The organism is Acinetobacter towneri DSM 14962 = CIP 107472, assembly GCF_000368785.1.
Taxonomy (GTDB): Bacteria; Pseudomonadota; Gammaproteobacteria; order Pseudomonadales; family Moraxellaceae; genus Acinetobacter; species Acinetobacter towneri.
Genome location: NZ_KB849683.1, coordinates 73,681 through 131,351 on the forward strand (window position 1 = coordinate 73,681; position 57,671 = coordinate 131,351).

The 57,671-nt window shown below is 39.6% G+C and carries 45 protein-coding genes and 4 pseudogenes (1 of these 49 running past the window's edge); 14 read left to right on the forward strand and 35 right to left on the reverse strand.

Annotated elements, in window-relative coordinates; translation table 11 throughout:
• Nucleotides 1–272 precede the first annotated feature (272 nt).
• Nucleotides 273–1,532: a capsule biosynthesis protein gene (locus F947_RS00935; RefSeq protein ID WP_004970248.1), complete on the reverse strand. Its 1,260-nt coding sequence runs from the start codon at nt 1,530–1,532 to the stop codon at nt 273–275.
• Nucleotides 1,533–1,543: 11 nt separating this feature from the next.
• Complete coding sequence (locus F947_RS00940) at nt 1,544–3,535, reverse strand: capsular polysaccharide biosynthesis protein (RefSeq protein ID WP_004970251.1); 1,992 nt, start codon at nt 3,533–3,535, stop codon at nt 1,544–1,546.
• 69 nt (nt 3,536–3,604) lie between these two features.
• On the opposite strand from F947_RS00940, the gene F947_RS14035 reads away from it, so the two are divergent.
• Nucleotides 3,605–4,642, forward strand: a complete 1,038-nt coding sequence (locus F947_RS14035; RefSeq protein ID WP_004970254.1) for an acyltransferase — start codon at nt 3,605–3,607, stop codon at nt 4,640–4,642.
• Between the two features lie 65 nt (nt 4,643–4,707).
• Nucleotides 4,708–5,955 carry a stealth family protein gene (locus F947_RS00950; protein ID WP_004970257.1) on the forward strand — a complete coding sequence of 416 codons (1,248 nt, stop codon included), beginning with the start codon at nt 4,708–4,710 and terminating at the stop codon, nt 5,953–5,955.
• A 56-nt stretch (nt 5,956–6,011) separates the two neighbouring features.
• Here F947_RS00950 and F947_RS00955 read toward each other — a convergent pair whose 3' ends face one another.
• The 5 genes from F947_RS00955 to F947_RS00975 all read right to left on the reverse strand — a co-directional run bounded on the left by F947_RS00955 (nt 6,012) and on the right by F947_RS00975 (nt 11,608).
• A complete protein-coding gene (locus F947_RS00955; protein ID WP_004970259.1) occupies nt 6,012–7,694 on the reverse strand; it encodes a polysaccharide biosynthesis/export family protein in 1,683 nt (560 codons plus the stop codon).
• A gap of 3 nt (nt 7,695–7,697) precedes the next feature.
• Nucleotides 7,698–8,657: a KpsE/RkpR family capsule polysaccharide export protein gene (locus tag F947_RS00960; protein WP_228619164.1), complete on the reverse strand. Its 960-nt coding sequence runs from the start codon at nt 8,655–8,657 to the stop codon at nt 7,698–7,700.
• 127 nt (nt 8,658–8,784) lie between these two features.
• Nucleotides 8,785–9,447 carry an ABC transporter ATP-binding protein gene (locus F947_RS00965; protein WP_004970263.1) on the reverse strand — a complete coding sequence of 221 codons (663 nt, stop codon included), beginning with the start codon at nt 9,445–9,447 and terminating at the stop codon, nt 8,785–8,787.
• Entirely contained in the window at nt 9,444–10,271 is an 828-nt protein-coding gene (locus tag F947_RS00970; protein ID WP_004970265.1) for an ABC transporter permease, read from the reverse strand. Before F947_RS00970 ends, F947_RS00965 begins: the two co-directional genes overlap by 4 nt.
• 206 nt (nt 10,272–10,477) lie before the next feature.
• On the reverse strand, nt 10,478–11,608 hold the full coding sequence (locus tag F947_RS00975; RefSeq protein WP_004970268.1) for a phytanoyl-CoA dioxygenase family protein: 1,131 nt from the start codon (nt 11,606–11,608) through the stop codon (nt 10,478–10,480).
• A gap of 169 nt (nt 11,609–11,777) precedes the next feature.
• Here F947_RS00975 and F947_RS00980 point away from each other — a divergent pair.
• The 3 genes and pseudogenes from F947_RS00980 to F947_RS00990 all read left to right on the forward strand — a co-directional run.
• Nucleotides 11,778–12,386: pseudogene (locus tag F947_RS00980) on the forward strand (type II toxin-antitoxin system HipA family toxin); the annotation flags it as partial.
• 362 nt (nt 12,387–12,748) lie between these two features.
• The gene (locus tag F947_RS00985) at nt 12,749–13,066 is read left to right on the forward strand and encodes a helix-turn-helix domain-containing protein (RefSeq protein ID WP_004970272.1); all 318 of its coding nucleotides are present in this window, start codon (nt 12,749–12,751) and stop codon (nt 13,064–13,066) included.
• Nucleotides 13,063–14,352 carry a type II toxin-antitoxin system HipA family toxin gene (locus tag F947_RS00990; RefSeq protein ID WP_004970273.1) on the forward strand — a complete coding sequence of 430 codons (1,290 nt, stop codon included), beginning with the start codon at nt 13,063–13,065 and terminating at the stop codon, nt 14,350–14,352. The genes F947_RS00985 and F947_RS00990 overlap by 4 nt, the downstream gene beginning before the upstream one ends.
• A 17-nt stretch (nt 14,353–14,369) precedes the next feature.
• Here the strand turns inward: F947_RS00990 and F947_RS00995 are convergent.
• Both F947_RS00995 and F947_RS01000 read right to left on the reverse strand, forming a co-directional pair.
• Nucleotides 14,370–15,317: pseudogene (locus tag F947_RS00995) on the reverse strand (DEAD/DEAH box helicase); the annotation flags it as partial.
• Between the two features lie 61 nt (nt 15,318–15,378).
• Entirely contained in the window at nt 15,379–16,686 is a 1,308-nt protein-coding gene (locus F947_RS01000) for an RNA-guided endonuclease InsQ/TnpB family protein (RefSeq protein ID WP_004970278.1), read from the reverse strand.
• Nucleotides 16,687–16,745: 59 nt separating this feature from the next.
• Here F947_RS01000 and tnpA point away from each other — a divergent pair, with 59 nt between their 5' ends.
• Complete coding sequence (gene tnpA, locus F947_RS01005; RefSeq protein ID WP_004970281.1) at nt 16,746–17,144, forward strand: IS200/IS605 family transposase; 399 nt, start codon at nt 16,746–16,748, stop codon at nt 17,142–17,144.
• Nucleotides 17,145–17,490: 346 nt separating this feature from the next.
• On the opposite strand, the gene F947_RS01010 is transcribed toward tnpA, so the two are convergent.
• Nucleotides 17,491–18,729, reverse strand: a complete 1,239-nt coding sequence (locus tag F947_RS01010) for a hypothetical protein (protein ID WP_004970284.1) — start codon at nt 18,727–18,729, stop codon at nt 17,491–17,493.
• A gap of 250 nt (nt 18,730–18,979) precedes the next feature.
• Here F947_RS01010 and F947_RS01015 point away from each other — a divergent pair, with 250 nt between their 5' ends.
• Nucleotides 18,980–20,350 (forward strand): phosphohexomutase domain-containing protein, encoded by a 1,371-nt coding sequence (locus F947_RS01015; RefSeq protein WP_004970287.1) that lies wholly within the window; start codon nt 18,980–18,982, stop codon nt 20,348–20,350.
• 90 nt (nt 20,351–20,440) lie between these two features.
• Here the strand turns inward: F947_RS01015 and galE are convergent, their stop codons facing one another.
• The 16 genes from galE to tviB all read right to left on the reverse strand — a co-directional run bounded on the left by galE (nt 20,441) and on the right by tviB (nt 38,676).
• Nucleotides 20,441–21,466 (reverse strand): UDP-glucose 4-epimerase GalE, encoded by a 1,026-nt coding sequence (galE, locus tag F947_RS01020; protein WP_004970288.1) that lies wholly within the window; start codon nt 21,464–21,466, stop codon nt 20,441–20,443.
• The gene (pgi, locus tag F947_RS01025) at nt 21,459–23,165 is read right to left on the reverse strand and encodes a glucose-6-phosphate isomerase (protein ID WP_171062550.1); all 1,707 of its coding nucleotides are present in this window, start codon (nt 23,163–23,165) and stop codon (nt 21,459–21,461) included. The genes galE and pgi overlap by 8 nt, the downstream gene beginning before the upstream one ends.
• Before the next feature lie 14 nt (nt 23,166–23,179).
• Nucleotides 23,180–24,448, reverse strand: a complete 1,269-nt coding sequence (locus tag F947_RS01030; protein ID WP_004970292.1) for a nucleotide sugar dehydrogenase — start codon at nt 24,446–24,448, stop codon at nt 23,180–23,182.
• Between the two features lie 138 nt (nt 24,449–24,586).
• Nucleotides 24,587–25,468, reverse strand: coding sequence for a UTP--glucose-1-phosphate uridylyltransferase GalU (galU, locus tag F947_RS01035; protein WP_004970293.1), 882 nt, complete (start codon nt 25,466–25,468; stop codon nt 24,587–24,589).
• An 88-nt stretch (nt 25,469–25,556) separates the two neighbouring features.
• Complete coding sequence (locus F947_RS01040) at nt 25,557–27,431, reverse strand: nucleoside-diphosphate sugar epimerase/dehydratase (protein ID WP_026438415.1); 1,875 nt, start codon at nt 27,429–27,431, stop codon at nt 25,557–25,559.
• A gap of 257 nt (nt 27,432–27,688) precedes the next feature.
• The gene (locus tag F947_RS01045; protein ID WP_004970298.1) at nt 27,689–28,864 is read right to left on the reverse strand and encodes a DegT/DnrJ/EryC1/StrS family aminotransferase; all 1,176 of its coding nucleotides are present in this window, start codon (nt 28,862–28,864) and stop codon (nt 27,689–27,691) included.
• 135 nt (nt 28,865–28,999) lie between these two features.
• Nucleotides 29,000–29,431 carry a MaoC family dehydratase gene (locus tag F947_RS01050; protein WP_004970301.1) on the reverse strand — a complete coding sequence of 144 codons (432 nt, stop codon included), beginning with the start codon at nt 29,429–29,431 and terminating at the stop codon, nt 29,000–29,002.
• Entirely contained in the window at nt 29,424–30,083 is a 660-nt protein-coding gene (locus F947_RS01055) for a NeuD/PglB/VioB family sugar acetyltransferase (RefSeq protein WP_004970303.1), read from the reverse strand. The genes F947_RS01050 and F947_RS01055 overlap by 8 nt, the downstream gene beginning before the upstream one ends.
• Nucleotides 30,080–30,688, reverse strand: a complete 609-nt coding sequence (locus F947_RS01060) for a sugar transferase (RefSeq protein ID WP_004970305.1) — start codon at nt 30,686–30,688, stop codon at nt 30,080–30,082. The genes F947_RS01055 and F947_RS01060 overlap by 4 nt, the downstream gene beginning before the upstream one ends.
• Nucleotides 30,689–31,831, reverse strand: coding sequence for a glycosyltransferase family 4 protein (locus F947_RS01065; RefSeq protein ID WP_004970307.1), 1,143 nt, complete (start codon nt 31,829–31,831; stop codon nt 30,689–30,691). It lies immediately after the preceding gene.
• The gene (locus tag F947_RS01070; protein ID WP_004970310.1) at nt 31,818–32,885 is read right to left on the reverse strand and encodes a glycosyltransferase; all 1,068 of its coding nucleotides are present in this window, start codon (nt 32,883–32,885) and stop codon (nt 31,818–31,820) included. Before F947_RS01070 ends, F947_RS01065 begins: the two co-directional genes overlap by 14 nt.
• The gene (locus F947_RS01075) at nt 32,882–33,862 is read right to left on the reverse strand and encodes a hypothetical protein (protein ID WP_004970312.1); all 981 of its coding nucleotides are present in this window, start codon (nt 33,860–33,862) and stop codon (nt 32,882–32,884) included. The genes F947_RS01070 and F947_RS01075 overlap by 4 nt, the downstream gene beginning before the upstream one ends.
• Nucleotides 33,855–34,949, reverse strand: a complete 1,095-nt coding sequence (locus F947_RS01080; protein WP_004970313.1) for a glycosyltransferase — start codon at nt 34,947–34,949, stop codon at nt 33,855–33,857. The genes F947_RS01075 and F947_RS01080 overlap by 8 nt, the downstream gene beginning before the upstream one ends.
• Nucleotides 34,949–36,118 carry a nucleotide sugar dehydrogenase gene (locus tag F947_RS01085; RefSeq protein WP_004970315.1) on the reverse strand — a complete coding sequence of 390 codons (1,170 nt, stop codon included), beginning with the start codon at nt 36,116–36,118 and terminating at the stop codon, nt 34,949–34,951. The genes F947_RS01080 and F947_RS01085 overlap by 1 nt, the downstream gene beginning before the upstream one ends.
• Nucleotides 36,119–36,128: 10 nt before the next feature.
• On the reverse strand, nt 36,129–37,397 hold the full coding sequence (locus tag F947_RS01090; protein WP_026438414.1) for an oligosaccharide flippase family protein: 1,269 nt from the start codon (nt 37,395–37,397) through the stop codon (nt 36,129–36,131).
• Between the two features lies 1 nt (nt 37,398).
• Entirely contained in the window at nt 37,399–38,676 is a 1,278-nt protein-coding gene (gene tviB / locus F947_RS01095; protein WP_004970318.1) for a Vi polysaccharide biosynthesis UDP-N-acetylglucosamine C-6 dehydrogenase TviB, read from the reverse strand.
• Between the two features lie 317 nt (nt 38,677–38,993).
• Between tviB and F947_RS01100 the strand changes: the two genes are divergently transcribed.
• The 3 genes from F947_RS01100 to F947_RS01110 are packed head-to-tail and all read left to right on the forward strand — an operon-like array spanning nt 38,994 to nt 42,770.
• On the forward strand, nt 38,994–40,097 hold the full coding sequence (locus F947_RS01100) for a polysaccharide biosynthesis/export family protein (RefSeq protein WP_026438413.1): 1,104 nt from the start codon (nt 38,994–38,996) through the stop codon (nt 40,095–40,097).
• Nucleotides 40,097–40,525 (forward strand): low molecular weight protein-tyrosine-phosphatase, encoded by a 429-nt coding sequence (locus F947_RS01105; protein ID WP_004970321.1) that lies wholly within the window; start codon nt 40,097–40,099, stop codon nt 40,523–40,525. Before F947_RS01100 ends, F947_RS01105 begins: the two co-directional genes overlap by 1 nt.
• Before the next feature lie 52 nt (nt 40,526–40,577).
• The gene (locus F947_RS01110) at nt 40,578–42,770 is read left to right on the forward strand and encodes a polysaccharide biosynthesis tyrosine autokinase (RefSeq protein WP_004970324.1); all 2,193 of its coding nucleotides are present in this window, start codon (nt 40,578–40,580) and stop codon (nt 42,768–42,770) included.
• A 318-nt stretch (nt 42,771–43,088) separates the two neighbouring features.
• Here the strand turns inward: F947_RS01110 and F947_RS01115 are convergent, their stop codons facing one another.
• The 3 genes and pseudogenes from F947_RS01115 to F947_RS14440 form a co-directional block, all read right to left on the reverse strand.
• On the reverse strand, nt 43,089–44,192 hold the full coding sequence (locus F947_RS01115) for a hypothetical protein (RefSeq protein ID WP_004970325.1): 1,104 nt from the start codon (nt 44,190–44,192) through the stop codon (nt 43,089–43,091).
• Between the two features lie 54 nt (nt 44,193–44,246).
• Entirely contained in the window at nt 44,247–45,953 is a 1,707-nt protein-coding gene (locus tag F947_RS01120) for a hypothetical protein (RefSeq protein WP_004970326.1), read from the reverse strand.
• A 338-nt stretch (nt 45,954–46,291) separates the two neighbouring features.
• A pseudogene (locus F947_RS14440) lies at nt 46,292–46,728 on the reverse strand (transposase); the annotation flags it as partial.
• Between F947_RS14440 and F947_RS14445 the strand changes: the two are divergent.
• Nucleotides 46,722–46,998 (forward strand): annotated as a pseudogene (locus F947_RS14445) (IS30 family transposase); the annotation flags it as partial. The pseudogenes F947_RS14440 and F947_RS14445 overlap by 7 nt on opposite strands.
• A gap of 26 nt (nt 46,999–47,024) precedes the next feature.
• Here F947_RS14445 and F947_RS01130 read toward each other — a convergent pair.
• Nucleotides 47,025–47,642, reverse strand: coding sequence for an START domain-containing protein (locus tag F947_RS01130; protein ID WP_410468201.1), 618 nt, complete (start codon nt 47,640–47,642; stop codon nt 47,025–47,027).
• Nucleotides 47,643–47,801: 159 nt separating this feature from the next.
• Nucleotides 47,802–48,623 (reverse strand): 4-hydroxy-tetrahydrodipicolinate reductase, encoded by an 822-nt coding sequence (gene dapB / locus F947_RS01135; protein WP_004970334.1) that lies wholly within the window; start codon nt 48,621–48,623, stop codon nt 47,802–47,804.
• 283 nt (nt 48,624–48,906) lie between these two features.
• Between dapB and F947_RS01140 the strand changes: the two genes are divergently transcribed.
• Nucleotides 48,907–49,191 carry a hypothetical protein gene (locus tag F947_RS01140; RefSeq protein ID WP_004970336.1) on the forward strand — a complete coding sequence of 95 codons (285 nt, stop codon included), beginning with the start codon at nt 48,907–48,909 and terminating at the stop codon, nt 49,189–49,191.
• A gap of 95 nt (nt 49,192–49,286) precedes the next feature.
• On the opposite strand, the gene dnaJ is transcribed toward F947_RS01140, so the two are convergent.
• The 4 genes from dnaJ to F947_RS01160 all read right to left on the reverse strand — a co-directional run bounded on the left by dnaJ (nt 49,287) and on the right by F947_RS01160 (nt 55,322).
• Nucleotides 49,287–50,402: a molecular chaperone DnaJ gene (gene dnaJ / locus F947_RS01145; RefSeq protein ID WP_004970338.1), complete on the reverse strand. Its 1,116-nt coding sequence runs from the start codon at nt 50,400–50,402 to the stop codon at nt 49,287–49,289.
• 129 nt (nt 50,403–50,531) lie between these two features.
• The gene (locus F947_RS01150; RefSeq protein WP_026438412.1) at nt 50,532–50,909 is read right to left on the reverse strand and encodes a hypothetical protein; all 378 of its coding nucleotides are present in this window, start codon (nt 50,907–50,909) and stop codon (nt 50,532–50,534) included.
• Nucleotides 50,910–51,044: 135 nt separating this feature from the next.
• Nucleotides 51,045–54,179 (reverse strand): efflux RND transporter permease subunit, encoded by a 3,135-nt coding sequence (locus F947_RS01155; RefSeq protein ID WP_004970343.1) that lies wholly within the window; start codon nt 54,177–54,179, stop codon nt 51,045–51,047.
• Nucleotides 54,180–54,182: 3 nt separating this feature from the next.
• Nucleotides 54,183–55,322, reverse strand: a complete 1,140-nt coding sequence (locus tag F947_RS01160; RefSeq protein WP_004970346.1) for an efflux RND transporter periplasmic adaptor subunit — start codon at nt 55,320–55,322, stop codon at nt 54,183–54,185.
• Nucleotides 55,323–55,469: 147 nt separating this feature from the next.
• On the opposite strand from F947_RS01160, the gene F947_RS01165 reads away from it, so the two are divergent.
• Entirely contained in the window at nt 55,470–56,084 is a 615-nt protein-coding gene (locus tag F947_RS01165) for a TetR/AcrR family transcriptional regulator (RefSeq protein ID WP_004970347.1), read from the forward strand.
• 211 nt (nt 56,085–56,295) lie between these two features.
• On the forward strand, nt 56,296–57,671 hold the 5' portion of the coding sequence (gene ppc, locus F947_RS01170) for a phosphoenolpyruvate carboxylase (RefSeq protein WP_004970349.1). Its footprint extends 1,309 nt past the window's final position; only the first 1,376 of its 2,685 coding nucleotides appear in the window; its start codon is at nt 56,296–56,298; its stop codon lies beyond the right edge, outside the window.

Genomic DNA, 57,671 nt, shown 5'->3' on the forward strand with positions numbered 1-57,671 from the left:
ACCGCTCTTTCTCTGATTTCAGGGGTATATTTTAATTTTGTCATCGGGATAGTCTCTCAGAATATTGACTCTCCGACAAACCCGGTACGGTTCAGTTTTGAATCATATAGCAGCTTTTAATCTGAGTTTCTTTTACATTAATCATAGTTTTGTATAGTGGTGTTAAAATGAGCAGCATACATTTTGAAACACCACCGAAAATCACTATCAAAACGGATAACTTTCTCTTTATCAAGAGGAATGTATGATCCAGTGTGAACTAATACAATTAATCAGATAGAAACAGGATTATTGGCTTGTTGCATTTCAACATCTACCTCGATATGTGATAAATCATAATCACCCATCCAAGGAGAATCACCATAAAAAGCCCCATTCAGTTGGGAATAATTAATCAGCTCTTCACGGAAATAGTTGAAATACACCTGATCGACCTTGCCTGGATTTCTCCAGAATTTAGCCAAAGGACGTTGGTTGGTCAATTTAGGTAAATTATAAAGTGCATAACCCAATACCTTGACAGGAATATGGTGATATAAAGCCTGAATCCCTGTCGTACTGTTTACTGCAACAAAACCCAGACTATTTTTTAATAATGTAGGCAAATGAATATCACAAAAATAGTGAACACGCCCTTCAACATCGTGAGACTTTGCTAGCTTACGAATATAAGAGGCATAATTACGATAGCCACGATCCATCGGATGATGTTTGAGCACCAAATGATGATATGGATCTGCATGTTGTGCAAAATCCTGAATAACCATTTCAATGTACTTTTTCATGCATTTTAAATCAGAATGGGTACGAATCTGAAAGTCATTATGTACTTGTAGTGCAAAAACAAAATAACGTTTTTTATAAGCCTGCATAAATACATTAAAGCGTTTTTCTTCTACGAAAGAATTTTTAATCCGTCGCACACCCGACCAGACCCAATAATAAATTTCTGACCAGATACTCATCTGCCGATGATGTTTATAATGCGGGTATTTCCAGGAGAAAAGCAGCATAAATACATAATAGACCATGACACTGATCAGCATCGAACGATAACTATTATTGACTTCAGATACTTTTTTCACTTGGGTATTTTTAGGTTTTTTTGTTTTTAATTTTAAATGCGATAAGAAGTTGGAAAAGAAATTTACCCCATCTTGCTCAAACGTAATATAGTTCGGCCGAATATAGCCTTCCTCAAAAGCAAAAAAGTTAATTCGATGCTTTAAGGCAACTTTTTTTGCAGCTTGATGATACTTGCGGCAGTCTCCAAAACAGACCACTGCATCAATCTCTTGAGACAAAAGCAAGTTTTCAATCCAAGCCGAAAAATCGGCATAAGGACCGGTAAAATCAAAATTATGTTCAAAAGAACGTGAGAAAAACTGATCTCCACCATTCAAGTTTACTTTAAAACACTGAATATCATGATCTTTTAGCCAAGCAGAAAAACGGTTAAAAAAGCCTCCCATCGGCCCCTGTAACAACAGAACCCGTTCAGAGAGCAATAAACGATTCACATGGACTGACATAAAAAACTGGCCTATTTTTTAAACTTTTTATATAACTGTAATAATACACGCTTATACTGATGATCATGATCTAGCGGTTGATCCAATTGACTTTTAATATAAGCGATCACATCCTCGGGGCGAACCAGGGGAATACCCGACGCCTGAGTATGTGGTAAATTATATGTTGGATACTCTACAAGAGTTACATATAACAAAGTTTCCAATGTCACATTTTTATTGATGCGTCTTTGTGAGGTATACAAGTCTTGTGTCAAGCCCCAACCTGCATAAAAAGGCAAACCATAACAATAAACTTTTAAACCTCGAATTAAGGCCTCAAAGCCACTGAGCGAGGTTATGGTATGAACCTCATCACAAATATCAAAACATTCCAAAATAGAGGTATTCAATTCAATCTGATCAGCATAAATCCACATATCCTTTTCGGGAATTTTCCCTACACGTAGCCCCGTTTGCACATCTGGATGTGGCTTATAAATAATATAACTGTCCGGATGATTTTCTCGCACTTGTTTCAGTAACTCCAGATTGGTCTTAATACCCATTCCGCCGAGCTGAATCGACATATCATCTTCAACCTGCCCCACCACCAATAAAACCCGCTGATGCTGAGGACGTTTTAATTGTCTTGCTTCGCCTACATTGTATTTTGAAATATTAAGATCTATCAGCATTTTTTGCAAACGCTGTGCGCGCTGTATTTGCGAAGAATCCAATTCTATCTGATTAAGTAGCTGCTCAATACGCGATGACTGCGTGGCATCATAATAAATCCCGATATCATCAAAAACCAGAGAGCATGGACGAATCAGCTTCGCACCCAAGCCCACAGAACGAATAAAGCCATCTTCAACAGTCGTCACCTGCTTATAGTTCAAATCTTTTAACTGTTTGGCTTTCTTACCCCATGCCAGAACATCAGCAGTTTTTTCAGGTTTGAAATAGCGTTGAAATTTCAGATGAAGCTTGGGAAAAGCAAAATAAGCAGCGATAAACTTTTTCTTCCAGGGACTAAATCCATAAGCTGTATAGGATTCGGCCAGACGCTGTTGAAACCGGATATTGGGAATAAGCAGCTCTAGAATATCTTCCAACTCACAACGTTGTCCGGTGACCGGATTTACATAGCGGGCATAGTGAAAATAGGCGCAGGCAAATAAGTGTTGCAAGCTTTTTTGCCGGTTTCTGCGGCCATTCAGAATATCCAAAGGCGCATGAGCATCATTGGTCAACCCCCAGCCTGCATACCACGGCACGCCGAAACAATGTACTTTTTTTTCACATAACAGTGCTTCAAAACCAAGCTGAGAACTCACCACATACACTTCGTCCATCTGCTGCAGCAGCTCGACAGGATTATAGTGCTCCGTGAGCAATCGAATATTAAGATGATTGAAATCCTCTTGAGCAAAATGGGCTTGAGCTTTCCCGGCCAGTACATCAGGATGGGTCTTTACCCATATAGTCGCATCTGGATGATCAATACAGGCTTGTCTTAACATGCTTTTAAAGGTATCAGGAGTAGCCCCTGCATATTTGATTGATTGATCACCAAAGGTTTGATCTATCACTAAGATATGTGTGCTTTTTTGATCAAACTTGCCTACATCTATTGTTTGAAATTTTTGATTATATTTAGTAATTCCATATTTTAAGATTTGGTCGATGGCATGCTGGGCACGAAGATTATTTTTCAGACTCTCATCTTTTAAAATGAGGTTTTCTAGATCTGAAGGCTGTAGTGCATCAAAATAAATACCGGTTTCATCAACAACAAGCGACAGAGGTTGATACCCTTCTTTACCAAGACCTAGAGAACGGACAAAGCCGTCCTCCAGGCATAGCGCTTTCAGACCTTTTTGTTCGGCTAAGGCTTGGGCTTTTAAAAAGCTTTTTTTTCTCCCCCATCCTAATACAATGAGATCATTAACAAAAAATTCTTCAACAAAAGCAAGAACTTGATTAATTTTTTTAATCCCTGATGATGAAAAAAGAACCATGATTGATTTAATTTTTTGTATAATTACATTATAATTATAATAACATCAATTTTATTTTTTTGAAATTTTATGAAATTATTAAAAGAAATGGAAGAATTAGTAACTAAACTAAATGATCAAAATTTTATTTATCTTAAAAAAATTGCTATTCATACTGAAAAATCAATGTACTTTGAATTTCCAATTAATGACGAAATCATCGTTACAACAATTAATCATGAAAACAAAACCTTATGTATTTATTCAAGATCACACAAGGAAATAAAAAATATAGAAAAAATTCTAAATTTTTTAAGTTTTAAAAATAAAATAAATACAAAATCTATATATTGCTCACTCGACAAAACTGACTATGATTTTCAGAATAAAATTCTTAAGATAGCTATTTCTTTTGAAAAATACAATATAAATAATAAAAAAATTAATATTAAAAATTTAAAAGAATACAAAGATATAAATAATAATGAAATATTAAATACTATAAACAGTACGATAGAAAACGTTTTTGTTAATTTCAAAGGTAAGAATAACAAATTAATAATTTTAGAAAAATCAATATTAAAAAATATAAATATTGATTTCAAGTTAAATAACAGCCAAATAGTCATTGGCAATAATCCTAGATTAAAATGTGATATTAAGATTGGAGAAGATTGTAATATCTATATAGGGCATAATATAACATCAACAGGAAAACTATATATAACCGCAGCTGAATCTAGTAAAGTTATAATTGAAGATGATTGTATGTTTGCCACAAACAATCAAATTCGGACAGATGATGCTCATCCAATTTATGATAGTACGAATGGTAAGAGACTCAACTTTTCAAAAGATGTAATTATTAAAAATCACGTTTGGGTTGCTTATGGTGCTTGCTTATTTGGCGGAGCAAATGTGGGACAAGGTTCAGTAATTGGAGCATTTTCTTTTGTAAAAGGTAAATTTCCTAATAACTGTATAATTGCAGGAACTCCAGCGAAAATAATAAGAAAAAATATTTTTTGGGATAGAAAAAGCTTAGTAAGCAACTCTATATTTGCCGAAGATTACTCTACGGATAACATGTTTTATAACTATATTAATATAACTAATGATACATTCTAAGTAATAGAAATATTATGTACAATATTAGTATTGAGTTAAATTGTTATTCATAAAGGTATAGTTTGATGAACGCTTATGTAAGAAAATTAAATAAGCTTGTAAAGAAACCTTCTGTTTTCTTTAGAGATTATTTTTTAAAAATGGCTCCAATTAATTATGGAGAAAATATTGAGTTACTTGAAGTAGAAAAAAAAGGCAGTGCTTCTCAGCCTATTTTAGTAGAAGCAAAAAAAAGTACTTCTCGTCTTACATCAGAAGCAAAAAAAGTTATTTCTGTAAAAACAAAATCAAGCAACACTGTTAAAAAACCAGCTATCAACAAAACATCTGACAATACTTTTTCTATTGAAGACATTTATTCTGTAACTTTTCCAATTGATATAGTCTATACATGGGTGGATGGAGATGATATTGATTTTATTAAAGAAAAAAATAAATACCTTCCACAAGGATCTGAAATAAAACCTGAAACATTTGACAGCGCAAGATTTGCATCAAGGAATGAGCTTTTATACTCACTTCGAAGCGTAGAACAATATGCTAATTGGGTAAATCATATTTATATTGTTACAAATGGACAAGTACCTTATTGGTTAAATATTAATCACCCTAAGGTAACTTTAGTTCCCCACAAGGATATTATTGATCAACAATATCTGCCTACTTTTAATTCACATGTTATTGAATCATGCTTACATAAAATACCAAATTTATCTGAACACTACATTTATTTGAATGATGATGTATTTTTTACACGTCCTATGGATCCAAATTATTTTTACACTTCCGGAGGAATATCTAAATTATTTATAACTAATGCATTATTAGCTGATGGTCCTCAGAACGCTCAGGATACTCCAACACAATTAGCAGGAAAAAATTCTAGAAAATTAATATTCAATAACTTTGATTTTATTGCTAATCGTATGTTTGCTCATACCTTCCATCCTCAGAAAAAATCAATTCAAAGCTTTATTGAAGAAAAATTTCATGAAGAATTTGATCTTATGAGAAAAAATAAATTCCGTAATGATACTGATTTATTATCTGCAACCTTTATGAACCATCATATTTCGTTATTATTAGGAAAAGCTATTGCTACAAGAACTCCATGTTTTTATTTTAATGTTAGATCTGCTTCTGCCCCATCACATTATAAAAGTTTATTGGCCAGGAAGAATACAGATCTTGCTCCTTACTCAATGTGCTTGAATGATGTTATATCTAGCTCTAAAAGCCTTAATAATTATGAGCAGATATTAGATAACTTCTTATCTTCATATTATCCTGAAAAGTCTTCATTTGAAATTTAATTTTTAAACGCTTAGTAAATGTGACATTGATTTAAATCAATGTCACATTTATTTCTTTAGAGATCTAAAGCCACTTTCGCAGCCACAGCAATTTGATACAACACTTGAGTAATACCACGTGTTAACTCAATACCCTTAGTCTGAGCTTTAGGCAATACTAAAATCTCATCACCTTGCTTAATTTTTTCACCCTTACGTACCAGTTCAGCCTTACCACTTTGTCGAATCACAATCACTTTAGATTTATTTGATTTCTGACTAAAACCGCCGACCTGCTCAATATATTCTTTGGCACTTAGACCTTGCTTGTATTCCACCCCATTTGGAAAAGCAACTTCACCATGCACCATGACCACAGAGGTTTTTTCAGGAATATATAAAATATCGCCCTGTTCCAAAATTACGTTTTGGAAAGTGTCTGGATTCAGCACCACCTGTCCCTTAGGTTCAACTTGACGTGCTTTAGCAATGAATTGCTTAACGAGTTCAGCATCACGCAAACGTAAAGCGGCTTCTTCCTGAGTACTTGAGCGTGCATTAAATGTGGTTTCTTCTAATTTATCCAAAGCAATATTCAACATCTCTTTTTGACGCTTAGCCACTGAAGGACGAAATAATTGCAAGGATTCCACTTCAGCCAAAGCATTCGGTTGAAGTTGGGTCAGGACATCACTGAGTTTGGCCCCATAAGGTAATACAATGGCATGGGCACCATTATGGGCACCATCGACACGTACTTGAATCGTACCTGCATAACGGTCAGCCGTTACAGTGACAATATCACCATCCTCAATCATGATATTCGGTGCTTGATTCAACGAATAATATTCACTACGGTATTCTGCACCTTGCCGGCGTTGAATACTGACATTGGTCGCCCCCGGTTTAAGCTTGGCAAATGCCAAAGCCTGTGCCAAGCTAACCGCAGGCGAGTTAAACTCAAAGTCATTCTGGTTATAGACTTCACCAGAGACATTAAAGGTATGGGTACGCTGCCCGACCACAATCACATCCCCATCTCGAAAAGAGAAAGGGCGAATTTGACCTTGTAACAGGAATTCATATAAGTCGACCTGCTGAATTGTTTGGCCATTGCGCATGACTTTAATATCAATATAACTGCCACGCTCTGGATCCACCCCACCCGCACGGTCCAAGTAAGCAATGACACTATCATTGGCGACACCACCATAATTACCCGGCTGATTGACAAATCCGGTGACCATCACCTTCACGGGCTGGGCTTGCTCAAGGGCGGCATACACGCCGACATTAGACACATAAATACGTCGTACCTGCGCTTCAACCACCGACTGTAGACTGCCATTCCGAACACCTGCTACTTTGACCGGTCCAACATTCGGAATAAAAATATTGCCTTGTGGATCGACGGTTTGAGTACCGTTAAACTGATAAGCGCCCCAGAGACGTAAATTAATATTATCGCCCGGGTTAATCTGATAACTACTATTGAAAGTTGATCCTGCAGTTGAAGCAAAAGCGCCTTTAAACAGCTGTGAACCAAACATCTGATTTTGATTTGGATATTTCATTGAGCTACTTGGAGAAAGCTCAACCACCGATTGACTCTTTAATAGAGCAGCATTATTGGCACTGCTTGGATCCAAGTTTCCACCATTCAAAGCCTGAGACACTTCTGTGGGTAAAAGGTTCGGCTCAAATGCATAGCTTGCCGTTGCACACGCCAATGATAAAACTGATAAAGCAATTTTTTTCATAATTTATTCTCTGTGCTCACGGATAATTGAATGGATCAGTAATCCAATGCCAAAAATAATATTCAATAAAATAAATGAAGTCAGACTGATATACACTTTCCGCGGATATAAAGCATCCTGAGCTAAACGCGGTGTCGCAATCACCACCAATTTCTTGAGCTTACGTGAAGCTTCTAAACGCGCTTTTTCCAAAGATACCAAAGAGATTTTATAAAGATCAGCGGCAAATTCAACCTGCGCCTTCAGTGCTTCAAAGTCAGCTACATTCTTATTCAGTTTTAAGTTATTCGGTGAAGTCAGTTTTGAACTTTCAGTATTAATTTGCTGTTGCAAGGCTGCGATTTGACTCTGTAACGCCACTACTTGAGGTGCTTCAGGCGTCAAATAACTAAGTAAAGTGCGCTCTTCAGTTTTCAATTGCGCCAAACTACTCTGTAAACCTGCAATTAGTGTCGCCACCGCTTTGGCTTGTAATTCAGGATCAAAGATTTCATTTTCATTTTGGTACTGGAGTACCGCCTGACGAGCCTCATCTAACTGCGCTGTTGCTTCTGCATACTGTTTCTGTGCAAATACTTGCTGCTCTTGCGCAATGGTCTGGGAAATTTCATTGATAAACTCATCACTTTGCTTTAATACTTCTTGATTGAGTTTCAGTGAGAACTCTGGCGAAAAGCCCTGAGCATGTACATGTAGCATCATGGTTTGCTCATCAAGTTCGACTTTAATCATTTTATTGAAATATTCAACCAGGTCTTCTACTGAAGCATCTTCCGACAATGCAAAAATCGGATCACGAACCGATGAAAACTCCTGACGTAAATTCAAGGTTTGATCTAACTGCTCAATCATATCGCGAGAGCCAATATACTCTTTGAGAATCTGAGAGTCTTCACGACTGGTATTGGGCACTCCCAACAAAGCTCCTAATCCTGCAGTATCGGCCACTGGAGTATCAGCCACTTGCTTTACCAGCAATGTAGAAGAAGACTGATAACGATCTTTAGCAAAGGCAAAAAGATAAAATACAATAACCAATACCGGAATGAGAACACAGCAAGTATAGGCAATCCAAAGCCGCTTATTTATTTTAGCTTGCATACGCTTTATATACCTCTACTGCATCTTGCACATTATCGAAATATTCTGCTTTACCATCCCGCACCAAGAAAGCAACGTCACAATTGCGGGTTAAATCCTTTAAGTCATGAGAAACCATAATAATATTTGAATTTTCTTTAAGTTCGTCGAGTAAAGCCTGACTCTTTTTTCGGAAAGAAGCATCCCCTACTGCACCAGCTTCATCGAGCAAATAATAATCAAAATTAAAGGCCATACTTAAACCAAAACCAATCCGGCTACGCATACCACTCGAGTAACTTTTCATCGGCATATCAAAGTATTTACCAATTTCAGCAAACTCTTCAACAAAATTTACCACATGTTCAACTTCTTCATGACTATTGACATAAAGTCTGGCCACAAAACGTACATTTTGCCGAGCCGTTAAACTTCCCTGGAAGCCCCCTGATAATGCCACCGGCCAGGAGATGGTCTGGTTGGTAATTACTTTACCAGAATCGGCATAGTCAATTCCGCCAATGACACGCAGTAAGGTACTTTTACCAGCCCCGTTTTTCCCCAAAAGGGCCACACTTTTATTTGCAGGTAAAATCGCATTGAGATCTTTAAATACATAATGCCGACCTTTCGGTGTGGCATATGATTTGGTTAAATTTTTTAATTCAATCATTTTGATTTCACCATACGGCGTTCAAAGCGTCTATACAGGAGCAAGCCTATAAATAAAGAAATAATCATCCATATTACAAAGTAACTTAAACTGATCCCCGGTACTAAATTATAGGTCGGTACGACAGCATGGCGCATTAGCTCAAAGATATGAATCAATGGGTTATATAATAGATATTCGCGGTATTGTACTGGAATGATATGGATGGAATATAAAATACCAGACAGGAAATAAAGGATTAAAAAGAAAACTGAAAGAAATTTACCCACTTCTTTGGAAAAATCGCCAATCACGATAAAAATCAGGCTGCACGCCAGCATAAATATAAATAACAATATCCAGTAGCCTAAAAGCTGGGGAATCTGTTCAAAACTGATGTGATAGCCAAACCATAAAAATGCGGCAGTAAAGGCAATATAAGCAGTAAATTTAAGCAAAAATTCAAGAATATTTCGCGCAAGCAAGGCATCAATCGGCTTTACCGGGCGATAGCTAAACAAACCTCGGTTAGATTCGGTAGCGCTAATCCCCAATGTCACGCCTGTTCTAAACATAAAGAATGGAATAATGCCATTAATTAAAAAAACAGCATAATCTATACCCGGTAAAGTTCTTTGCATGACTGTACCAAACAGGATTACCATGATTCCAATGGTCAATAAAGGCTCTAGAAAGACCCATAAATATCCTAAACGGTATTGACCAAAGCGGGTTTGTAATTCCCGAAGCAATAATGCACGTATCGATGCATACATCACTTGTAAACCACCACGCGCTTTCAATCGTGGGAGTTTTCTTAATGGCATCTGATGTTGTGGTTCCATTGCGATGACTTAAAAACTTATTGTATAAAATTTTCGATATCATACAGCGATCAATAAAGAGAAGAAAGCTAAACTCCTGTAAATCTGTCTGAGGCAACTTAAGTTGTATCCGGCATAATCTACAGATGCTGAAATGAATACCTTTATGATATACAGAGTTTTGCATTTCATTAAAGATATATTCAGCAAACTGACTCAAGAATTTTTTATTTACTGGTCAAAACCGCAGGATCGGTCGCGCTTTTTTTACCCACTTTCTTCCAGGGATTATTTCGTTGATATTTTTTTTCCAGAAAGTCCAAACCTGACCAATATAAGGGCACTAAATTTGATCTTAAAAAGGGCAAGGAAAGAGGATCGCCCCCTAACCAGGGCACAAATGGATTTCGACGTGCATAAGCCCATAGTTCGATTCTCATCGAAGGTTTGAGACTTTTTGCTCTGGCATGAAAACCATAAGTATCTGCAATAACTAAAGTATTAGCTTTGACAGAGAAAGATTTTGCTTTGGCATAGCCCAATTGGAGTACTTCTTCTTCTGACACTCGGAAAGAGCCCCTACGAGTCATTGCATCAGTTTTTGCCGTCATCGTCTCAGACTTCTGCTGTTCCCAAGCCAATCGTTCAGGACTTAAATGATGCGAGCCGGGTACATAGACGAAAGGGCCTTCATCTTCAGCAACATCTTCTAAAAATAGCCAGGCTTTTGCACTGGAGTGAAAAGTATCACTATGTAAATTAGTTTGAGGATCTGCTTTGGCCTTTCTGACATGCGAAAATATGACTTGTAGATAGGAGATGGGCTGAACTTTAAAACTGGCAACGTAATTCAGCAGGTTTCGCCATTCATCTGAATGTAGGAATTGTTTGGTCACGGGCATATGCTTCAAGGTTTTTCCATCTAATGCCATACGGCGAGTGACCGTATCCCCTTGCAAGGTTTCCCGGGTTTCCAGCGGAGTCGTCAATAATTCTTGTTTTAATTGAGCAAACTCATCTGCAGCCAAAAAGTTTTCCCTGAATATAAAGCCATTTTTTTGAAAACTTTCGACATCTGCCGGCTGAATGAACTTTGATAACTTCAATCTACGTTGTACTGCCATTTTTGCGGCAAACTGAACCCGGAAACGGTGTAAACCAAGTTGATTTAATTTGGAATTCCCTAATATAGAATTAGATTCGAAGGATTTGGACTGTGTCATCAAGGCCATACTGTCGCATATAAATTTTCCTGGAGATTGAACCAATATCTTGCTCAACTCCTGAGCTGCAGCTATTTGTTTTTGCTGATCCAGTTTTTTAATATTTTCAAAGACATTTTTTTTAAAGAAGTTCAATTGAAGTAACCCTGTTCTGTATTGGATCAATATTTGAAAAAATTATAACCAAAAACAAACTCGCTCGGTAAAACTTCTATCCAATCATTTTCTAGCTTAGCCAACCATCCTATAAAACCGTCTTTTATCAAGTTCGGTGTGTGAAATTCGAGTTTCCTTTCCCGCTCCGGGTGGATCTCCACAAGGTGCAAGGCCAAAAGCGCTCATCTATCGTGATCCTGACCCCAACGAATTCTCAACAGTTAGCTCACATCAACATGAAGCTTGGCTGATCAAATTTCCCGCTCAGCAAGAGCATCCTGAAGTTTGTGCAATTGAAGCTGTTTATGCAGAATGTTTGCGTCATTGTGATATTGACACCCCTGATACTCAATATTTTACTCTTCCGAATGGATTAACCGCATTTGCATCAAAGAGATTTGACCGCCACGATGGCATGTGTATCCCTATGCAAAGTTTAGCGGCCTTCACCGGAGCTGATTTTAAATCACCAGGGAATTTAGACTACGGTAACTTTCTTCGCGCTGCACACTTTTGCACCAATGATGTTCGCGAAAAAGCAATTGCATTCAAGCGAGCTGTTTTCAATGTAGTCTTCAATAATCGAGATGATCATTGCAAAAACTTTTCATTTCTGATGTCCCAAAATGGGCAATGGAAACTTTCCCCTGCCTATGATGTTACTTTCTTTGAAGGGCCAGGTGGGGGTTATGTTTCGCCTTTTGAGTTTGAAGCAATGTACTATGATAAGATTAACACGTTAGGTCAGGTGACCTAACTTAAATAAAAAAGTCTCTGACAAACCCGGTACGGTTCACTGGGGCTTTTTTATTGTTGTTTTATTCAATATTTTACTTCATAAGAAATTTTTATACTTAAAAAAGTAAGTTTACAAAAGTGCTCTTTCAAAACTGTGAACAAAAAACCGTGTAGATGATGCTCCAGAGTATCAATCATACAAGATAAAAAAACTCCAAAACAAAAGATAGTATTAGCTACTACTAAGTGGCTTATGTTAAACAAGATCAGCTTGCCTAGATCCTAAATATTGATGCCGCGGAGCCTGTTAATAATTTCTGTCATTGCTTCTTAATAAAAAAGCAACTAATATGCTTCTTACACCACCAAAAAGCAATAAATATGTCTACACCAAATAAGTCTTTACTACAGCAAGTCAAAAAAAGACGAACCCTATTGGGTTTAAAGCAAGTTGATATGCAATCACGTACAGGCATTTCAAGACAGCAGTACCAAAAACTGGAAAGTCAAGGCAATCCTCGATTAGATACCTTAGAAATTATTGCGGCAGGACTAAATGCTCAACTGATGCTCATCCCAGATGATAAGGTTCATTTGATTAGACAATTATTGAATGATGAAATTAAAGTCACTATTGAAGATCAAGATGACTTAATGTCTAACCCATGGAAAGGTCTTCTCGGAGGAGAGGAACCATGAATACTGTTGCAGTCCTGAAATTAACATTACATCACGTTGTCGTTGGATACTTGGCAGGATTTCAGAGCGGAAAAAATATTCTGGTTTTCACAGATTCTTTTCACTTGGATCAGCAACGTCCGACCTTGAGCTTGCTTACTTCCCCTTTATATCCTCAAGCGGATAAGATTTTAGAAAAGACCTATGTTACACATCAGCGCTTACACCCCTTGCTATCAAATCTGCTACCAGAAGGTGCATTACGCGAACTCATAGCACAAAGCCTCAAAATACATATAGACAATGAATTTCAGTTATTGGCAGCTTTAGGTCATGACTTACCTGGGGCACTGATTGCAACCCCAGTAGATCCAGAAGAAATCCCAGATGGAATAAAATTTAAGCTTCAGATCTCGAATCCAGATCAGATATTAAAACAAGAGATTCGGACAAATAATAAGTTTTCCTTGGCTGGCGTCCAAATGAAGTTTTCCATGAAAGCCAAAGATGGGCGTTTTACATTAGCACAGGCAACGGAATCCAGCCTACTCGGTGATTGGATTGTCAAAACTCCTTCTACCAGACATGCTTTTGTTCCGCTGAATGAATACTCTATGATGATCCTTGCCAAAATGGTCGGAATAGATATCCCAGAGATTCGTTTGGTAGATATGGCACTCTTACAAGACCTTCCACCATTAAATCTACCCCAAGAGCAATATGCTTTTGCAATTAAGAGATTCGATAGGCAGAGTACTGCTAATACTACAGAGCTTATTCATATTGAAGATTTTGCTCAGATCTTTGGTTCATATCCACACCAGAAATACAGCACCACAAATTATGAGCAGATCGGTAAGATCATTTATCACTATTCAGATAACAAAATTTTTGATATTCAGCAATTTGCCAGCCGTTTACTCGTCAATATTTTACTCGCCAATGGAGATGCACACTTAAAGAACTGGAGTATGATTTATCACGATAAAACAACGCCAAGATTATCCCCTGCATACGATATATTGATGACAAGTGTATATATTGAAAATGAGCGTCATTTCGCCTTAAATCTTGCCAAAAATAAAGATTGGTATTTAGCTGAGATGAAACACTTTGAACAATGGGCTGAAAAAGTCGGTGTTCCATGGCGTGTTATTGAAAAACAACTTCACGCGATCATGGACAAAGCACGGTCGGTATGGCCAGTGCTATTACTAGACTTACCTATGATTTCTGTTCATAAAGAAAAATTAAGAGAACATTGGAAAAAATTGCATCCGGACTTTCAGATACTTACAGATGATTAGGGTAATCTGAAACCAAACTAAAATTTCTCAAACAAGTTCATCACGTCATTTTCCGTCAGTTTCGCTTCGCCTTCATGATCTGTACTTAGAATAAAGTGTGCCAGTTCTGCTTTATTTTGCTGTAAGGCAAGAATTTTTTCTTCTATGCTTTTATTAGTAATCAGCTTATAGACAAATACCGGCTTGTCCTGTCCAATCCGCCATGCACGATCTGAAGCTTGATCTTCAGCAGCAGGGTTCCACCATGGATCATAGTGAATGACCGTATCTGCGGCAGTTAGATTCAAACCGACCCCTCCTGCTTTCAGACTGATTAAAAATACCGGCACTTGTCCAGACTGAAACGCTGTAATGACTTCATCTCGCTTTTTGGTCTTTCCAGTCAGCTTCACATAGCCAATTTCTGCGTGATGGAACTGTTGTTCAATCAGTTCCAACATTGAGGTAAACTGAGAGAAGATAAGAATTTTTCGCCCCTCTTCCACCATTGGAACGACCATATCCATCAACTGTTCAAGTTTGGCAGAATGCGCCTGCCCAATTTTCACTGAATCCAGCTTTAGTAAGCTAGGATGGCAGCACACCTGACGTAGCTTCAGTAAGGCATCTAAAATTTGAATTTGACTACGTTTAAAGCCTTTTTCTGCCACAATTTTCTGAATGCTTGCCTGCATCGTGGCACGAACAGCCTCATATAACTTGGATTGCTGGTCATTCATATCAATATTGACTTCAATCGTGGTTTTTTCTGGCAACTCTTTGGCTACGTCAGTTTTCAAGCGACGTAAAATGAAGGGCTTAATCCGGTTGACCAACTTTTGTCTTAACTGCTCATCACCGCGCTTTTCAATCGGATGACGGTACTTTTTATTAAAAATTTCTTGTGAATATAAAAATCCTGGCATCAGGAAATAAAATAGTGCCCACAGCTCACCCAAATGATTTTCCATAGGTGTACCGGTTAGACTTGACATACTCCCACCACTTTCGTTTTCACTCAAGTGGGGGATTCTAAAAGCAAAGCTCTTAGGCGACTTCCTCACGGATTTCGCTTGCTTTCTGCTTCTTAGGGCGACCTTTACCGCATCCACCCTCCACAGACAAAACGGCATGTCCTGCCGACAATATATTACGAGATGCGTTTAAATCCGCATTCGCAACATAACCGCATCCGACACACTCAAATTTAGCTTGAGTTTGTCGGTTTTCTTTTGCTACATGACCACATTCACAGCAGGTTTGACTTGTGTACTTCGGATCAACTTTTACAAGTAATCCACCTCGCCATTGTTGCTTATATTCCAACATACTAACGAGCATGCCCCAACCTTGATCTAGGATTGATTTGTTTAAGCCTGACTTAGCTTTTACATTCTTTCCTTGATTTTCGATTGTGCCACTTGCTGACTTCGACATATTTGCTACTTTTAAATCCTCAACAGCAATCATTGCGTGGTTTTTGCTGAGCGTTGTAGTGATTTTTTGCAAGTAGTCATGACGAATATTGGCAATGTGATGATGTAGTTTATTGATTTTAAAATTCAGTTTTTTCCAATTTTGACTAAATTTAACTTTCTTTCTCTGCTTCCGTTGAAGTCTAGCTAATTTAATCTGATTGGTTTTAAAGCTATTGATCGGGTCAAAGACCTGACCATTTGAGGTAGTGATTAATTTCTTAACACCAAGATCAACACCAATCGCTGATTTTGATGGGTGGATCGGCATTTCAGTAAGTTCTGTTTCAGTACAGAATGAAACGTACCAACATCCTGACACCTTACTGATCGTCACATTTTTTATTGTGCCTAGAATCTCTTGCGACTTCCTGAATTTAATAACACCTACGCCATTAGGAAGTTTGAGTTTATTTCCTTTAACCCAACAGTATTTATCGAATTGTACAAGGCGAATGGAATCATAACCGTCTGATTTTTTCTTAAATCTAGGCATAAGTGGGCGCAACTGAACCTCAGTACCATCAGCCAATTTAAAAAATTTAGGTTTCTTAGGTTTGCGCTTTTTTTCTTTTAGTCGAGCATGTTCTTTAGGGTTGAAAAACTTCCCCCATGCTGATGCAAGATCACGAACTTTTTGTTGAAGTGACACAGCATTTGAATTTCCATCTAAAAAGCTAAACTGAGGATTCTTTTTCAGTGCTGTTATCTTTTTTACTAGATTCACCGCATTAATGTGTTTATTTTGAGCAAACATTTCAAATGAAATTGCTAATATTTGATTCCAAACAAAGCGTGCAGAGCCAACGAGATTATTTAAAATAACCTCTTGCTCGACATTAGGCTCAAGCCTAAATTTATACGCTTTGTTGATTTTCATTAATGAGTGTGTATCTGTTAATATGGTGCTGATTCTAACATTTTAGGTATATTTTTTCAATGAGTGAGATATATAAAAACCGACATTCAGCCTTTAATCTTCATGTTCATTTAGTTTTTATAACGAAATATCGAAAAAAAATACTAGGTGAGTTGCATCATAAATATTTCAATGAGTGTGCAACTGAAATATGTAAAGATTTTGATGCTGAATTAAAGGAATGTAATGGTGAATCCGACCATGTTCACATGCTTATTCAGTATCCACCAACGGTACAGTTAAGCAAATTGGTTAATAATTTAAAGTCTGTAACAAGTAGAAGAATGCGAAATGAGTTTTTAGACTTGAGAGGGAATTATACAAAACCTGTTTTATGGTCAAGATCATATTTTGCAGGGTCTTGTGGTGGTGCGCCTTTGGAAATAATCAAACAATATATTCAGAATCAACAAGGTTGAAATTTGTGAAATTCACCTCCACCCTGACTGACGGGTGGAGTCCTCTTTCACTTGGAGATAGTAGCCGAACGGCCCAACCTGAGCATAACTTGGATTCACTCAAAAGGAATATTGTAAATAAAGACTACTTTTTGCATAAACATTCAAAGCCAAACCTCTCTAAGCCATTCAAATTTAAGTGAAAACTTAGGAATTTAGTTTACCTAATTCTGTCAATCTATTCAGCATTGCTACACGTCAAAATATATTACAAAGACTTGCTAATCAATGAATCTTTGTCATCACTGCTAATATCGCTATTGCAAGCCCAAGCTTCACCTTATTCCAGACCCAAACCTCAATATGTCTACATCATCACAGCATGCATTTCCCACACATATTGACTGCGCATCAATTGCTTTAATTGTTTAAGGTCTTGATATTTTTCCAGTATCTCTTGCGCTCGAGCTAATTTTTGTTGAACATGTCGATAGTCTTGCTCATATTTTCGATACAAATCCTGCACTTTAATTTTACGGTTAGAATATAAAAACTGACTCCAATTAAAAGAGTAAATAATGTCATCCACTTGCATTTGCAAAGTTTCTAACTGTTCTTCTAAAAGCAGGTTATACGCTTTTAATTGTTGATTGGCGAAAGATAAATTATGCTGCTGACCCAACTGAATTTGCAAATTTAACAATGTCAATAAATCATTGGCTTCATAAGCCTGATTGGCTTGCTGCATCAATACGGTTTTTTCTTGTTTTTTCTGCTCATCTTGCTCACGATCTGGGTGAATCCACGCTGTAATTTTTAAGTAAATCGCTTTAATGGACTGATTTGCTAGTTTCTTGGCTTCTTCACGCTGTTGCTGTTTTTTTGCTGCTTTGGCTTTTTCACGGGCAATTTGCTGTTCGGCAAAAGCTTTTTGCGCACTACTCAACTGACTTAAAAAATCCAGCTCCTCTTGTTCTTGCATTTTTTGTTCAAATTTTTTTATAAAGTCATCTAAATCTAATGGATCATGCTGAAAATCAAAAAAATCTAGATCTAGGTCATATTCTTCACAAAGAAAATGCTTCAAAATTTCTAGCTTGAGCTGTGCCAAGCGCTCTTGTTCAGACTCATCATGTTCAAAACTATTTTGTTCACATTGTTCAACATTTTCGTCTTCTGACTCTGTTGCTGTTTTAGCTTCAGATCTTAAATCCACATCATCTGTGTCTAGCAATTCAATATGATGCCCATAACTGTTCAGCAATTCTGTTAAAAACTGAACTTGTTCGGTAGACATCTGCTGCGAATCCAAAAGTTGTAAACTGAGTTGCTCAATTTTTTGATCCAGCTTAGTTTGCTGGGCTGCCGTCACTTTTTGTTGTTTTTGCTGAAGCAATTGTTGAATTTGCTGAAATATAACTTCACGCAATTGCGCATAAGTCGGTAAAATTTCACGGCTGGCACGTGCCTGAATATCGGCTTGTGCGGTCTGCCATTCATTCAAACGTATTTGTTCCTGCTCAATTTTTTGGCATAATTTCTGAAATTTTTTCTGTGCCGCAGAAAGTTTCTGCTCTGGCTCTAAAGTACTTTTCTGTAATTTCATCTTCAATCATATCGAACACATAAGTCTGAGCCGTATTTTAACCAACTTCACTCAATAAAAAACACCCTTGCCATCACAACACCTTTTCTCATCCATGGTCTTTGACCTGCTCCATCTTGCAACAGCCCCACACACGGTTAATGACCTGAAACATCTTCAAGCAATTGATCTTCCATTCTATACAGCACATTACACACAGTTCGATTATCATAGGCAGCAATACGATTTTTCCAAATATTTAGGACAATACATGAGCACATTAACCTGTTTTAAAGCCTATGACATTCGCGGAAAATTGGGCACAGAACTCAATGAAGAGATTGCCTATAAAATTGGTCGTGCTTACGGACAAATTTACCAACCTAAAACCGTTGTAATTGGCTGCGATATTCGCCTTAGCAGCGAAGGCTTAAAGCAGGCCACCATTCGTGGTTTAAATGATGCAGGGGTCAATGTGCTCGACTTGGGAATGACAGGCACAGAAGAAGTCTATTTCGCAGCCTTTCATTTAGACGTGCAAGGTGGCATTGAAGTAACTGCCAGCCATAACCCCATGGACTACAACGGCATGAAACTGGTACGTGAAAATGCACGTCCGATTAGTGCCGATACCGGCCTAAAAGACATTCAGGCTTTGGCAGAATCGGGCGAATTTACCCCAGTTGAGCACAAAGGTAGTACTCAAAGCTACAATATTTTGCCTGAATTTATTGAACATTTAATGACGTATATCGAGCCTAGCAAAATTCGCCCAATGAAACTGGTCATGAATGCAGGCAATGGCGCTGCAGGACATGTGGTCGATGCAATTGAGCAAAAATTCAAAGCTCTGAATATCCCTGTTGAGTTTGTCAAAATTCACAATGATGCCGATGGCACCTTCCCCAATGGTATCCCCAACCCAATTTTAGTGGAAAACCGCGATAGTACCCGCAATGCCGTATTAGAGCATCAAGCCGACATGGGCATTGCGTGGGATGGTGACTTTGATCGCTGTTTCTTGTTCGATGAAAAAGGCCAGTTTATTGAAGGCTATTATATTGTCGGCTTATTGGCACAGGCGTTTTTGCTCAAACAAGCAGGCGAAAAAATCGTGCATGACCCGCGTTTGGTCTGGAATACCTTTGATGTAGTCGCGCAATATCAGGGTGAAGCGATTCAATCTAAATCTGGGCATGCCTTTATTAAAGATGTGATGCGTGAGCACAATGCCGTTTACGGTGGTGAAATGAGTGCACACCATTATTTCCGTGATTTCGCCTATTGTGACAGCGGCATGATTCCATGGTTATTGGTGCTTTCTGTGTTGTCTGAAACAGGACAATCGCTATCGAGTCTGGTCGAAGAAATGATTGCCAAGTTCCCATGTTCGGGCGAAATTAACTTTAAAGTGGCCGATACTCAAGCCACCATCCAAAAAATCTTTGAGCATTATGCCAACCAAAACCCAGCGATTGACCAAACGGATGGTGTGAGCCTTGACTTTGGTGCATGGCGTTTTAATGTGCGTGCGTCAAATACTGAGCCATTATTGCGCTTAAATATTGAAAGCCGTCGTGATCAAAATCCACGCCCAATGCAGGACTATGTGGATGAGTTGACACAATTGATTCAAGCTTAATCTGAAAAATCAAAGCAATATAAAAATGGGAGTCAAAACTGACTCCCATTGTTTATGCCCTAAACTTTGTGGCTGAGTGTATGGCTAGAATCATTCATCTTGACGATAACCATTCGGATTCTGCTTTTGCCAGTTCCAACTATCAGCCAACATATCTTCTAGGCCATATTGTGGTGTCCAGCCCAGTTCTTGCAAGGCGCGGCTATTATCTGCAAAAGATATCGCCACATCGCCTTCACGACGTGGTGCAAACTCAAATGGAATCTGCACACCATTGACCTGTTGAAAAGTATTTTTTACTTGCAGCACCGAAATCCCATTACCCGTACCAATATTCCAAGCACGGCAACCCTGGGCAGTCAAACGGTTATTCAAGGCACATAAATGCGCATTGGCCAAATCGACCACATGAATATAATCGCGCACGCCTGTACCATCTGGCGTGGCATAATCCTGCCCAAAAATTGACAGTTTTTCACGACGTCCAACCGCCACTTGGGTGACATAAGGCATTAAATTATTTGGAATGCCTTGTGGGTCTTCGCCTATGCAGCCACTTTTATGTGCCCCCACAGGGTTAAAATAACGCAATAATGCAATCGACCAACGCTCATCGGCAAGGGCTGCTTTTTGTAAGAGCTGTTCCACAATCAGCTTGGTATAGCCATAGTTATTGCTTGGCATACCCGTTGGCATCTCTTCATTCAACGGCGAAATATTGGATTCGTCATATACTGTAGCCGATGAACTAAACACCAGTTTAAACACATGCGCGCGTTGCATCGCCTGGAACAAGCTAATTGAACCCGCAATATTGTTGTCAAAATAGCTCAGTGGAATTTGTTGGCTTTCTCCCACTGCTTTGAGTCCTGCAAAATGAATCACTGCATCAATTTGATGTGCAGCAAACACAGCATCCAAAGCAGCAGCATCACGAATATCACCCTGAATAAAATGCAAGGTTTTGCCCGTCAGTTGCTGCACCCGCGCCAATGACTCTGCCGAGCTATTGGACAAATTATCTAGCACCACCACGCTGTGCCCTGCATTCAGCAACTCGACACAGGTATGTGAACCAATATAGCCAGCACCGCCTGTGACTAAAACATTAGCCATCTATTTTTCCTAATAAAATTTTTAATAAACCTTGAGTCGATGCATCAAGTGCCGATAAATCCTGTTGCTGCCCATTTAAAATAGGCAAGAGCTGATTGGCAATTTCCTTACCTTTTTCTACGCCCCATTGGTCAAAGGGATTGATATTCCACAGCACTGATTGCACAAAGACTTTATGTTCATACAGGGCAATCAACATGCCCAAGCTATACGGATTGAGTTCTTGCAATAAAATACTGCTACTTGGCTGATTACCACTGTACTGCTTATATGCCGCTAAGCCATCTAATTCCTGCTGATCTAAAGCCTGATTGCCAAAGGCCAAAAGCCGCGATTGTGCCAAACAGTTGGACAAGGCTAAATGATGCTGCTCCACCAAAGCCTCAGCATTTTCCGCATAGGTAAATTGATTGGCATTATAACGCTGCACAGGGGCAATAAAATCACAGCTGACCGCATGTGTCCCTTGATGCAACAATTGATAGAACGCATGCTGTGCATTCGGCCCGACCTCACCCCAAACAATCGGGCAAGTATCGACGCTCACCGCCTCGCCATTACGCTGAATCGACTTGCCATTCGATTCCATTTCTAATTGCTGTAAATACGAAGCGAAGTATTTTAAACGTCCATCATAAGGCAAGACCGCATGAGTCTGAATATTCAGGAAATTATTATTCCACACCCCCAGCAAACCCATCAGCACTGGGATGTTCTGATCAAATGCAGCATTTTGAAAATGCTGATCAACCGCATGTGCACCTGCTAAAAACCGCTGAAAACCCGCAACGCCAATGGTCAGGGCAATCGGTAAGCCAATACACGACCATAACGAATAGCGACCACCCACCCAATCCCACAGCAAGAGCTGATTTTCAGGACAAATGCCCCAAGCAGTCATTTTATCGGCTTTGGTGGATACCCCAATAAAGTGATGTTTCAGAATTTGCGCGTGTGTGCCCAAAGCCTTTTCCAGCCATTGTTTCACCGTTTGCGCATTGGATAAGGTATCAATGGTGCCAAAAGACTTGGACGAAATAATAAACAAGGTCGTTTCAGGACGCAGACGATGCAGCAATTCAGATAACTGGCTGCCATCCATGGTGGACACAAAATGTACATTCAGTGGTTTTTCAGTCGCCACTTTAAAATCAGATAAGGCTTGGGTCACCATCAACGGGCCTAAATCTGAGCCACCCACACCAATATTGACCACATCCTGAATCACTTCACCCGTGGCACCACGGTATTGGCCTGCATGGATTTTTTCCACCAAGGCATACATACGCTCAAGCTGGGTATGCACTTGCTCAGTCAATGCAGCGTAGGCATCGGTCTGTTCGGAACCGCTTGCTGCTGTGCTGGTCGCAGGCAAACGCAAGGCCCAATGCATCGCATCGCGCTGTTCGGTATAGTTGATTTTCTCTGAGCCAGTTACTGTTGAAAATAAACGTCCAATCCACTCAGCAAGCTGACTCTGCTGTGCAAACTGAACCAGGGTCTGCAACACCTTGGCATCAATCCGATGCTTGCTATAGTCAAACAGCACACTGTCCAAAGCCACCGAGAAACGCTGAAAACGCTGCGGATCTTGAGCAAACAGCTGATTTAAATGCAGTTGCTGAAACTGCTGCTGCAATTGTTGTAACTGCGGCAAGGCATTGTCATTTGGAGAAATCGAGCTTTGCGTCTGTGGCATTGTGCTACGAATCATTAGCGACCGACTCCCATATAAGCAAAACCTTGTGCCTTCACAAATTCAGGATCATAAATATTGCGACCATCCAAAATCAGTGGATGCTGCATCTGCTGCAACAAAGTTGGATAATCCAAACTCCAATATTGTTTCCACGCAGTCAACACACATAATGCCGATGCACCTTCGACGGCTTGGTATTGGTCTGTACATAAAATCAGATCATCGCGCTGACCATACTGTGCCACAATTTCAGGCAAGGCTTGTGGGTCGTGCAATTTGACCGTCACACCCTGCGCCCACAACGCAGGCAACATCACATGAATGGGAGAATGTTGCACCCTTGCGGTATTTTCTTTAAAGGCTGCGCCCCAAATGGCCACAGTTTTGCCGTTTAAATCGCCCTGATAATAATTCCACAACTTTCTAAACAAGAGTTCTTTTTGTTGTTCGTTAATGTCCCAGACCTGCGCCAACAGCTGACTTTTCACCCCTGTGGTGGATACGGTACTGGCCAGAGTCTGAATATCATGGCTAAAGTTTTCACCACCAAACCCCGCACCAGGATACATATAAGATGCACCAATACGGCTATCTGCCGCCATACCCTGTCGCACATGTTCAATATCAATCCCCAGTTTTTCTGCCACCACCGCCAAGTCATTGATATAACTGATACGGGTTGCCAGCATGCCTGAAATACTCAGTTTGGTAAATTCTGCATCCAACACGGGCATAAACAGGTATTGCTGCGCACGTGGAAATAAGGGGCGGAGTAATTCTTTGAGTTTGACTTGCGCACGTTCATTTTCACAACCCACCGTGAGTTGCTGTGCGCGGGTCATACTTTGAATGGCATTACCCTCTTGAATCATGTCGGGCAAATACATCCAGTCATCTTGTGGCAAGATTTTTTGCAGGCGCTGTGTGCCATTTAAACCCAAAGTCGACGCATTGATCATCAGTTTAGGGTGAATGATCGGACGTTGTTGCAACTGCCGCAAAACGGTTAAGGCGTGGGTTTCTTCAGTCGGGTTCAAACTGAGTAGATACACATCCACATCTAAAGGCAATGCAGCAAAATCACAATAGTGTAAAAAACCCTTGCTGCATTGTTGTTGTAATAACAGGCTCAAGGCTTGGTCTTGAAAGCTGAAATGCTGCTGTTCTAGTGGATGTGCAGCATCCTGAAAGATATCGCACCAATAGACTTGATGCCCACATTCTGCCAAGAGTGCAGACATCACGCCTGCATAGAGGGTTTTTCCAAAGACTGCGACTTTCAAAATGTGTTCCTATGCATTGGTTGATGCTGTTTATTTCACAAGGTTCCTCCCTGAGCAAGAGTTTAAGCACTGCTTTAAATTCTTGCGTAAGAAGGGAGTCTAGGAGAGATTTTCTAATCTTCCCCCCATTAATCACCTTTATGATTCAAGCTTTAACTCTTGAATCAAGGCTTTAAAATCATCGCCTAGTTTTGGATGATCGAGCCCATAATGCAACACTGCTTTTAAGTAACCTAACTTGCTGCCACAGTCAAAAGTCTGACCTTGCATACGGTAAGCTTCCACCACACTATTTTGCTGCAACATGGCAATCGCATCGGTCAATTGAATTTCATTGCCTGCCCCTTTAGGGGTGTTTTCGAGCAAAGTCATAATTTCTGCAGGCAAGACATAACGCCCCACCACCAATAAATTAGAAGGTGCCGTGCCTACTGCAGGTTTTTCGACAATGCCCTGCATCACTGTACTTTCACCTTCAGCAGGTGCTGCTGCTACATCGACAATACCGTATTGATCGACCAGATGATCTGGCACTGCTTCGACCATAATCTGTGCGGCATGGCTTTGCTCAAAACGCTGAATCATACGTGCCAAGTCATTTTGTGCAGCATCATCTTTAACCAATACATCGGGCAACAGTACCGCAAAAGCATCATTGCCCACTACAGATTTAGCACATAAAACAGCATGCCCTAAGCCTAAAGGTTGTGGCTGACGTACACTCACGACACTGACATGCGCAGGTAAAATTTCGGTAATTTCTTTGAGCAAATCCAGTTTTTGTTTTTGTTCCAAAGTGGTTTCTAGCTCAAAGTTACGGTCAAAGTAGTTTTCAATGGAGGCTTTAGATGAATGGGTCACCAAAATAATTTGCTCAATCCCTGCTGCCACTGCTTCATGCACCACATATTCAATCGCAGGACGATCGACCACAGTCACCATTTCTTTGGGAATGGCTTTACTGGCTGGCAGAAAACGGGTGCCTAAACCTGCAACGGGTAAAATGGCTTTTTTAATCATCTCAGATACCTAATTTCACACAAATTTTTTAGTTAAATTTTACTCATCAACAAGTTGAACTGACTTACTTCAACTTAGTTTTTGAAATTTAGTTCACCTTAATTTCTGTACCACGGGCATAACCATCCACATAGTGTTCAAGCTGTGCTAAAGCCCAGTCGATATCACTTTGAATTGCGGTTAAGTCATGCATACGCTCAAACACCATCAGCAACTCATCCAACGGATACATTTTTTCATAAGAACGCAAAATACGACTGTGCTGGGTCACTTCGGTATTATCGGCATCAATCAACAATTCTTCGTAAAGTTTTTCGCCTGGGCGTAAGCCTGAATATTGAATTTCAATATCACCTTCCTGACTGCCTGTTTCTCGTACTTTTAAACCACTCAGTGCAATCATTTGGCGGGCTAAATCCTGAATGCGTACAGGTTCACCCATATCCAGCAGGAAGACATCGCCCCCCTGACCTAAAGCACCCGCCTGAATCACCAATTGCGAGGCTTCTGGAATGGTCATAAAGTAACGGGTGACTTCAGGATCAGTCACGGTAATGGGCCCACCTTTGGCAATTTGCTGCTTAAACAACGGCACCACCGAACCCGATGAACCCAAGACATTCCCAAAGCGGACAATGCTAATTTGGGTCTGATCTTGCGCTTCTGCCATCGCCTGACAATACAACTCTGCCATACGTTTAGACGCCCCCATGACATTGGTTGGACGCACGGCTTTATCGGTAGAAATGAGTACAAATGTTTCCACACCTGTTTTGACCGCTGCATTTAAGCTAAATGCCGTACCAATGGCGTTGTTTTTCAAACCTGCCAATGGGTTACATTCTACCAAGGGCACGTGTTTGTAAGCAGCCGCATGGTACACGGTTTGAACCCTATACTGTTCCATCACTCGCTCTAGTTTGGCCTGCTCTAGCACTGAACCTAAAATTGGGATAATCGTGACATCGCTATTTAAGCGTAATTCTTTGTCAATGCTGTACAACGCAAATTCGGTCAGTTCATAAATTACCAAGGCTTTGGGTTTGTTTTTGACAATTTGACGACACAATTCAGAACCAATGGACCCCCCCGCCCCTGTAACCAAGACCATTTTGTCTTGAATATTTTTAGCCAACAGTTCGGGTACAGGCGGCACAGGGTCACGCCCGAGCAAGTCAATAATATCGACTTCCTGAATATCAGATACGCGAATTTCACCATCGACCAGTTTGGTCAGTCCTGGAATTTCGGTAATTTTAATATGTGCAGGTTCTAAAAATTTAACAATCTCGCTTTTACGCATCCGCCCGACAGAAGGCAACGCAATCAAAATTTCATCAATATGCTTTTTCGGCATGACTTTTAATGCTGTTTCTGCATCATAGACTTTTAAACGACCCAACTGTTGCCCAGTGAGTGATGGATCATCATCTATAAATAATACGGGTAAGTGTTCATCGGAATTGTAGAGTGCTGCTGCAATTTGCTGTCCTGCATTGCCTGCACCATAAATCGCCACACGTTTTTTTTGTACATCAGCTTGTAAATAAGAACGCACGATAAAGCGAATAAAACCGCGGCTAAACCAAACCCATGCGAACATGAGAAATCCGAACATGAGCGGAATAGAAGTGGGAATAAAGGCATCAGTAAAGTAAGCCAGCGCATACAACCCTGTCACAGTCAATGAAGTGCCCAACCCCAATTTGACCATAAACAGTTCGCTGTAGGTGCGCACAATAAAGCGATATACCCCAAAAATAAACAGCGATACAACGGCAATCACACTCGCCCATACCGAACCAAAAGCCAAATTGGGTACAACTTCTGCCCCCAAATCAAACTGACGAATGGCATAACATAGCCACAGCAATACAGGAAATACACAGAAATCCAGCACAACTAAAAATGCGAGTTTGGCAGCGCGCGGGGATTCTACAGCAGGTTCGATCATGGATTTCACGGAATGAAGCTTCTCAATTTTTTGCTGAGTATTGTCTATGAACATACTTCAAAAACAACACTCAGTTCACACTATTTTTATAAAAGTATGATATATGAATTTGCAGTATTTTTCTCTATTTTCAGTTTAAAGATTAGATGACTCTATCGCGCTGCAAGAGCCGAATGATGTAAAGCTAAACAACCAACCTAACGCAGCCCTTTGCGCCCTATCGCAAGATGAAGATCACCACTAGAAGGCTGCATCACAAGTATGGCTTAGCTTGCCATCTTTTGTATCACCTGCTGAATGGCTGCAATGGTTTTTTCTATGCTGTCATTGCTTAAGTTAGGATGTACCAAGAACATTAAACTGGTTTCGCCCAATTGCTGTGCATTGACCAAACGCTGTGCAGGTCGCCATGCTGTACCATCAAAGGCATGTTCTAAATACACTTCTGAACATGAGCCGCTAAAACAAGGTACATTCAGGGCATTGATTTCCTGCATGATACGATCACGTGACCAACCCACAGGTAACTGTTCGCTATTGACCTGCACATAGCATTTGTAGTTAGCATGTACATAGTCACTGTTTGGATAGTACACAGTAAAATATGGACTGTCCTGAAACGCTGCTAAAATGCGCTGTGCATGCTCGGTACGTTTTTGTGTCCATTCTGGCATGCGCTGTAATTGTATACGTCCAATCACCGCTTGCATTTCCATCATGCGCCAGTTGGTGCCAAATGAGTCATGTAACCAGCGGAAACCCGGCGGATGTTGTTTGTGATAAATGCTGTCGTAATTTTTACCATGATCTTTGTACGACCACATTTTTTTCCATAGCTGTTCATCATTGGTGGTGACCATACCGCCTTCGCCACCAGTAGTCATAATTTTGTCCTGACAGAACGACCACGCACCAATATGTCCAATTGAACCTGCAGCTTTGCCTTTGTACATCGCACCATGCGCTTGGGCACAGTCTTCAATCACATACAGACCCTTTTCTTTTGCTAGTTGCATAATCGGGTCCATATCACACATCCAGCCTGCCAAATGCACACAAATAATGGCTTTGGTATTTGGCGTTAAAACGGCTTCAATAGTGCGACGGGATATATTTTGTGAATCCAGTTCAACATCGGCAAATACCGGATTTGCACCCGCGGTAACAATGGAGCTTGCCGACGCTAAAAAAGTACGTGAGGTAACAATCACGTCATCACCCGCGCCAATGTTCAAGGCTTTGAGTGCAACATCTAAAGCGACAGTACCGTTAGCAAGTGCCACGGCATATTGGGTTTGCGCAAATTGGGCAAATTCTTTTTCAAATTCGCGGCATTCTTGCCCTGTCCAGTAGTTGACTTTGTTGGACAGTAAAACTTGAGATACGGCATCTGCCTCTTGTTGTGTAAAGCTTGGCCATGGTTCAAATGCTGTGTTAAGCATGCTGAAATTCCTATTGCGATATGTTGTTGTATGCTGTAACGATGTTCAAAAATCAGATTTTTCTTAACCTATCCACTTACTCATATTAAAAAGTCAGTTTTATTAACATGTCTTTAAAAGAAGTAGATTTTTAAGTCAATCAGGAATATAAATTTCTGCTTCACCATCAATCACCATTTTATTATTCACGGTACAATAGGTTTTAAACTGAACACGCTTACGTGGAAGATCTACAGCAATCACTTCTACCGTTGCGACAACAGTATCATTTATATATACAGGTCTTAAAAATTTTAAAGATTGTGCAGTATACACACAGCCAGGACCTGGCAGTTTCGTACCAAATAATTGAGAAAAAAAACCTGCTGACATTAGGCCATGTGCAATTCGTCTTTTAAATCTACTATTTTCAGCATACTTTTCATCAACATGTACAGGATTATGATCACCCGATAATCCTGCAAAAGTTTTTATATCGCTATCGGTAATTGTTTGCGAGTATGAAACTTTCATACCAATCAGAATATCTTCTATAGGAATCGCACCAAAATGAATTTCGTTAGCCATTGATATTTCCCCCCAACGGTTTTGCTGGGTTACCAATTACAGTTACACCTGCAGGAACGCTTTTAGTGACCACAGCTCCCATGCCTACTACAGCACCCCGACCAATAACAATTGGGCGTTCTGGTGTACCTTGCTTGATAATTGCGCCTGTTCCAATATATGCATGATCTTCAATATGCACATTTCCATTACACTTTACACTAGGCGCAAAAGTAACATAGTCACCAATTACACAATCATGCGCTACATAGCTATAAATATTGGCATGAAAACCTTTACCAATTTTTGCATTTGAAGTCACACAAGTGAATGCACAAAATAAACTACCTTCGGCGATTTCTGCTTCTTCTGCAATTAAGGCATTATGGGCATGTATATGCAGTTGCGGTATCTGATCAGTCGCTAATTGTGCTGTCAGTTTTTCACGAACCTGACTATTTGCAATGGCAATCACCACAGCTTTTTCTGGAATTGTGTTAGCTAAGAAGTCTGCATAACTTAATACAGGATAACCACTTAATGTATTACCCGCCTGACCGTCATCAATAAATACAAATTGTTGTTTTTCTAATGCGGCGTATTGCTGTCTAACTAAAGGCATGACTTCTTTACCAAAACCACTTGCACCGTATACACCAATATAAGAAATCATGAGTTTGAATCCTTTTCTGAACCTGTGAATTTAGACATAGTCGCTTCGCCTGCTTCGTTAATATCATCTTTGGCGAGCACTTTTTTAACCGTTTTCAGCATAATTTTTAAATCTAACCAAACCGACTGATTTTCTACATACCACGTATCGAGTTTAAATTTTTCTTCCCAACTAATGGCATTACGTCCATTTACCTGTGCATGCCCTGTCATGCCTGGGCGGACTAAATGGCGTTTGGCTTGTTCTTGGTTATATAGCGGTAAGTATTCCATGAGTAATGGGCGTGGTCCGACGATGCTCATATCGCCCTTAATGACGTTCCATAATTCTGGCATTTCATCCAAACTACTAGAACGCAGCATTTTGCCAAATGAAGTTAATCGCTCACTGTCGGGTAAGGGGTTGCCTTGTGCATCTACCGCGTCTTTCATGCTGCGAAATTTGATCATTTCAAAAGGTTTGCCGTGTAAACCCGGGCGCACCTGACGAAATAAAACTGGTGAGCCCAGATTTTTTTTCACTTTATGTGCCACATAAAAATACAACGGTGACAGTAAAATCAGAGCAATAGAAGCAATAATAATATCGAGGAGGCGTTTTAGCATTTATAGACCTAAAATATTCACTAAACGTTGATTTACTTTTTCTGCATCAAACTTTTCAACGGCAATTTTATAGCTTTCAGCACCCATCAATCTAACTTGTTCAGGGTGTTCAATGAAATAAATCATTTTTCTCGCCAGAGCTTCAGGATCCCATTTGGGCACTAAAAATCCATTTAAACCATCTACAACCGTTTCCCTACAACCTGGTACATCAGTTGTAATAACAGCACGCCCAATAGCCATTGCTTCTTGCGTACTTCTTGGCACACCTTCACGATACGATGGCAATACAAATACATGACTGTCAGCGATCCAGTCTTTAATATTACTCACATGACCAGGGTATTGAATAATATTAGAAGAAATTAAAGCATTTAGTTCTGTTTGTTGTAAAGCGCCTAAATTATGATGGTCTATTGCACCAAGCACTGTAAACTCTGTATCAGGATATATTTTCTTTACCAGTTTTGCCGCCTGAACAAATTCATGTATCCCTTTTTCTTTCAATAAACGACCAATAAATAAAAATTTAAGGGGCAAATGAATATTATTCAATGGTTGATATGGATAGTCTTGTAAATTTAAGCCAATCCCACCTAAAACCTCTACATTTTTGACATTTATAGCATATTGTTGAAGTAAATCTTTAGGGTCATCAGGGTTTAAAAAAATAAGCTGATCAAGTTGTGGTAATGCAATTTTATATAAAAAAACCTGTATCTTTTTTATAAGCTGAGTTTTTTTACTTAAGCCTTCTGGCTGCTCTGTAAATGTATAGCCTAAACCTTCAAGCATACCAATAATTCGTGGAGCTTTAGCTAATTTAGCTGCTAGGGTTCCAAAAATGACAGGTTTAGAAAAATAAGAAAATACTAAATCAGGATTAATTGCTTTAATTTTTTTTGAGAGTTGATAGGTTGCAAAAATATCTGCTAATGGATTTAATCCACCTCGATTTAAAGTATAAGTAATGGGAATTGCGCCAAGTTGTTCGATTTTTTTTAGATCTTCTGCCGTATATTCAGACGTAAATGCATAGACTTGATGTCCTTTCTTTAACAGCGTACGAATTAAATCTGCACGAAAGCCATAAAAGCTAGATGCAACTGTGCCAATTAAGATAATTTTTTTATTTAGCTTCATATAAAGCCAACCATTTATTTACACTTGCTTCTAAAGAAAATAAAGCCTCAACTCTTTTCCTAGCCAATTTACCATTTTTTCTTATTTGATCTTCTGTTAGCTTCATTGCCTGTTCTAATCCTTTTGCCAATGCTTCTGAATTTTCAATAGGCACTAACACGCCTGTTTCTCCCAAAATTTCCGCACTACCGCCACAGTCAGTCGCTACAACAAAAGTTTCACATGCCATTGCTTCTATTAAAACTGTAGGAAGACCTTCTTGCCGAGATGAAAGTACAAAAAAATCTGCTTGATTCAAAAGATCTGCAATATCAGATCTCTTTCCTAACAATATAATATTATTATTTATTCCAAAATCTTTTATAGTTTTTTCTAAGTAAGGACGAAGATCACCATCACCAGCGATATAAAACTTAACTTTTTCAATAAGACTATTATCTTTTAAGATTTTTATCGCTCTAAATAAATTAGGATAATCCTTTTGTTCATTAAACCGACCTACCGATAAAACCATTATTTCATCATTTTTTTTTACTGTTTTAAATGATTTAAATTTACTTAAATCGATTCCATTATACACGGTGGTTAAATTATTTTTATTAAATGCACCTTTATTAACTAAAGACTCTGTCGCTTCTTGACTAACATTACTATTAAAATCAGATAAAAAATTTGTTAATCGATAGGCAATCATTCTGAGTCTTCCGCCCTCATTAGAACTATGAGCCGTACAAATTAACTTTGGTATCGCACAGCCAATACGATTTATACGCGAAAAAATATTAGCATGAACCATGTGTGCATGTACAACATCTGGCTGAAAATCTTGGATCAGTTTTTTATATTTCTTCGATGCTAAATATAACCCATAGAAATTATTCAAATCTAAAGGTATTATATCCACATTAATATTTCTAGGGCATACTACTACTTTACCTGTTAAATAGGCAATTTTGACTTGATGGCCTAAAGTAGACATTTGATCCGCCAAATCACAAACAACTTTTTCGGCACCGCCTAAACCTAGACCAGTAATGACATATAAAATTTTCAATTTAAACTTCCATCTTTAGAGTATCTCTCTGTTTTTGATATAGATATCGCCAACAAACTAAGAATAAAATAAGCACCAAAGAAGCTCGGCTCAAAGAGCCCATGAACTAATAATGCAATTAACATAGCAAACTTTTCACGACTTATTCTATTATTATATGCTTTCCAAAAAATAATTAATAATATTAAAATACCACCAAAACCAAATCTAAGAATTAAATTTAAATAAAGATTATCTAAGTTACCATAATTATCTTTCAATAATATCATTTGCTCTTTCGACAAGGATAAAGGTAAATAGTTAGTATAGTAATCCCAATAATTTAAATATCTTTCAAATCTACCATTTTCCCCATCTTCTTTAATCCTATTCATAAACCCTGAAGATAGAAGAGATAGATAACCAATAATAGAAAACAAAATTAAAGATAAAATACTCTTAAATCTTATATTCGTAGACATTAATAAAAAAATTAGTACAACCAATAAAGCTGATCTTGATTGACATATAACTAAAAATATCAATGGAATGATTGAAAAAAACCTACCTCCATATTTAAAAAAATAGATGAATGCAATACCTGATATTAAGCCTAAAAAGTTTGGATTTAATTCATAACCATTATTCATTATTTTCCAATATCTACCACTATTAATATTAACGGATTCCAAGGAAAAAGAATATATTAAAAAAATAATAGTAAGATACGCGAAAGGCTTCAAAAAAGATTTTAGTTCGGTATAATTCTGGCTTATAATTAAAATCATTAAAACATAAACAATAAACTGAATAGCAGATTCAAAATCCACAATAAATAAGTTTACAGAAAATAAAAAACAAATAAAAAAAATTAAAATATCAATTTTTGAAATTTTATATATAAAGAAAGAAGAAATAAGAAAAGGATATATAGACTGTACTAGAATTGATATATAAAACCCTAATGCATGTATCCAATACCTAAAATTTTTAAGCATTTTTCAACTCATCTATCACTAATTTCATTTGTTCATCCCATGTAAATTTATAAGCAATATTAGTCATATATTCTGAAGAAATTGATAAGTTACCATACCATGCTAATAAATCATCAATTTCCACATAACTTTCATCAGCTGTAACTTTAAAAACAAATCCTTCATTATCAAAATCTCGATCATTTTCTGAATAAACAATCGGAAGACCTTTAGCTATATATTCTCTATTTTTTAAAGAACTAAGATTTTTTATACCTGAACGATGTCGCCCTAAGGACCCAATTGCAATATGACATTTTTTATAAATTGCTTTTAATTGCTCATGATCCAAAAAACCATGAAAAATTACTTTATCCTCTAATCCTTTGATTTTTACTATATTATATAAATCATTATAATATGAATTTTTAGGACCAACTATATGAAAAATAATGTTATGATTCTTTTTAATTCCATTTAAAAATCTATCTATACCATGCCAATGACACATAGATGATACTGATATACACTCGTATACGTGTTTAGATTTAAATGAGTTTTTGTCGTGTATTATATCTTTTTTATCAATGCCATTAGATATATTGATACATTTAATTCCAAATATAAATTCGTCTTCACTATAGGTAACTACCTTTGAAATATATTTTTTATATTCTTTTCTAAAAATCTTATCAACTATCAACCCTAACTTAGACTTAATACTTTTAACTTCACCATCGTATGGATAAGTAGGTATCTCCATAAAAATTTTTACACCATTCTTCTTCAATTTATTAAAAAATCTTATAGATAAAGGAGTAGCTCTAAACCTACGGATATAAATTTTATTAATATTATTTCTCATAATAAAATCAAAAATAAAACCAAATATATATTTATTCGTAAAAATATTTTTGTTTATTTTTTTTGAACTTATTACTGTATTATTTTTCATAATTATATAGTCATTATTCACCCCATATCCGGAAAAAAAAACTTCAAAATGCTTTTCATTTAAAACAAAGCATTGGGATTTTATTTTTTTTATTACCCCAGTATTTTTTCCATTAATTGGCTCTTCAAGAGTAATATATAACAACTTATCCATTAGTTATCCCCAAATAAATCACGTGTATAAACTTTATTCAAATCCTGCTTTAAATCTTCACTCATCCTGTTAGCTAAAATCACATCTGAACTTGATAGAAATTTATTCAAATTATTTTGGAGAGAATAATTTTCAAATTTCTCATGCTGCAAAGTAGGTTCATAGATTTGAATTTGAATATTATATTCTTCTAATTCACGGATAATATCTTGAATAGCTGAATCTCTAAAGTTATCAGAACCCGCCTTCATCGTTAAACGATAAATACCCACGATATTTGGACGTTTTGTAAGAATCTCTTTTACAATAAATTGCTTACGGGTTTTATTTGAATGAATAATTGCCTGAATCAAATTTTGTGGAACATCTTTATAATTTGCCAGTAACTGCTTGGTATCTTTAGGTAAACAATATCCACCATAACCAAACGACGGGTTATTATAATGCTGTCCAATACGAGGGTCTAAACTTACACCTTGGATGATATCTAAAGTGCTTAGACCTTGCTTTGCACAGTAAGTATCTAATTCATTAAAATATGCAACTCGCATTGCTAGATATGTATTTGCAAATAACTTAACAGCTTCAGCTTCTGTTGCATTCATACAGAGTGCTGGAGCATCTCGATTAATAGTAGCATTCAAATAGAGCTGAGCAATTGCCTCACCTCGCTCCGACTTCTCACCCACAATAATTCGTGATGGATACAAATTATCATAAAGTGCTTTTCCTTCACGTAAAAACTCTGGCGCAAAAACGATCTGTTCAGTTTTAAATTTTGCTTTAATTTGCTCTGTATACCCTACAGGTATCGTAGATTTAATAATAATGGTAGCAGTTGAGTTAATTGGTAAAATTTGTGAAATGACACTTTCAATTGATGACGTATCAAAGTAGTTGGTATCAGAATCATAATTCGTAGGGGTTGCTATAATGATGTAGTCTGCTTTTTCGTAAGCATCTTTCGCATTTACAGTTGCTACTAAATTAAGCTGATTTTCTACCAAGGCTTTTTCAATATATTCATCAGAAATAGGCGATTTACGGTTATTAATTGACTCTACACGATCGACATTAATATCTAAGCTTGTTACTCTATGCTGACGGGCAAATAGTACGGCATTTGATAAACCCACATAGCCTGTACCTACAACAGTAATACTTAACACTTGACAATTCCTAAGACTGAGATTTTAATGATTTTTTAAAAATAGGGAAAAAATGTATCTTAAACAAAAGGCCATTTTTATAGAAGTAATTAAAAAATGTTAGCGAAAGCAACTCAATAATCAATACACTATATGCTGCACCAATTAGCCCAAAATTATAAATCATTACGTATGATATAGGTAACGCAGTTATGGCAACACACATCATTTTTTTTGAGATATAGCTGTAGCTCTCTTCCTTGACCAAAAAACGTGCTGAAATAGTACCTAAACCACTACATAAAGTTGCCAGCCCCAATATCAATATCAATTCATAGGCATCTCTATAATCACTTCCATAAAGAAAATTTAATATCCACTCACCTAAGATAGCTAATATAGATATAATCATTAAAGATACAACCACTACCACAGCATTTAATTTTGCAATCATGACATAGGATACATAATTGTTTTTTTGTTGATATATTTTACTTAAAACTGAAGTAATGATAGATGTATTAATAAAAGCCCAAGACATACCCAAAGTTACCGCAACAGCATAGATACCTAATTCACGAGTGGATGTAAGCGCAACTAACACAAGACTTGTTACTTGCGTATACAATGTAACAGCCAAGGTAGACAATACCAAAGCACTTCCCGCACCTAAATAATACTTTCTATAAGGCTTTAAACTAATAGGCTTTAGGTACTGAGCTTTATTAAAAATATACTTTTTGATTAGATAAGGAATTAATGCCGTAAGAACGATAGGAATTCCTAAAAAAGCATAATCCAATTCTAAAAAAACAACTAGATATTGAACAATTAAAGCCACACCTAAACCTATTACATTTACAATTGCATTAATATATGATCGTAATACTGCATTATTGTAAATCGTATATATATCCTGAGTAACAAAATAGGCTGCAAGAGCAGTTGCCATACCAAAAATTAACGTTAAAAAATCAGAATAGTAATATAAGCCCAATAAAATAGGCATTGTACATATTAAAAATAAAATCTTTCTTAAATTTTGAGTTCCAAAAAGATATCTTAGCCCTGAATTAGGATTTCGACTTACTCGCTTAAATAAAATTTCTTGATTCCCAAACCAAGTTAATGTTTGCACAAAACCAAATAATGTTGCTGTAAATGCGATTTTACCAAAGTTGGTTGGTCCTAAATATTTAGCAACATAAGATGTAACAAAGATAAGACCAAAAATACTTACGCATTTTTCTAACATCATCCATAAGGAATTAGATAGAATCTTTTTAGAAAAAATATTCATATTACAATCTTAGATCACTCTCTTGAGCATCCAAAATATATTTCAAATCATAAAGTACATAGTTTTCTTTTGATAATGCTTTAAAGTCCACTAGCGACATATTCTTAAACTCATCATGTGCAACAGCCAAAATCACTGCATCATAATGATTATTTTGTAGCTGAGTAATAGGGGTCAAACCATACTCATGCTTTGCTTCTTCTATATCAACCCAAGGATCATAGATGTCTAAATCTAAATCATATTCTTTTAAAGCCTGAACCATATCAATAATTTTGGTATTACGAATATCAGGACAGTTTTCTTTAAAAGTTAAGCCCATCACTAAAATTTTTGAACCCACCACTTGTATACGCTGCTTCACCATCTCTTTAATCAATTGCGTTGCAACATATTCACCCATACGGTCATTTAAACGACGTGCTGCTAAAATAATTTCTGGATGCAAGCCTAAAGACTGTGCTTTATGGGTTAAATAATATGGATCTACCCCAATACAGTGCCCACCGACTAAACCAGGGCGGAAAGGTAAAAAATTCCACTTGGTTCCCGCAGCCTGTAAAACCGCTTCAGTATCTATACCCAACTTATTAAAAATAACAGCCAATTCATTAATTAAAGCAATATTCACATCACGCTGGGTATTTTCAATGACCTTAGCTGCTTCAGCCACTTTTATACTCGGTGCTTTATGTGTACCTGCAGTCACAATCAGTTGATAGACTGCATCGACAAAGTCTGCAACTTCTGGGGTAGAACCCGATGTTACTTTTAAAATATTGGTCACACGGTGCAGCTTATCGCCTGGGTTAATCCGTTCTGGACTATAGCCTGCAAAAAAATCCTGATTAAATTTTAAGCCTGAGACTTGTTCCAAAACTGGAATACAAGCTTCTTCTGTAGCACCTGGGTATACCGTAGACTCATACACCACTACATCGCCTTTTTTGAGTACTTTTCCAATACTAGTAGACGCTTTAATAAGTGGGGTTAAATCAGGTTTTTTAAATTCATCAATTGGGGTTGGAACAGTCACAATAAAAAAATTGCAGCTTCGTAAGTCATCTAAATTGGCTGAGTAACTTAAATGTGTCGCTTGTTTAAGTTCTTCTGGCGACACTTCTAAAGTATGATCTTGTCCACTTTGTAATTCTTGTATGCGTTTTTGATGAATATCAAAACCCACAACAGGCAGCTGCTTGCCAAATTCAACCGCCAAGGGTAAACCGACATAGCCTAAACCAATAACGGCAATTTTTAGCTCAGAGAGTTGTAGCATTTTAGCGCCTTTAATTTATATCTGTATTTTATAAAGAGAGAATCTTTCGGCAGGAATACTAGCAGAAATTTATGAAATTTCTATTGAGATTTATGCTCAAATGACGTGAAAAAGATTGCAATGTATAATTTTTTTGAATATTCATTTTTTTATTCAGAAGCAGTTCATAATTTCGGAACTTTATCCTTTTATGCTTTAAGAGCGTCTACTTGATTATGCAAATTGATTACAAATTGCTATGTACCTCTTTCACAAGTTCGGTAAAATGACAGCAATTTATCCAAAACTATTTTAAAAAATTAATAATGGGATCTCGCGTGCGACACTTTCAACTGGCTATTTTATTGGCATGTGGTATTGCCACTACGGGGTGCGCTGTCACCTCTGGTTTACAAACTTACGACTTACCTCGCGAAGGGGTTTACACCACCGACTTGGGTACAGCAGTCAATGTGATTAAACTCACCCAAGACTCAATGCTTGCGGTGCAGCCTGCAGTTCACAATATTCAACAAGACTATGCACATTTATTTCATACACCACAGCGTCAATACACCTTAAGTTCAGGCGATATTCTTTCTATTTATTTATGGGCATATCCTGAAATTACACCACCAACCAATACCATTAGTAGTGAAAAAGCGGTTGAGTCCAATGGTTATCAAATTGACTCACAGGGTTATATTCAGTTTCCGATTATCGGGCGTTATAAAGCTGCAGGTAAATCTTTAGCGCAAGTGAATCGTGAGTTGCGCGGTCAATTGGCGCGTTATTTAAAAACCCCAGATGTGATTGTACGAGTCTTGTCTTACCAAGGGCAGCGATACTCGGTACAAGGTAATGTCATGAAAGGCGGGCAATTCTATCTAAATGATCAACCTGTGAGTGTCTATACCGCACTGGGTATGGCAGGCGGGGTCAATGCCGAACAAGGTGACAATGCTTCAATGACTTTAGTGCGTCAGGGGCGTAGCTATCAACTCAATACCGTAGAGTTGGAAAAAGCAGGCTTGTCATTGCACAACTTACTCATCCAGCCGAATGACACCTTGTATGTCAATAACCGTGAAAACCAAAAAATTTATGTGATGGGTGAGTCGGGTAAAAATCAATCGCTCCCTATGCGCGATCAAGGCATGAGCTTAAGCGATGTATTGGGTGAAAGCTTGGGCTTAAACCCACTATCTGCCAGCCGCAGTAAAATTTATGTGGTCCGTAGCCAGCCGAATGCAGCACATACCGAAGTCTATCATATGGATTTAACTAGCATTGCCGATTTTGGTCTGGCCAATCAGTTTAAAATGCGCAGCAATGATATTGTCTATGTCGATGCTTCAGGCTTGGCCCGCTGGCAACGTGTAGTTAACCAAATTATTCCATTCTCAAATGCTTTATATAACCTAGATCGTTTGGGGAACTAATGAAAATTAATCACATTTTGGTGGTGTGTATTGGCAATATTTGTCGTAGCCCCATGGCAGAATACTTTTTAAAACAGCAGTATCCACACTTACAAATTGAATCTGCAGGTATTTCAGGCTTGGTGGGTCATGCAGCACATGACAAAGCCCGTTTATGTATGCAACGTCACGGTATTGACATGAGTCCACACGTAGCCAAAAAACTCAATGTAGACTTAATTAAAAAAGCCGACCTGATTTTGGTGATGAGTCAAAATCAACAAAAGCATGTGGAACAAACTTGGCCCTTTGCCAAAGGCAAAACCTTTAGATTGGGGCACTGGCAAAGTAAAAATGTGGCCGACCCCTATCAGCACGATCAGGCCGTATTTGATGAAACCTGTGCGTTAATTCAAGCCTGCATTGCTGACTGGAAAAAATATATCTAATTTCTTGATATTCTAGCTTTTTTTAAAATTCTACTTTTTTGATATTTAAACTATGAGCCAAAAAGCCAACACCGAAGATACCATTGATTTAAAGGAATTATTTTTTTCCTTAATTGCGCAATGGAAAATGATTACCCTTTGCGTTCTACTCAGTATTGTCTGCGCTTTACTGTATTTAAGAACCACACCAGACACCTATGCAGTAGATGCTTTGGTACAGGTCGAAGACAGCAAAGGGGCCTCTGCAGCGTTATTGGGTGATCTATCCAATATGATTGAGCAGAAATCACCTGCACAAGCTGAAATTGAAATTTTAAAATCACGTTTGGTGTTGGGCAGCGTGATTGACCATCTAAATTTAAATATTCGCGTTTCGGGTACAGAAGACAGTTTCTGGAATCGTTTAATTGCCAAGCATGAATATGACAGTGAATATTCATCTCAGTCAGTGCTATTTAAAGACAATCAAAAAAGTTTTGATATTCGCCAGTTCGATATCCCGCAATATTTTCAAGATAAAAACTTAATTTTAAAATTTGCACAAGGCAAATACAGCCTAACCGATGCAGCAACCGAACAGGTGGTTTTTTCTGCACCTTTAAACCAAGCCAGTCAATTACAGTCTGAATTTGGGCTGTGGAAAGTCGCAATTTTTAGTCAAGACAGCTTTAACACTGCCTATAACCTCCAAAAGCAAAGCCTGCCTGCTGCCATGAAAAGCTTAACTGCCAACTATTCAGTAGCAGAAAAAGGCAAGTTAACAGGCGTGTTGGGGCTGAATTACCAAGGGTCAGACAAACAACACATTACCCAAGTACTGAATGCCATTTTAGCAGCGTATAGCCAACAAAATATTGAGCGTCGTAGTGCAGAAACAGCACAGACCTTAAAGTTTTTGGAAGACCAACTCCCAGAACTGAAACAACAATTAGATGTGGCAGAACGTGAATTTAACCGTTTCCGCCAACAATTTAATACAGTCGATGTGACCAAAGAATCTGAGTTATATTTAACCCAAAGTATTACTTTGGAAACCCAAAAAGCGCAGTTAGAGCAACAAGTGGCTGAAGCTGCGGCCAAGTACACCAACGAACACCCTGTCATGCAGCAAATGAATGCACAACTGGGGGCAATTAACAAACGCATTGCTGAGTTAGACGGCACGCTCAAACGCTTGCCAGAATTACAACGCCAATATTTACAACTGTTCCGTGAAGTAGAAGTCAAACAACAACTGTATACAGGCTTGCTTAACTCTTACCAACAACTGCGGATTGCTAAAGCAGGTGAAATTGGCAATGTGCGTATTGTCGATACTGCGGTAGAGCCGATTGAGCCAATTAAACCAAAGAAATTACAAATTCTGATTTTGTCCGTTTTCTTGGGTGGTTTTCTGGGCACATTATTGGCCTTACTGCGTAACATGTTGCGCTCAGGTATTAAAGACTCAAATCAAATTGAAAATGAACTGGATTTACCTGTTTATGCCACTGTGCCACATTCACCTGTGCAAGAAAGCCTTATTAAAATTCTGAAAAAGAAAAAGAATATTCCTATTCTTGCGGTTAAAAATAGTAATGATATTGCCATTGAAAGCCTGCGCAGCATGCGTACTGCCATTCACTTTGCCTTAAGCAGTGCCAAAAACAATATCATTATGATTTCTGGCCCTGCACCAGAATTGGGTAAATCGTTTATTTCAACTAACTTAGCGACTATTTTGGCGCAAAGTGATAAGCGCGTATTATTGATTGATGCCGATTTACGTCGTGGTTATATGCACAAATACTTTAATTACGACCCAAAGCCTGGCTTAACCGAATACCTGAATGGTCAGCAAGAGTTAGGCAGCATTGTACGCAGTACTGAAGTTGAAAATTTAAGCATCATAAGCCGCGGCAAAAGCCCTGCCAATCCTTCAGAGTTGTTGAGTATGCAAAAATTTGCAGACATGCTCACGCACTTGTCGAGCCAGTTTGACCATATTCTGATTGATACCCCGCCAGTTCTTTCCGTCACCGATGGGATTATTATTTCACAATATGCAGGTGTGAATTTAGTGGTGGCACGTTATGCCAAGACGCAAATGAAAGAGCTTGAACTGACTGTCAACCGCTTTGAACAAACTGGCGTGAAAGTCAACGGCTTTATTTTAAATGATATTCAACGTGAAGCGGGCGGTTATGGCTATGGCTATGGCTATAACTATGCTTATGCCTATAAAGCCAATAAGGATGATGATTAATCTGAAGTGATCGGTGGGCTGAAATCAGCCCACCACCGCAATAATCACCTATTGTAAATAATTTTCTTTTGAAATTTACAACAATATTCAACAACTCACATTGCAAAAATCCACTCAAAAACCTATCTTGGTTACAGTTGCATATTCTTATACAAATGGACACCAAATGAGTTTTACTATGATCAGCTACCCCAACAAAACAAGATGGCTTAACTAGAGCGGAATATCACTTATAAATACGCTTTTAGTTGTTGAAACAAGTGGGACCACCTCTGTTTAAAATCAGGCTGGCTATAACCCCCTATCAATAAAGGCAGTTTAGAAACCGTGTAGGGTGATCCCCACTGAGGCTAAACCATAACGTTTGTCTAAACGTGAAGCGGTAACACCATTATAGAGGAAGGGAATATCACCAACAAAATTGCGCTGGAACACCTGACCTTCGATAAACCCGGTGACGTGCGGGCTAAAGTCATAGCTGAATTTAGCACCCAAAGTATGATTGTTCTTGATCGGGGAGTTGCCAAAATTACTCACACGATCATCGATATCGTTACGCCACAAGCGCTGGTATTGATAAGCCAACTGGCTTTCGAACTGACGATAGCGCCAGTTCCATGACCCCCCGAGATTGGCATAATAGGCATCGTAACTTAGGTCTTTCTCGATATCAAAACCAAATTCATTGGCATTGCCCTGTTTATACAAATCATTGACCGTAATATTTTCATTGGAACAAGGAGCAGCTAACTGGCCTGAATATTGATTATTACCATTAACTGAAATATCCATTAAACAGCCTGCGAGTGTGGCCTGGATATCAATATTACTGACTTTAACTTTACTATAACCCACACTGGCAAAAGCATTCAGCTGATTCATCGGATCCAGTTTACGCGAGAAGATGGCATCAAGTTGTAGCTGTAAGTCTTCCGGATTATGCACCTGAACCTGATTAAATACTTGCTGATTGACCTGTGTCGGGGTAGATTTCGATAGCGTATCAGCCGTGTTGCCCCAGATGCTAGCACGGAAACTGAGAGCATCATTCTTTTTCAATGGGAGTGCTGGGCTATAGCGCACAGCCAATAACGCACTCTCAATTTCATTCGTATCCTGACTGTATTCAATTTCACGGTGCCAGTAAGTTCCTTCAATGGACCATTGAGGATTGAGCTCATATTGGCCAGATAGATGAAAACCCTGGTAATCACCCGCGGATTTATCGCTAATGCCTTCACTTTCACGCATATCAAAGATATCAATTCTGTCATTCACAACATCGATGGCAAGATCAAGTTCAAGAGCAGAATTATGAGGTGAATTGAAGTTTTTCGCACTTAGATACAGGTCATTTGGGGCAGCATAGCTTACAGAGACACTGCCTAAAAATAATCCCAGAATAGTGGATATTTTTTTCATGTTTTTTTCCAGATGATAAAAAAGAGCTGCTTCTCAGCAGCTCTTTTTTCTTGCTTATTGGGTTACTTTAAATTTAGCAGATACACCTGATCCATCAGTTGTACCTAAAGTGTATTTAGATGCAAGAGCTGGCTTACCATTATTAATAGCGATCACTGGTGAGGCTTTGATAACTGCAGTTACAGTGACAGTATCACCTTTTAAGCTAAAGCTGTTGAGCTGATTTGCTAAAGATGCTGATAATGAACCCAAGGTGGTTGTATTGAGTGCAATTTTACCGTTATTCAGTACATTTTGCGCAGCATTTACAGTGAAAGTGGTTTTTAGGCTATTGATTGTGGAATCAACCTTAATCACTGTGCCTGCTGGAATGCTAGCTGCAGTTAATGTACCTCCAGTAAAGTTAAGATTTAACTTATTTGCAGAGATCGTTAATGTTTTAGTGCCAGTGCTAATGTGTAATGCAGCAGCAGCAACAATTGGGCTAGCCGTTGTTGCATATGTACCCTCGGAAGTAATACCCACCAAAAGGTTATTTAAACTTTGTACTTGAATCGGGTTAGTGAGTGAAGCATTAAGTGATGTAATCGTTTGGTTGGTATTCTGTACATTAAAGCCATTTAATTCTAAATAGTTTGCATAGAATTCATTGGCGTTTTGAACAGCTTCGGTAACTGTTGTAGAATCAATAGTTCCGGCAGGTACAATATCGTCAATCTTCGTAATTGCACTCGCAATGTCATCATTAGATGTTTGAGTTGGGTTAGCAACTGCTGTACTGATTTCCTTCAGTGATTCTTCAACCTGAGTCGGTGCTTGAGTCAGGACAGGTGCCAAGATAGTGACAATTTTTTCTGCAGCAACAGACTCTTTCGCTTCAGTAACTGCAGCTTTAGTTTCATCTTTAATACTATCAGTACCTGCATTGAAGGTCGCAGCAGGTACATCTAGAATCGCTGTTTCTACAGATTGAACATTGCTTGAAATCACTGCAGCACTTAAAGCTGCTAAGTTGGTTTTTACATTGTCTAAAACAGTTGAGTCCGCTTTAAGTTCAGCAGGTAAATCAGCTTTTACGGCTTCTACAGTTGCTGAAATTGCAGCTGAAATCGTGGCTGTGCTGGTCAAAGTATTGTCTGAAGCCGGAGCTGCAGATAATGCAGTTTGTAGGGCGGCAAATGCCTGAGTATTTAGCTCTGCTTGAGTAGTGCTACCGCCTAGAGAAGCAACAACTGCTTGAATCTGTTCGACCATTTGCTGTACTGCAACTGTTTTGGCATAGACTTCCTGATTCTTCATCGGATCAACGGATAATAAATCTACGCCTGATAAATTCAAAGCGGCAGCAATTTGCTGAGTTGCTTCAGTAGGGCTAGCACCTGCATCAATACTTGCCTGAATGAGTGTAGTAATTGGCGAAACTACGATCAGATTTTGTTCATTTTGAGCACGTTGTGGCGCTTTAATTTCGCCGGTAAAAGGCAAATCAGTCGCTGTGTCAATACCGCCAGTGACGGTTAATTCACTTGATGTACAGCCTTGTGGGAAAGTGAAGTTACCCTCGTTATCAGTTTCTACTTGAGCATTGTTACAGTCTACAAAAGTAACTGTTGCGCCTGCTAATGGTCCATCAACTGCAAGACCTTTGATCGTCGGTGCCGGTGAATTAGAACCGCCACCACTACTACTTCCCCCACACGCACTCAGGAGTAATGAAGTTGCAGCCGCAAGCGCTGTAAGTTTAAGTGAATGCTTTAACATAATTTGCCTCGGAAAGTAAGTTTCTAGTTTTGTTGCGTTGTAAAAATAGTACGAATGTTAAATGAAAATATATAATAAGCGAATGACCAAAACATTAGTTATGCTAAAAAATTATAAAGATAATTGAGTAAAAGTAACTCGGTTTTGTCTATTCAATATGTAACGATGTATTTAGTTTGTATGATTGATTTTCCCTTTTCTAAAATACGTTGAGCCCAGACAGCGTAATAATTTACATCTTCTATTTCTACCTTTTTTGAAGGATGATTAATTGTAGAGAGGCAGTCCCACTTGTTTGAACAACTAAAAGCGTATTTATAAGTGATATTCCGCTCTAGTTAAGCCACCTTGTTTTGTTGGGGTAGCTGATCATAGTAAAACTCATTTAGTGTCATTTTGGCTATACTCGAATGAGGTCGTTTCAAATTATAAAACTCAAAATATGCACTCAATTGCTTTTTCGCATCTGTGACACTGCTATAAGCTTTGAGATACACCTCTTCATATTTAACGCTCCGCCATAATCGTTCAACCATCACATTATCAATCTATGAGCAGTATACTGCGCAAATTTACCATCCATACTGATTTGAATGCCATTTGATTTCAATACATCAATAAATGCATCACTGGTGAACTGACTGCCTTGGTCTATATTAAATATTTCAGGTGATCCATATTTTTCAATCGCTTCATTTAAAGCCGAAATACAAAAATCCACCTCCATACTAATTGATACCCTATGCGCAAGTACCTTGCGGCTATGCCAATCAAGGCAAAGAATTTTCCGAACACAAAAGAATTACTGATGCTGGCATAGAGACGTATTTTGCTGATCCTTACAAGTCTATTCAGCGAGCTAAAAAGAAAATACGAATGGTTTAATCCGTCAATATCTGCCAAAATCATCATCGTTTGATGACGTGTCAAACGAACAAATAGAGCAGATAGAATTTGCACTTAACCATTATCCTAGAAAACACTAGGTTGGTATACACCGAGTGAAGTTATGGCTGGTTTTTATACTGTTGCACTTGCCGCTTGAATCTGCCCTTTAATTAACTCAATTATTTAACGCAAAATTTCAGGCAACGCCTTATAACTACCGCTTTTGCTTAATTCAATTTTCATTTTTTGCAGCATTTGATACGGTTGCTGCTGCACAAACATATTCACAAAACTTAAAGGAATCGAACCTTCAGGGTTGGCATAGCCATAGGTACTGACTTTGACTTTGTGATTACCCAGTTTCTGAAAGGTCCAGTCGCCTTCGTAATCCTGAATACGCACATAATCAGGGTTCAAGGGATAGCCCCCCTCAATGGCTTTATTTTGAATACTAACCATACCTTGTGCATCTTTACTCATTTTGCCTTTGACCACTAAATCACGATCTTTTAGTGGAAAAGGAAAATCCAGCACCATATACAGCAAGAACTCACCTTTTTGGTCATCGCGTGATAAGACTTTGACACTGCCCACATAAGGCACCCATTTCACGGCATGATCGACATCTAAAATTAGAGCAGCGGCTTTTTCTAAAGGCACATTAAAGGTGGTTTCTGCCTTGTATAAAAATACAGGACTAGACTGCTGTTGATAGGTCCAGACTTTAATATTGTTTTTATGAATACTGAGTTTGGCATGTTCAAGGCTTTGCGCATGCGTGATACAGCTACAGGCGATCATGCCAAGAATTGGCAGAATTTTTTTCATTATCTTGTGCATCTTATTTTAGTTTTATGTGGGGTCTGATGCGTCATCATCCATGACATCAGACCCTAGTTTTAGCGGTAGATTGAAAATTGTTCAAGTCATTTTTATCTATTTCGGATTCCTGCGCAGTTTTTAAACCTGAATATCGTTAAATCCAAGTACATCTTTCATATCGTATTTACGCGCTTCGCGTCCCACCACCCACGCTGCAGCACGCACGGCACCTGCAGCAAAGTTCATGCGGTTGGTGGCTTTGTGGGTAATTTCCACACGCTCGCCATCGGCAATAAACATCGCGGTATGTTCACCCACAATGTCGCCACCACGAATGGTCTGGAAACCTATACTTTTACGCTCACGTGGCCCTGTGTGTCCTTCGCGGCAGTAAACAGCGTCTTGTTTTAAATCACGACCTAAGGTTGCTGCAATGGCCTCGCCCATCATCAATGCCGTGCCTGATGGCGCATCGACTTTATGACGATGATGCGCTTCAATCACTTCAATATCTACACTATCACCAAAGACTTTGGCTGCCAATTCCAGCAGTTTAATAGATACGTTTACCCCAACTGAATAGTTGGCGGCATACACCACTGGGGTCTGTTGAGCCGATTCTTCTAAGAGAGCTTTTTGTTCATCATTCATGCCTGTGGTGCCAATCACAATCGCCACGCCTGCTTCACGGCAAAGCTTTAAGTGCTGTGCAGTGGCGGCTGGTGCGGTAAAGTCGATCACGACATCACAGTCAGCTAATACTTGCTCTAGGCTACCCACCACTTTCACGCCCAGTGTACCTACACCTGCCAACTCTCCTGCATCTGCACCCAATAAACTGCTTTCTGGACGCTCTACTGCGGCAGCCAATTGGTAGCCTGCTTCTTGAACAGCTTGAATTAAGATGCGTCCCATGCGGCCGCCTGCGCCTAATACACCAATGCGTGGAGTTGCTGACATAGCATATTCCTAAAATAGATTCTAAATTGTGCTTACTATATCAAAACTCGCTGCCTAGACTAAGTTTGTCTGCCAAGTTTCTGGGTTTATTTTTATCGGAAAGTAACCCTAGCTATACTGTTGATGGTCACTTTACACACCTCAGGCAAACTTTTATCGAAGCGATGCTAAAAATTTATCTCAAAATGCTCATTTTTTATTTTTATTTCACAAATTTGCAAACTTGTATGCGCAGACTAGCCTGCACGAATGATAACAACTGCAAAAATTAAAGGGGATTTACATGCATTCGAAGAAAATTGTATTGGCATTATTGTTGGGCATGAGCACAGCATCCGTATTTGCAGAGCCTGCACTTCAAGAAGGTGATACGCTTGAAAGCCTGTCTAAAGTCCGTATTAGCGTGACGCTACAAGAACCTCTTGCTGTTGAAGTCGATGCACCTGAACTAGAAGAAACAGCAGCAGAACATGGGGTTGTTGCAAGCGCTCAACCACAAACTGCCGTTGAAACAGCAACCACTGAAATGACTGATGTTTTAGAGATTGATGTACCTGAAATCGAATAAGCGTGCAGTGGATACAACAAAGGCGATCCTTAAGATCGCCTTTATTTTTTGAGTTTAGATCAGGTTGTGCTTCGACATACCTAATCTAAGTTTCCTTAATCAAACAAACGATCAAAGAAAGACTTCTTCTTTGGTGATGACTGACTGCCCTCACCTTCCATCGTCGTCTGCAACTCTTTTAACAATTCACGCTGACGTGCCGTTAAATTCACAGGTGTTTCCACCACAATACGGCAGAGTAAATCGCCCTGCATACTGGTACGCACAGGTTTTACCCCTTTACCACGCAAACGGAATAATTTACCCGTCTGTGTTCCCTCAGGCACTTTCAGACTCACGCGACCATCTAGAGTCGGAATTTCAATTTCCTTACCTAAAGCAGCATCGGCAATGCTGACAGGTACATCCATATATAGGTCGGCACCATCACGCTGGAAGATTTCATGCTCACGCACCACCACTTCTACATATAGGTCGCCAGATTGACCATCACGAATGGCTTCACCTTTACCTGTTAAGCGTACGCGGTCGCCATTGTCCACGCCAGCAGGAATGGTCACCTCAAGGGTTTGCTGACGATCTGACACACCCGAACCATGACATTTTTTACATGGGTTCTTGATAATTTTGCCCTGACCACGACAAGTGCTACAGGTTTGCTGTACCGAGAAGAACCCTTGTTGCATGCGTACTTGACCCGCACCATGACAGGTTGGACAAGTTTCAACATCATTTGGATTTTCTGAGCCTTTACCATCACAAGCTTCACATGGCGCAGGTGCTGTAAAGGTGATGGTTTTCTTAACGCCTTTGACTGCTTCTTCAAGCGTCAATTCCATCACATAGCGTAAGTCTGAACCACGGCGTTGACGTTGCTGGCCACGCCCCCCCCCACCAAAGGCTCCACCGAAAATATCCCCAAACTGGCTGAAAATATCTTCCGCACTGAAACCACCGAAGCCGCCAGCACCACCGCCCATGCCACCTTCAAAGGCTTGATGGCCCATACGGTCGTACATGCTGCGTTTTTCGCTGTCTGACAGAACTTCATACGCTTCTGAAGCTTCTTTAAACTTCTCTTCAGCTTCAGGATTGTCCGGGTTACGGTCTGGATGATATTTCATCGCCAACTTACGGTAGGCTTTTTTAATTTCATCATCACTAGCGGTTTTAGAGACGCCCAAAACCTCATAATAATCACGTTTAGCCATGTCTGGCGATGCTCCTCACGGAATTCTATTTAAAACTTAACTGAAGTCTGAAATTGGGGTCAAACTGAGTTTTACAAGGGAAAGCTGTTAAAAATTTTAGCTGAAGTGCTTTAGATGAAGTTCAAGCCATTAGAACACAGCTTTATTTTTCAAAAATTTGGATAGCCCTTTAATCCAAGCATTGATTAAAAATAAGAAGGCAATCACGGCAAAGACCACACCTGCTACGGTGCAGGCTTTGACCCATAAAAAGGCATCCCAAGGAAAGAAGGCCAATGGAATAAACCACAATGCAGCAAACAATGCCAATACACTGTAAATCACCACATTACGCATGATCCATAAAGCCTGTGCCTGTAACCAGACTTCAGTGCTATCGACCACAATCACTTTTCGTGCATACCAATACGCCAATGCACCACTCACCACAGTAAATAAAGCAAAAAACATAAACACGTAAGAGATCGCGACAGACCGGCGAAACTTTACCAAGTTATCTTGCTTCATAATGTGATTTAACCCCATATGTGCCATGCTTTATTTTTTAATCTGGCGCATGCTGTAACGTATGCAAAGGCTGAAAAATATAAGGTGCTACTATATTGAAATTTTCCAAGTTTCGCACCCGTTATTATGTCACTTTTACAGATTATGTGGATTTTTTTTCACTTTAAACCACTGTGCATATAATGCAGGTAAAAAGAACAGGGTTAATAGGGTCGCGACAATTAATCCGCCCATAATCGCCACAGCCATCGGGCCAAAGAAAATACTGCGAGAAAGTGGAATCATGGCCAATACTGCCGCCAAAGCGGTCAGTACAATTGGACGACAACGGCGCACCGTAGCGTTAATAATCGCGTCCCACTGCGATTCCCCAGCCCGAATATCCTGCTCAATCTGATCAATTAAAATCAAAGAATTGCGCATGATCATGCCCGATAAGGCAATGGTGCCGAGCATCGCCACAAAACCAAAGGGTTTGTTAAACAGCAACAGGAACAATACCACGCCAATAATGCCGAGCGGTGCAGTTAAAAACACGATGAATGCACGGGACATGCTACGCAGCTGAATCATCAACAAAGTCATCACCACGGCAAGGAAAAATGGCATGCCTGCATTGACTGACTTTTGCCCACGTGCCGATTCTTCAACCGTGCCACCCACTTCAATTAAATAGCCACTTGGCAACTTTTCACGCAGGGCCGCCATCGGTTCAGACAGTTCTGCCACCACCGTTGCAGGTTGCAGATTGCTACGAATATCGCCACGTACGGTAATGGTCGGCAAGCGGTTACGATGCCAAATTAAACCCTCTTCAAAACGGTATTCAATCTGTGCAATTTGCGCCAACGGCACCGATGTTCCACGTGAAGTCGGTATAGCCAAGCTGCTTAAAGATGCGACATCTAGGCGCTCAGTTTGATCGCCACGTAAACGAATTTCAATCAGTTCACGTTTTTCACGATACTGATTGATTGCTGCGCCACTGATAGAGCTATTTAGGAAGTTAGCCAAATCCAGACTCGACACTCCCATTTGACGGGCACGGTCTTGATCAATCTGCAATTGAATGACTTTGCTCGGCTCACCCCAATCTAAATGCACATTGGTGCTGTTTGGGTTGGCACTGATGGTGGCTGCGACTTGCTGCGCCCATTGTCGTACTTGTGCCAAGTCTTCGCCTGACACGCGAAATTGCAATGGATAACCCACTGGTGGGCCATTTTCCAATAATGACACGCGAGTACGCACCTCTGGCAATAACAAGCGAATTTGTTCAGATAAATTACGGCGAATTTCATTGCGGTCTTCTAAAGACGATGCCAATACCACAAATTGGGCAAAACTGGCCTGCGGTAATTGCTGATCTAAAGGCAAATAGAAACGCGGCGAACCTGTGCCAACATAGGCTACATAATTGTCGATACCTTGTTGTTGTGCTAAAAACTTTTCAACTTTTTTAACCGCTGCTTCTGTGGCTGTTAAGGATGCACCCTCTTCAAGTTTTAAATCGACTAAAATTTCTGCCCGATTGGAAGGCGGAAAGAATTGCTGCGGTACCAATTTAAACATCGCAATTGACAGTACAAATATGCCAACTGTGATTGCAATGACGGTTTTTCGATAGCGCACACAAGTATTAACCCATCCACGAAACACTTGATAAAAGCGGGTTTGATAAGGGTCGTGTAATTCACCTGTTGGCTGTAGCACAGGCTGCGGCTCAGCTTGTTTGCGTACACGCGCCCAAAGACGTTGATACCACGGCGCTCGCTGTGCATGACGCTGAAAATCTGGCAATAATTTATCGCCCAGATAAGGCACGAATAGCACGGCAGCAAACCAGGACACCACCAAAGCAATGGTCACCACTTGGAAAATTGAACGGGTATATTCCCCTGTACTTGAGGCTGCTGTGGCAATGGGTAAAAAACCTGCTGCGGTAATCAATGTCCCAGTCAGCATAGGGAAAGCAGTGGTACGCCACGCATGACCTGCGGCTTGCAAGCGGCTATAGCCCTGCTCCATCTTAATTGCCATCATTTCAATGGCGATAATGGCATCATCCACGAGCAATCCGAGGGCTAAAATAAGCGCACCGAGTGAAATTTTGTGCAGTCCGACATCAAACAAATGCATACCTGCAAAAGTCATCGCCAAGACCAGTGGAATGGAAAATGCCACCACCAAGCCCGTGCGAAAACCCAGTGAAAAGAAGCTGACCAAGAGCACGATAATCACCGCCTCAGCCAACACTTTCATAAATTCATTGACGCTGTGTTTTACCGCAACAGGCTGATCAGAAACTTTTTGCAGTTGCATGCCCAAAGGCAAGGTCTTTTGCAAACGGGCAAATTCTGTTTCCAGATTTTCACCCAAAGCCAGAATATCACCGCCTTTACGCATCGACACCGCAATGCCAATGCCATTTTCGCCCATAAAGCGCATACGCGGTTGAGCAGGTTCGCTAAACCCACGATAGACCTCGGCAACATCGCCCAGTTGAATGGTGGTGCCATTCACCAACAGCGGCATTTGTTTCAACTCATCGACACTGTGCAACGCACCGCTGACACGCACCTGAATACGGTCTGAATGGGTTTCAAAAAAACCTGCGCTTGCCATGCTGTTTTGTTGTTGTAAGGCTTGCTGAATCGCGGTAACAGGAATACCAAGTTGTGCGGCTTTGGTGTTAGATAACTCAATCCAAATTTTTTGATCTTGCAAACCGACCAAATTAACTTTGGCAACATCTTTGACTCGCTGTAATTGTAGCTGCAAACGGTCGGCATATTCTTTGAGGGTGGCGTAGTCATAGTCTGCGCCTGTCAGCACATAAATATTGCCAAAAGTGTCGCCAAATTCATCATTAAAAAATGGGCCTTGTACCCCTTGCGGCAGTTCATGGCGAATATCATTGACTTTTTTGCGCACCTTGTACCAAACATTTGGAATTTGGCTGGAACGCATGGAATCTTTGGCAATAAAAGTCACCATGGACTCGCCTGGACGCGAATAAGCCATGATGCGTTCATAGTCGCCCGTGCTCATCAATTCTTTTTCGATGCGGTCAGTGACTTGTAACGAGACCTCTTTGGCACTCGCTCCCGGCCAATAGGTTTGAATCACCATCACTTTAAAAGTAAACGGTGGATCTTCACTTTGTGCCAGTTTGGAATAGGAAAAAATCCCGACAATGCCCAACAGCAGCATCAAGTAGACCACTAGACCTTTATTTTTCAGCGCCCATTCGGATAAGTTAAAATTCATATTTTAACGCTCCGTCTGTGTGGCCGCAGAAGCTGCCTGAGCTGTTGGATTGACTGCCTGTACAGCTTGATTGTCACGGTTAATCGGGCGAATTTTTTGTCGATCACGCAGTAAATGCACCCCACCCATCACCACATAATCTTGCGGCTGTAAGCCACTCAGTACAGGCACGCTGTCACGTCCATAAGCGCCCAATGTAACAGGAATTTGGCGCACGGTTGAGTCTGGCTGTAAGACCAAAACAAAAGCTTGTTGCCCTGTTGCCGACACGCTAGATAAAGGCACATATAAACCCTGATTGGCTTGGCGAGTCAGAAATACCCGCGCACTTTGCCCCAATTGAATCTGTGCATTGCCTTCACGTAAAGCCACTTTGACTTTAAAAGTACGCGACTGATCTGCCGCAGGGGAAATTTCACGAACCATACCTGTAAAACGGCTATCAGGTTGTGACCATAAACTGACCGTTGCCTCTTGCCCGACTCGAATTTCATTCACCGCTTGTTCAGGCACCCCAATCACGACTTCACGTTCTCCATCTATCGCCAATTGATAAGCGACCTGCCCTGCCGCTAAAACCTGCCCAACTTCAATATTGCGTTCAGTAATCACGCCATTTTTTGTGGCCCGTAACTGGTTATAGTCGGTTTGATTACTGCTAACCGCATAATTGGACTGCGCCTGTTTCAACTGCGCCATGGCATGTTGATACTGGTTTTTGACTGCATCATATTGCGAGCGGCTGACTGCATTCATGGGTAACAATTGCTGAAAACGCTGCAATTCATCACTGGCAACTTTTGCAGCAGATTGCGCACTTTCCAGTTGCGCACGTGCGGCATTGAGCTGTAATGCTGCATCTTGCACATCCAGAGTTGCTAAGACTTGCCCAACCTTAACCCGATCTCCCACATCAGCAAAACGCTGTGTAACTTGCCCTGCAACCCGAAATGCCAAAGCAGTTTGCTGACGTGCTTGTACCTCGCCTGCATAGCTTTTTTGCTCAAGATGTAAACTGCTGGGCTGAGTCACCATCACCAAAGGGACCTCCTGTTCAACCTCGGTTTTTTGCTTGCTGCATCCCATTAGGGTGATACAGCACAGCAGCATCAGGCTACCAATGAGATTCTGAGTCGTATTCATCTAGCGTGCTCTTATTTAAACGTTTTTATTAGGGCAGAATACGCAGTATATTAAATTGATTATTTTTTAATTAATATACCACTAGGTACATTAATTAAAACTGAAGCGTCATTTTCTAGTTGTACTGATGCAAATTAGGAGGAGCGTGTGCAGATTCATGTCGGAAGACCCAAAGATTTAGAAAAACGCCAACGTATTTTAATGTCGGCAAAACACTTGTTTTTAAAGTTGGGCTTTCATGGTTCGAGTATGAATCAGATTGCACGTGAAGCAGGCGTGACCAAATTAACGGTGTATAATCACTTTCAAGACAAAGCCACGTTATTTTCCTGTGCCATTGAAGAAACCTGTGAAAGTCTGCTCAAAGCACAGCCTTTGGAGTTGACTGCACATCGCAATTTTAAGCAAGCTTTATACCAAGCCTGTGAACTGTCCTTGAACTTGGTCAATATGCCTGAAGCGATTAAATTAGAGCACTTGCTGATGGAACTGGCCTCGGAGCAAAATCCGTTGGCATTGCAGTTTTACAATGCCTCACATGCCAAACTTCGTGCGATGTGGGAAAGCTTCTTTCGTCAAGCAGCAGAACTAAAATTTATTCAGGCAGATGAACCTAAAACACAAACTGAATTGATCGTTTCCTTACTGCATGGTTTACGTCACCACGAAGTTTTACTCGGCGTACGTGCCGTGCCCGATGCTGAACAATCTCAAAAGATTATTGAAGATGCGATTGGTATTTTTATGCTTCGTTATGGTTGAACAGGCTAATAAAGGTTGATCTAAATCGGAGTTTCTTTTACCAAATAGCATTCCACTCCGCCCTGTATTTCTCTCCTAAATACTGCCGCTTGGCTCTATAACTTCAGATGCGCAAATTCCATGCAACTTTTGTAGATAGCCCGCTTGGATTGTGTCTAAATCGGGGTATAGTCTTAACAGAGTAAAAAACACAGAACATGGAGAACAACGAATGATTCAACAAATTGATGCTCCTCTACGCGATGACGTACGCTTACTTGGCAACTTATTGGGTGAGACCCTCAAGTTACACGCAGGACAAGATTTGTTTAATCAGGTCGAACAAATTCGTGCTTTATCTAAAGGCGCGCGCGATGGACAAGCCGAAGCTGAAAAACAACTCGAACAACTGTTTTTAAGTCTAGAAGATGACGAAATCTTACCGCTCACCCGTGCCTTTACCCACTTTTTGAACTTTGCCAACATTGCCGAGCAATATCATGTGGTGCGGAGCCGTCGCCAAAGCGAATTTGATGAAAATGGCGTTTCTCCAAACCCACTAGATCACTTATTTATCAAGTTTAAAGACAACCAAATTTCTGCAGAAACACTCTTTCAACAAGTCTGCGAGCTAAAAATTGAGTTGGTTTTAACTGCGCATCCGACTGAAGTCAGCCGTCGTACCCTCATTCAAAAATATGACGATATTAATGACTGCTTGTTTAAAATGGATCAGCAAAAACTGACACCACGTGAACGTCAGGCAGTTTTGGCAGATTTAAAACAGCTGATCAGCTCGGCTTGGCAAACCGATGAAATTCGCCAACATCGCCCAACCCCTGTCGATGAAGCCAAATGGGGCTTTACCACCATCGAACAAACCCTGTGGAATGCGGTGCCTAAATTCATGCGTGAGTTAGACAGCATTGTGCAGGAACATTGTGGGCAAAGCCTGCCGCTGAGTGTTGCGCCTGTGCGTTTCGCCTCTTGGATGGGCGGTGACCGCGATGGTAACCCGAATGTCACTCATAAAGTTACTCAAGAAGTGCTGTGGCTGTCACGCTGGAAAGCAGCAGAACTGTATTTACGTGATATTGAAAACCTGCGTTGGGAACTTTCCATTCAGCAATGCAGCCCAGAATTGGCAGATGCTTTGGGACATTTCCATGCCGAGCCGTACCGTGAATATTTACGCGACACCCGCGAACGCCTAAAAGCCACCCGCGACTGGTTAGCAGCGAAACTGCAAGGCAAAGATTCAGATGACAGTTTGGTCATCAAAAGCAAAGATGAGTTGTTACAGCCTTTATTGCTGTGTTATCGCTCGCTGACGGCTTGCCAATTATCAGACATTGCGAACGGCAAATTGTTGGATTTAATCCATCGTGTGAATTGTTTTGGTATTGAATTGCTAAAACTGGATATTCGCCAAGAGTCAGGACGTCATCGCCAAGCCATTTCTGCCATTACCGAATATTTAGGTTTGGGCAATTTTGAAACATGGACTGAACAAGCGCGTCAGAACTTCTTACTTCAAGAACTGCAAAGCAAACGTCCGTTATTGCCAAAATTCATGCAGGAACCTGCACAAAGCCTGATTCAACATCC

Excerpts from the sequence above, each read along its gene's own strand:
- F947_RS01000 (WP_004970278.1), bottom strand. The coding sequence starts at position 16,686 with ATGAAAATCAACAAAGCGTATAAATTTAGGCTTGAGCCTAATGTCGAG.
- F947_RS01065 (WP_004970307.1), bottom strand. The coding sequence starts at position 31,831 with ATGAAGCTAAATAAAAAAATTATCTTAATTGGCACAGTTGCATCTAGC.
- F947_RS01115 (WP_004970325.1), bottom strand. The coding sequence starts at position 44,192 with ATGAAAAAAATATCCACTATTCTGGGATTATTTTTAGGCAGTGTCTCT.
- F947_RS01130 (WP_410468201.1), bottom strand. The coding sequence starts at position 47,642 with ATGATCGCCTGTAGCTGTATCACGCATGCGCAAAGCCTTGAACATGCC.
- F947_RS01015 (WP_004970287.1), top strand. The coding sequence starts at position 18,980 with ATGAGCACATTAACCTGTTTTAAAGCCTATGACATTCGCGGAAAATTG.
- tviB (WP_004970318.1), bottom strand. The coding sequence starts at position 38,676 with ATGCTACAACTCTCTGAGCTAAAAATTGCCGTTATTGGTTTAGGCTAT.
- F947_RS01150 (WP_026438412.1), bottom strand. The coding sequence starts at position 50,909 with ATGAAGCAAGATAACTTGGTAAAGTTTCGCCGGTCTGTCGCGATCTCT.
- F947_RS01105 (WP_004970321.1), top strand. The coding sequence starts at position 40,097 with ATGAAAATTAATCACATTTTGGTGGTGTGTATTGGCAATATTTGTCGT.
- tnpA (WP_004970281.1), top strand. The coding sequence starts at position 16,746 with ATGAGTGAGATATATAAAAACCGACATTCAGCCTTTAATCTTCATGTT.
- F947_RS01160 (WP_004970346.1), bottom strand. The coding sequence starts at position 55,322 with ATGAATACGACTCAGAATCTCATTGGTAGCCTGATGCTGCTGTGCTGT.
- dapB (WP_004970334.1), bottom strand. The coding sequence starts at position 48,623 with ATGTCAGCAACTCCACGCATTGGTGTATTAGGCGCAGGCGGCCGCATG.
- F947_RS01140 (WP_004970336.1), top strand. The coding sequence starts at position 48,907 with ATGCATTCGAAGAAAATTGTATTGGCATTATTGTTGGGCATGAGCACA.
- F947_RS00985 (WP_004970272.1), top strand. The coding sequence starts at position 12,749 with ATGTCTACACCAAATAAGTCTTTACTACAGCAAGTCAAAAAAAGACGA.
- F947_RS01155 (WP_004970343.1), bottom strand. The coding sequence starts at position 54,179 with ATGAATTTTAACTTATCCGAATGGGCGCTGAAAAATAAAGGTCTAGTG.
- dnaJ (WP_004970338.1), bottom strand. The coding sequence starts at position 50,402 with ATGGCTAAACGTGATTATTATGAGGTTTTGGGCGTCTCTAAAACCGCT.
- F947_RS01050 (WP_004970301.1), bottom strand. The coding sequence starts at position 29,431 with ATGGCTAACGAAATTCATTTTGGTGCGATTCCTATAGAAGATATTCTG.
- F947_RS00940 (WP_004970251.1), bottom strand. The coding sequence starts at position 3,535 with ATGGTTCTTTTTTCATCATCAGGGATTAAAAAAATTAATCAAGTTCTT.
- F947_RS01055 (WP_004970303.1), bottom strand. The coding sequence starts at position 30,083 with ATGATTTCTTATATTGGTGTATACGGTGCAAGTGGTTTTGGTAAAGAA.
- F947_RS01075 (WP_004970312.1), bottom strand. The coding sequence starts at position 33,862 with ATGCTTAAAAATTTTAGGTATTGGATACATGCATTAGGGTTTTATATA.
- F947_RS01090 (WP_026438414.1), bottom strand. The coding sequence starts at position 37,397 with ATGAATATTTTTTCTAAAAAGATTCTATCTAATTCCTTATGGATGATG.
- F947_RS00955 (WP_004970259.1), bottom strand. The coding sequence starts at position 7,694 with ATGAAAAAAATTGCTTTATCAGTTTTATCATTGGCGTGTGCAACGGCA.
- F947_RS14035 (WP_004970254.1), top strand. The coding sequence starts at position 3,605 with ATGAAATTATTAAAAGAAATGGAAGAATTAGTAACTAAACTAAATGAT.
- pgi (WP_171062550.1), bottom strand. The coding sequence starts at position 23,165 with ATGCCACAGACGCAAAGCTCGATTTCTCCAAATGACAATGCCTTGCCG.
- F947_RS00970 (WP_004970265.1), bottom strand. The coding sequence starts at position 10,271 with ATGGAACCACAACATCAGATGCCATTAAGAAAACTCCCACGATTGAAA.
- F947_RS00965 (WP_004970263.1), bottom strand. The coding sequence starts at position 9,447 with ATGATTGAATTAAAAAATTTAACCAAATCATATGCCACACCGAAAGGT.
- F947_RS01045 (WP_004970298.1), bottom strand. The coding sequence starts at position 28,864 with ATGCTTAACACAGCATTTGAACCATGGCCAAGCTTTACACAACAAGAG.
- F947_RS01010 (WP_004970284.1), bottom strand. The coding sequence starts at position 18,729 with ATGAAATTACAGAAAAGTACTTTAGAGCCAGAGCAGAAACTTTCTGCG.
- F947_RS01110 (WP_004970324.1), top strand. The coding sequence starts at position 40,578 with ATGAGCCAAAAAGCCAACACCGAAGATACCATTGATTTAAAGGAATTA.
- F947_RS00990 (WP_004970273.1), top strand. The coding sequence starts at position 13,063 with ATGAATACTGTTGCAGTCCTGAAATTAACATTACATCACGTTGTCGTT.
- F947_RS00935 (WP_004970248.1), bottom strand. The coding sequence starts at position 1,532 with ATGTCAGTCCATGTGAATCGTTTATTGCTCTCTGAACGGGTTCTGTTG.
- F947_RS00950 (WP_004970257.1), top strand. The coding sequence starts at position 4,708 with ATGAACGCTTATGTAAGAAAATTAAATAAGCTTGTAAAGAAACCTTCT.
- F947_RS01080 (WP_004970313.1), bottom strand. The coding sequence starts at position 34,949 with ATGGATAAGTTGTTATATATTACTCTTGAAGAGCCAATTAATGGAAAA.
- F947_RS01060 (WP_004970305.1), bottom strand. The coding sequence starts at position 30,688 with ATGCTAAAACGCCTCCTCGATATTATTATTGCTTCTATTGCTCTGATT.
- F947_RS01120 (WP_004970326.1), bottom strand. The coding sequence starts at position 45,953 with ATGTTAAAGCATTCACTTAAACTTACAGCGCTTGCGGCTGCAACTTCA.
- galE (WP_004970288.1), bottom strand. The coding sequence starts at position 21,466 with ATGGCTAATGTTTTAGTCACAGGCGGTGCTGGCTATATTGGTTCACAT.
- galU (WP_004970293.1), bottom strand. The coding sequence starts at position 25,468 with ATGATTAAAAAAGCCATTTTACCCGTTGCAGGTTTAGGCACCCGTTTT.